Genomic DNA, 49649 nt, shown 5'->3' with positions numbered 1-49649 from the left:
GGTCATCACACTCGCCGACCATCCCGCTATCGGTGACGGAGCGTCACCGGCGCACGGGAGCACACCCCCGCTTCACGAAAATCTTGCCAGGGCCAAGTTCAGGCGTACACCGACACCAGGGACAGACAAATGTGAAGTACGGACTTCCGTAGTCAGCACGGTGCTTCCTGGCACTGTCGCCACCGCGTGGGGTCGTAGGCCCGCCCCCCTCACGGTGTTCCTCCAAGAGGAGCCGGACGAGGGGCCTTCGTCGTTCAGTGAAGCAAGACGTGTCCGCGCGCCCGTCCAGCGCACGTCGGATGCGGTCCGGTCAGACGAGGACACCACTACGCGTTGCGAGCCCGCGGAGTTCCGGTAACACCGGTCCGGAAATGAGCAGACCTGTGGCCTCGTTGATTTCAAAGAGGATCAGGCACAAATTCCATGAGGACGATCACCGGGGTTTCAGGACGTTGACGTAGCGTCTCATCTGAGACCGTGGTGCGGTGTGACGAGCTCGTCAGCGTGTTATTCCCGTACCTCGGCACCGTGCGAGCGGACGCCGTCTTCCCGGCGAACGACGCAGTTCACGTCGTGGCCAGAACCCGCAATGTCGTCGTGAGATGTCCCGACTGCGCGAAGCCGCCCGAGCGGGTACACAGCACCTACGAGCGGCATCTTGCCGATGGTCCGACGGCGCCTCTCCGCAGTCCGTCAGGAACTCTCAACTACCCCAGATGCACCGCTCGTTTGACAGTCCCCAGACCGGATCAGCTCAGAGGTGAGCGCGCTCCGGTTGGGCTCGGTGATCGCCTCCGCGGTGCCAATCAGCACGATCACAACGATGACTTCGCCAAACCCGATCGAGTCCCAGGGTTGGCGTCGACGACCAGGACCTGCGCAGCATCGACGCCGGTGAGCGCCCGGAACGAGGCGAACATGGCCAACAGGCGTCGCCCGAGGGCGCCGACGAGGACGTGCGGCACAGACTCGACGATGACTACGACGCCCATGGCCACCGCGCCTTCGCGCTGCAGTCCGTCCACATCAATGCCAACGTGAAGAAGCGGTCCCCCAAAACGGAGAGCGTCCCGGCGAGCCACAGCACAAGAATGTTCCGCTCCCGCAGCGGTCGCACCGCTGCGGGCCACCCTGGAACGCAGACCGACCGCCGGCGGCCGAAACGGGGAGGGCGGACCGGAACGAGTGAGAGGGTGTTTCATTCTGATGTTCTGCCCCGACTTGCGGGCTTTGTGGTGTTCTATGCACCTCGCCAGGTAGGGGTGGACTCCCCGGTGAGGCGGCGGGTCATCAGGTCGATCATCCGGAGTTGTATGAGGGCGGCGGAGCGGGTGGGCAGGGTTTCGTAGTCGCGGGCGAGCCGGCGGAACATCATGAGCCAGCCGAAGGTGCGCTCGATGGTCCAGCGGCGGGGCAGCGGGGTGAAGCCCAGGCTGCCCGGCACGCGTTGGACCACTTCCACGGTGATGCCGAGGCGGGCGGCATCGATCAACTCGCTCGGCGTCCTGCAGAACAGCGCCACGCAAATCGACATCCTGGCCGCACGCCGTACATGGCGGTTCCCGACGAGGCCCGCACCACGCTCTATGCCCACGGCTTCCAGTACCACCCGCACCAAGGCGCCTTCCTCCTGCCCGCCGCGTACGGCGAGGCCGGTCAGGCCCTGCGCATCCAGGCGGCGGCCCAGCAGCTCGCCGTCCACGGCATCGGCGTCAACCTCCGTCACAGCCCGCCGCCGCCCGTCACGTGCCCTGCGGTGAACGCCCACGCTGTGCTATCGGGCTCGGCACCCGCCGCCCACCACCGTTAGCCCATCGCCGGGCATCACTGCCCAGCCCCTGCTCTCAGGAGATCCCACCTGTCCGCCCCTTCCACCACGCCCACGGTTCCTGCCCCTCCGGGCGTTGTCACACCCACCGATCCGCACGGTCGCTACGTCTACGGCCGTCAGGTCCTCGCGCTCACCGACCAGCTCAACGGCACCACGTCTACGAGCAGGCCGCCACCCTCGCCGACCAGGTCCTGGAACCGACCGACGGCCTGCTGGCGCGGCTCGCCGAGTTCTTCGAAGCGGCGGCCGAGAAGGCCAAGGAGTCCGATCACGACGACGGATTCGACCTCCACTACGACCTGGAGGACGCCGCGGCCACCGTGCGCGGACTCGGTGAGGACCTGCACGTCGCCGTCGACCGCATGCGCGCGCTGGACCCCGGTCCCCCCGCGCCCCAGGCCACGAAAGCGACGGTGCCGGGCGCGAGCATCGGGCTACCGACGGCGGTACACCCCGCATCTGGTCGTACCCGGTGAACACGCCAGAGCCTCCCGGCCCGCTCGCCGGTCTGGAGCAGGCGGCGCACCTGCACTCGCTGGCCGAGCGCATCCACCATGCCGCCGACGATCTACCGGCCCCGGAGCCCACGCACTCGCTCGCCAGCATCTGTGAGGAGGTCGAGAACCAAGTCCGCGTCACAGCGGGCCTTTTCACTTCTCCCGCGAGTGAGGCCACCTTCCACAGTCGCGTGGTGAATCGGCATCCCGGTGCGACCGATCCCCTCGCCCGCCACAAGATCGCCCTGATGACGCGTGCAGCCGATCCCCACGGCTGGGCTCTGGCCAAGCTGGGCGAAGCCGTCGCCCAGATCGGCCACCTCCAGAAGGTCAGCGCCGACCCGCGAACCCCCCAGCGGGTCAAGGCCATCGCCACCGCACGCGCGACCCTCGACAGCCGGCTCACCAGCGCCCATGCGCACCTGAGCAACGCGGCCAGCAACCTGCACCGGGACGCCGACCGGGTCATCACCTCGGCGTCCAGCATCCGACGTGCGCCAGCTCCTCCGTCCGCTGAACCGAACCGGCCGCCCGCCGCGCTGCCCGTACGACCCACCGCATCTAGAACTCTCCGCTGACCTGCGCAGACGCTGCACGATGGGCCAGCGTTGGGCAGCCTCGCGCCCGGCATCTCCGGATGGGAAAGGCTGCAACATAGTGGGCAATCCCCGATTAGCGAAACCGGGGATTGCCCGGACTCTAGAGGCGGATCACACACCACCTCTTCCTTCAGGAGCACCTCATCCGCCGCCCTCTCCACCGCTTCCCCCTGGTCATCGCCACCGCCTGCGTGGCCCTGTCCGAGGTCGACCGGTACGCGAGGGTCAACAACAAGGCCAACGCCGTCCGCGACCGCACCCTGCTCGACACCATTGAGGACGGGCGCGCTCGCCGAGCATCCCCCGATCGGTGCGGCTCTTCCCTCGGCCGGCGCCTCGCTCACCCTCACCGTCCTACTCGCCGCCCACCGGCATCTCGCCGTCCCCGGCGCCACCACCCGCCGCCGTGCACCGGCTCACGCCGCTCACTGAACACCCGTCACACACAAGGAATTTCGCCCATGGCCGTTGCTGGTACAGCGGGATGTTCCAAAGTGCGGAATGCCCGCTGCCTGCGCCGCTCTCGCCCGGCTCCGTGCCGAGGGCTGCGGCATCAGGCGCGAGAACGTGGCCCGCCTCTCCCGTTTCAGGATCGGCACGTCAACTTCCTGGGCCAGTACTCCCCCCTCCACCCCCACCCGCGAATTCGCCATAGGCCCAGGCGTACGAGACGAAACTCGACATCGACATCGACTTCGTCCAGCTCCGCGACTAGGTCCTGCGCGCCGAGGGCTTCGGGACTGCGGCCTGACCGGGCGAGGCCGGGTGGCAGTGCCGGCCTGGGGGTCCGCGGCCCGGGGCTGGGGTACCGGGCCGCGGGGCGGGGTTAGCGGTAGAGGAGGTGGAGTTTGCCGGCGTGTGTGGCGAGGGCGGGTTCGTCGACGCTGCGGGCACCGGCGAACGTGGTGGAGTTGGACCAACTGTTGGTGTTGGCGTCGAAGCGGGCGTGCCAGAGCTGGCCGCTGAGGCTGGGCAGGACGCAGTGCAGCTTGTTCTCGAAGACTTCGATGGCCGGTCCGGAGCGGGTGCGCCAGGTGGCGACGGTGCCCAGGTGAGTCCGCTGGGCGCCTTGGAGGATGAACCGGTTGACGGCTCCGGGTGTGAAGGCGACGTCCCGGTAGAAGACGTTGAGGGCCCCCTTGAAAGACACGGCGGTGGGCGCGCTGTCGGTGTACGCGGGTATCTCGATGACGTCCATGTACTTGTAGGTCAGGGCGCTGGCGCTGCCCCAGGAGCCGTTCTCGTAGACGGTGTAATACAGCTGCTGGTCAAGACCCGTGACCACGAGGTGGAGTCTTCCGTTGTGGAAGGCCAGCGCGGGGGCGGCCATGGTCTTGAAGGATCCGGTGTGGATCGTGCTGGTGGCACTCCAGCCGGCGGCGGTGTACCAGTTGTAGCGCAGAGTGCCGTCGCCCGCGGTGTGCACCGCGTGGAGCTTGGTGCCGTCCGACGCCAGGGCGGAGGCGTAGATGCTGCCGGCTTGGCTCCAGGCGCGCTGCGGGGTGCTCCAGGTCGTCCCGTCCAGGATGCTGTGCATGAGGTTGGTGCTGCCGGGGGCCAGGAACAGGGCGTGCAGCTTGCCGCCGTGGCTCTCCAGCGCGGCCGGTGAGCCGCTGGCCAGTCCGGGCGGGGTGGAGAGTGCGCTCCAGGTGGTGCCGGTCAGGGTGTGCTGACGCAGGGGGAAGGCGGGCCCCTGGGGCATGACCACCTTCAAGTAGAGGTAGAACTTGCCTCCGTCACCGGCGAAGAAGAGCGAGTTGTGGTCCAGGGGCCGCTTGCTCATGACGTGCAGCGCCGCCGTGCTGAACGCCACGTCGATCTCGTCGAGGAGGTCGTCGTCGTTGCGGACCCAGCCCAGGATTGCGTTGATCAGCGCGGCGACCAGCCCGACCAGGGAGAGGAAGGCGGAGGAGCCGTTGTACTCCTCGTTCTGGTTCTCCAGTGCCTCGGACGTCTTGAACGCCCACTCCTTGATCTGACGGCATGCCTCGCGCAGGTCGTCGAAGAAGCCCGAGCCGCTGTCGTCGTGCTCCCAGCACTGGATGTTTCCGGTGAGGGCGTTCTTGATCTGTCCGTTGAAGAAGTTCGCGCCCGCTGCGAAGTGCCGTACGTGTCCGCTGTCCACGCCGCTGAACACAGGCGATCGGAAGTCAACCTTGGAGACGTCGGAGCCCGCACCGGAGCACCAGTAGATCTCGTTCTTCGGGTCGAAGACGGTGTCGTGGGCGCGCGCCTGGGCGTAGAACTTGGTGAATTCCACGCGGGCGGTCAGCGGGGTGGGATTGGAGCCGAAGCCGCTCATGTTCTCCTCGGAGAGGAACACGATCGAGCCGCCGCCGTATTCGGCCCGTGCCTGGGCCGCCTCGGCTGTGTCCAGCTGCTGGCCGGGCTGAAGGGTGTCCACCCGCACCGTGCGGAAGTTCGGCTGTGCGGTGATCTCCGGCGCCAGCGCCGGCAGCACCGCGGCCAGGTCATCGAAGGAGAACCCCTCCGACAGCGGCCGCTCGGTGACGTCGGCGGTGAACAGCGCACTCGCCCCGCGTGCCGTGGCCTGCTCCTTGAAGACCCGCCCGAACTCGGCCAGTTCCGCATCCGAGGACCCGGTCACTCGCAGCACCCCGAGCAGCTGCTCCTCCAGGTCGGTGAGCTTCTCGTTCTGCTCGCTGCGGGCCGCGGCCCGCAGCGTCATCCCGTAGAGCAGGTTCGCGGCCGGGGACAGGGCCAGCCTGCGCGCGGTACGGGCCGCACGCCGGGCCCGCGGGGTGGGTGTTGCGCCGTCGGCGGTGGCGGCGGTGTCGGGGGCTGGTTCCCCGGCGAGTTGAGCGCGCAGACGGTCCACGCGCTCGGACTGGGAGGCGAGCGGGACGGATTGGGACATGCAACAACCCCTTCACGAAGAGTGATCAATTGATCACCTTGCGCGAGTAAGCATGCTGGGCTCCCGCTCCGGGGTGGAACCGGTATTCCGGACACGTAATTGCCCCTCGCCACCCCGAAATGGCGCAAAATTCGTAGCTTGCTTCACCGTCGCACTTCGACCATCAGCCCCTCGGGTTTGCGGCACGGACGACAGAACGTTGACGCTCCCGCCTGTTTATGTCCCCGCTGACCCCGATGGGTGGTGTCTCCACGCCACACTTGTCGATTACCGGCCGTTCCACCCTGAGTGATGGTTTGGTGACGGCACGTCCTGCGACGCTCTGACCGGGTCAGTAACGCGCCGGCCCATGAGGGGGTACAGGCATGTCCCAACCGACGAGCGGCAGCAGCACGGGCGCCCAGGCGCCCGCAGGTGATGGCAACCAGCAGGAAAACACCGCCGCCCCGGCAAGCGGCGATGAGTCTCCTGTTTTCCGCAGTGCCGCCGACGTCTCGGCTGTGTCCGGCGACCAGGCCGAAACCGGGATCACCGAGTTGAGCAGCATCCCCGCGACCCTCTCCGTGACCGAGAACCCCGCCATTGCGGACGCCCGTGACGCGCTCCTGAAGGCCATCGGTCAGGAGGCCCAGCACGTTGCGGACAAGTCCGCCGGGCAGGCATCAGCGGCGCTGGTGGAGCTTGCCCGCGCCTACGTTTTGGTGACCACCGGAACCGCCAGCGGGGCAGCTACTCCGGCAAGCGCGCTGAGAACAGGCCGATCCGCGGGCCTGCTCCATCCGAACGGTGCCCCCATCGGGGACGACTACATCGTTACCGATGTTCCTAAGCCAAACGTGCGCTACTACGACTAATCAATCCCAGGGCTCCGGACACGACTCTGGGCCGGGGCCCGCACGGACAGCCGCTTGCCGACTCTCGGAACACGAACCAGCAGTCGACCCGGCCGTCAGAACCCTTTTCCCGGCCGAGGCCGACATCCAGGAGCCGGTCACGTTCGAGGAGGCGGGCGGCACCTCCAGCCGCCTCCGCCCACTGATGCACCCGAAGTTCGGCGAGCTGCTGTCGTACGCGCGGCCGGGCGACCCCGAAGGGCCGCACCTGACCGACCTCCAAAAGCCGCCAGACCACTGCTGGCGCCATCCCAACCCGTCAGGCTTCCGAATAGGCTCTCGGGAAGATTCTGGCTGCTCGGTTGAAGAGGCGTCCGGATCATGGCTCGAGCGGCGCTCGCACAGCCCGGCCGCGACGGTCTCCCGGCCGGGTGCCGAGCGTGGCGCGGACTCGGTGAGCTGCATAGGGGGCATCGTCGCCGCCACTCTCCGCCATCCAGTTCGCGGCGGTCTGCTCGCAGAAGCCGAGCAGGCGGCTGAAGACGAAGGCGGGAAGCTCGGCCGCAAGGTCCATGAGGGAGGCGTTCCTGGTGGGCCGGGGCCGGATGCCGAGCGCCTTGAGCCTGCGGGACAGACTGACCGGCTCCATCGGCCGACCAGCCCGCGAGCCGGGGAACAGCCAGCGGCTGGGGCCGGGCTCGAGGCGATGGGCCTTGCCGACCCGATGGCGCACCAGCTCGCGGAGCATCCCGTCCAGCGGTGACGGGATCTCTACCGGGTGTGCGCCCAGGCGCAGACGCAGCGTGGTGCCGTCGTCGAGGACATCGTCGCGGCTGAGTGCACAGATCCGGGACGGGGGCTGCGCGAACAGCAGCAGGAGCAGTCCGGCAGCCCTGTCACGGACCGCGATGCCGGGCTCGTGGATGAGCTGGTGCACGAGCCGCCAGCGGGTGTCGGCGGCGACGATGTCGGCGGCAAGGGAGCTGGTGTAGAAGGGGGCCGTCAGAGCGCGGGTGCGCTGGTGGCGCACGTCCGGGCCGCCCGACGGGGCCCAAAAGCGGGCCCAGCCCGTCGACCGCGCGCGGCCGGGCAACAAGCATCACCTCATCACCGACGGCCAGGGCATTCCGCTCGCAGTGTCGTTGACCGGCGGCAACCGCCACGATGTCACCCAACTCCTGCCCCTGCTCGACAAGAACCCGGTCATCGCGGGCCAGGTCGGCAGACCGCGTCGGCGCCCGGATGCCCTGCCGGCCGACCGCGGCTACGACCACGACATCTACCGGCGCCAGCTGTGGCAGCGCGGCATCCGCCCTGGGATCGCAAGGCGCGGGGAGCCGCACGGCACAGGCCTGGGCATCTTCCGCTACGTCGTCGAGCACACCATCGCCTGGCTCCACGGCTTCCGCCGCCTACGCATCCGCTGGGAAAGACGCGACGACATCCACGAAGCATTCCTCGGACTCGCCGTCTGCCTGATCACCTACCGCCACGTCCAACGCCTTTGTCAGGGGCAGTAAGTGCGCCGCCGTCGGCGATGACCGGGCCACGGCAGACCCGGTCGGCTTGAGCCTCACCCGGGGCAGGCCACGACGGTGCGCCTCGGAGACGACCTTGCCATCAGAGCCGTGCATGCTTTCCCGGGCCGACCGCGTCACCTGCGAAACGCGACCAGGTGTCCACCACAGGTCGGCCGACAGGCTTCCGCGATCACCTCTTGGTTCACATCGATGCCCCCTCGGATGCGGATGTGGCAGAGGTACTTGCACGGGCCTGGCCTGCCACAAGTGCGTCTGGTCGGCTGCCGGGGGAAGCGGAGCCCACGGTGATGGAGGCTCAGGTGTACATCCCGTTCGCGGTACGGGGCTGAGCGGCCCCGCCAGACCGGGATGACCGTGCCCCGATGCCGCTGCGGTGCCGCTCCTCGCTGCGGCCTCCCGCGCGATCGTCGTGTCGGGAGAGTGGGCGCGCTTATGTCGTTCTTCGGGCCGCCGCTCGGCATTCTTCCGGGCGGCGTAGACACGCATATCGACTCAGCGCTCCCTGTGAAAGGTTTCCCCAATACCCCTGTAGCAAATTCCTTTATTGACGCCACCCAGGCCCCTGGTAATCTTCGGAATCGTCAGACTTTGGGCGCCCAGTGACACCATCCCCTTTCCCGGAAAGAGCCTTTGCCAAGTAGGTGATGGTGTTCCTTACAACGCCGTCACGGCGGGAAGTCGCCGCGAATGCGCTGGCTTAATTCATCTTTATTAACTGCACCTGTCCTCCGGAGGCAGATCCATGAAGTTCTCGGTCATGCTCCCGTTCGTCCCTAGGCGGCCGGAGCAGGCCCTCCCCTTCGCCGGTCTGGTGAGTTGGTCGTCGGCCGTTCGCCTATGGCAGGGCCAGGGATTGCTGACGGAGGGGCATCACATCTACAGCTACCTGGCGGGTGCCGGTTTCCGGTTTCCGGTCGGTTTCGGTGTCTCGCTCATGCCGTTCCGGCACCCGTACGACGCTGCCGTCCAGGCTCGCTCTCTCGCGCTCACCACTGGTCAGCCGGTGGTCGCCGGGTACGGCCCGGGCGCGCTCCAGTTGCAAGGAGCGCTCATGGGGCGGGAGTACCGCAGCCAGGTGGGCGCCTGCCGTGAGTACCTGACCGTCCTGCGTCAACTGCTCGACGGTGAAGTCGTGGACCATTCCGGCGAGTTCTTCGAGTTCCGCGGCCAGCTCGAGCCCTATCCCGCGCCACGCGTGGAGGTCGGTCTCGGGGTGCTGCGCAAAGGGGCGGGACAGGTGGCCGGCGAGAGCGCCGATGTTGCCATCACCTGGATGACCCCGGCTGGTTACCTGGCAGAAGTGCTCGTTCCGGCCATCGACTCGGGTGCGACGCAGAAGGGGCGCAAGCGACCGCGCCTCACGGCGATCGTTCCCCTCGCCCTCGCCCGAGACGACCGTGACCCCTCGGTCCTCGCCCTGGCCGGCAACAGGGCTCATCTCTTACTGCCGCACTATCAGAGCATGCTGCGGGCCGGTGGTTTGGACATCACCGGCACCCCGGAGAAGGACGTCGAGCAGCTGATCGCCGGCGATGTCTTCCTGTTCGGCGATGAGGACGAACTGGCCCGGAAACTGGATGTCTACAGGCAGGCCGGAGTGGACGAGGTCGTGCTCAACGTGACCGGAGTCTGCGCAGTACACGGTCCGGAAGCCGCAGTACGCGAACTCGCCACCATCCTGCGGCACATGAAGCGATACCCGAGTGAGGCCCCGAACAAGTGGGCCCGTGGGGAGCGAGTGGCGTGAACACTCACAAGCGGAATCTCATGTCCTGGGTGACGGGCCGAAGCTGCGGGCTGACGCTCCCGGACTACGGCGTCGCCACCATCGTGGCTGAGCGGGCCGAGGACGTGGCCTGGCTGGCCGAGAACGGGCACGCAGGCGCGGGGACCGTAGTCTACGCGCCGGAACAGAGCGATGCGGGCTCCACCACTGAGGCTCTCCGCGGCGTGGGTGCAACGCGAATCCCCTACCGCGGCTCCTTCGTCGAGTCAGGCTCCGAGGTCCAGCTGGGCGAGGACTTCTTCCTGCAGATCCAGGCATACAGCATCGCCGGGTTCCTCGCTCTGCTCGGTCCAACCGCGGTCCGCGTCACTGAACCGGAGGACCTGGACGCCTTCCTCGCGGACGCCGAGGCCGCCTCGAGCAAGGTCTCTGGTCGGACGTGATGACCCATCCCGCCGTGCAGCTCGCCGACGTAGCCCTGCTCGGTGGGCATGCGCCGATGGACGGACCACGCCTGCGCCTGTACGTGACGCAGGACCGCCGACTGCGGCTGAGCCCCCTGATGGGGCTGGACGACCCGCGGAGTACGCCGCCCGGTACGCAGGAGCTGGAACCGGCCTCGGAGGAGCTGGGACCTGGCTCGGACAACCTGGCACTCTCAGGGCCGGGTATCACTGCGGCGCGGGAGCTGCCGTGGCTCGGTAGATACCACGCGGCGCTCCACGCGGTGCAGGCGGCGCGGGCCCGCGGCCACGAGGACGCGCAGGTCTCGGGATTCGGCGTGCGCTTCGACACCGGCCTTCCGCTCGGGCCGGACGCGCCCGACCTTCGCGATCCGCTCGCCCCGGTGTTGCTGCGCTCAGGCGATACGTTCCTCATGCACGTCCCGGCCACGGGCACCGACTTCCGGGTCGACGCGGAAACGGTTCGCGCGCTGGAGCGCGCCATGGTCACCCCCGAGGCGGCCGCAGAGCGTGCACTGCGCCTCGTCGCACGGTTCGCCGAGCCGACCGAGCGAGCGGGGGCCGGCCTGTGAGTCCGGCCACCGTGGCCGCGTCAGTACTGCCCGACGAGTTGGCCGGGTCCGCCGCGGCAAAGGCCCTGAACGAGCTGTCGGCAGACACGGCTGTGTGCGATATGTACAGTCCTGACGGGGCGTCCGTCTACCACGACTTCACCCTGCGCGACACGTCCGAAGTGCGCGACATCCTGCGGGAGGTCCGTGCCTGCGACGGGCCCGTTCTGGAACTGGCCGCGGGCGCGGGACGGCTGACCGTGCCGCTCCTTTCGCTGCGCCGCGATGTGACGGCGGTCGATCTGTCCTCCTCCATGCTGGCGCTGCTGCGTGCCCGGCTGACCGCGCTGCCGCGCGCCCTGGTCGGGCGGTGTACAACCGTTCAGGCCGACATCGCCGACTACGCCGTTGCCGAACAGGTCGGCGTCGCGGTCCTCGGCACCAGCTCGGTCTCCCTGCTCACCGATGACCACCGGCGCGCGATGCTCCGCCGTACCCGTGACAACCTGCGGCCGGGCGGCGCGTTCATCCTGACCACGGCCCAGATCAGTGAGCGGACCGCCGATCTGACGGAGCGTGTCTTCGACGTGACAGGTGTCTCCGGCACCGTCCACCGGGTTCACGATCTGGTCGCCGCAGACCGCTGCGGCCGGTACACCGTGGTCATCACGCCCGGAGACGGGACCCCCCGTACGGTCTGCCATTCCTTCATCCGGGTGGTGCCGCCGACGGAACTGACCGCCGACCTGGCTGCGGCCGGATTCCACGTCGAATCGACCATCACCCTGCCGGGCGAGCGCTACACCAGTGTGCTCGTCCGTGCCGTCAGAGAGGGATGACCGTGGGAAGCCTCTGGCCCATGATGATGCCGCTCGCCGACGCCGACGACGACACGATCTGCGTCGTAGGGACCTCCGGTCACCGGATCTCCTTCGCCGATGGCAAGGAGGTCCTCTGCGGGACCAGCGGCCTGTGGAACGTCAACCTCGGCTACAACAACGAGACGATCACCGCCCGGATCACCGGGGCGCTGCGCACGGCGTCGTACGCGGGAGTCTTCCGGTACGAGAACGCACACGCCCGTCGGGCCGCGGAGCGGTTGCGGACGGTCGGCGCACACGCCTTCGCACGGGTGATCTTCTCCGTGTCCGGCGGTTCCGCCAACGACCTGGCGATGAAGCTGGCAAGGCAACACCACGAACTCGGCGGTGAGCCGGCCCGCAAGATCGTCGTCGGACTGAGGAACGGCTATCACGGATTGACATTCGGCGCGCACGCGCTCGCCGGTGAGGATTTCAACAAGCGCGGGTACGGCATCGACACCCGCCTGGTACGACACGTGACGGCCAACGACGAGGCCGAGCTGACGGCGCTCTTCGCGGCCGTCGGACAGCAGGTCGCCGCCGTGGTGGTGGAGCCTGTTCTCGGCAACGGCGCCGTCACGCTGACCCCCTCCTTCGTGACGCTGCTCGGCCAACTCTGCGAGCAGAGCGGCGCGTTGCTGGTAGCGGACGAGGTGGCCACCGGGTTCGGCAGGACCGGCGAAATGTTCGCCAGCGACACGTGGGATCGTGCCCCCGACATCCTCATCGTGTCCAAGGGCCTCACCAACGGCACGCTTCCCGCCTCCGCCCTGCTGGTGCGGGACACCGTAGTCGAACGCTTCCACGCAGGGGACGCGGTTCTCCTGCACGGGGAGACGCAGGCCGGCACCGCGGTGACCGCGGCCGCAGTGCTGGCCACCTTGGACGAGTTCGAACGGTTGGACGCCGTGCACCGGGGACGGGAGGTGGGCCGCGCGCTCGCCGACGCGCTGACCGCTTGGCGGAAGGCCGACCCGGCGGTGCTGGACACCCGGGGCGCGGGCTGTTTCCGGGCCCTACGGCTGCGCGACCCGCTGGACGGCCGAGTACCGCTGGCACAGCGCCATGTCCCCGGCCTGGTCCGGGAGATCCGGCGGGCCGGCGCACAGGTACACGCGGGGCCGCACGGCATTCAGCTGATCCCGGCACTCACCTACTCGGCCGCCGAGGTGACGGAGTTGGTGACGGCCACCCGGGCCGGCGTCGCCGCCCACTCCGAGCGCGTCCGACGCCGACGGCACGACGGATGCGCCCTATGACGGCGATCGAAGAGCAGTGCACGGCGATCAACCGATGCCACGTACTCGACGGCCTTGCCGCACTGCACGAGCGCGTCACAGCGAGCGGGGCCGCGACGGCAACCGTGGCATACGACACGTCCCTCGCCGAACATCCCGGACTCATATTCCTACGGGAAATGATCTCGTCCTCAACCATCGATATGACCACCCTCGGGGTCGATCGCATGGGCGGCATCGCGGATGCGCGTCTCATCGCGCGTGAACTGCCGGAAACCGAGTGGGTGATCGCGTTCGGCGGTGGCTCACTGATCGATTCCGTCAAATTGGCGACCGCGCTGAGCGACCCGGTGACCGCCCGTATCGTGTCCGCGAAACAACGCAGCGGTTGGCTGCTGGGCCCGGACCGGGCGCGGCCGACCGTGCTCGCCGCCGTGCCGACCACGATCGGTACCGCTGCCGAGGTGAGCGGGATCTCCAGCTTCACGGACGGTGCGGTCAAGCGTGCCTTCACCAGCCTCGCCCTACAGCCGGACTTCGCCGTACTGGACGCGCGGGCGACCGCCGGAATGCCGCACGAGGTCCTGGTGGAGGGATGCCTGGAGATCATCCTGCGTTACCTCGGCCCCGTCATCGGCGCCGAGGGGCCGCTCGGCACCACGGACCGCGCGGCCCTGCGCCTCGCGGCGGCGGCAGCCACCGAGCTGGCCCGGATCCATCGCGCGGGCGGGGCGGACCCGGTAGCACGCAGGCGGCTGGCCCGGCTCAGCATCACAAGCCACGACGACACGCTGGTGCGCGGCCGCGCCCCTTTCACGGCCAAGGCGTGGTTCCTCGCCAACAACCTCTCCCATCATCTCGGGGTGCGGAAGATGCGCGTACTGGCGAATCTGATCCCTGCCTACTGGGGGCATCTGCGTGCCGCTCCCGGGCTCGGATCGGCCGACCGGGCCCGTCAGGCCTGGGAGGTACTGCGCGCGGCGATTCCGGTGCCGGTCTCCGCGGAGCCGGCAACGGGGTTCGCGCAGTGGATCGACGCACTCGGAATTCCACCGCTCGCCGGGTTCGGCGACGAGGACGTGAAACGCGTGCAACGGTCGTGCGTCCGCATGTGGGGAGGCGGTCTTCCCATGCTTGCCGGAGTCGGACCGGACGACATCCGCGCGGTGCTGCGCAGGGTGCGCACGGTATCCATTCCCGCGGCACAGCGGAGTTCCCGGAATGACGCCGTCTCGGTGGATCGATAAAGCCGCCGGCCGCTCAAGGCTCCCGCACATCGTGCGGGTGAACAACAAACCCGGAAAACAAGAGAAAGGAGTCGACATGAACGTGGCACTGAATCCAGGCGCCTCCGCCCACGAGAGCGACGTCTTGGAACTCGGTCTCCAGGAGCTCGAGACCCTTGAGGCCCCCGGCTGGTGGACAGGTGCCGGCGTCTCCGTCGGCGTCGTGTCAGCCAGCGCCGCCGCCTACGGCAGCTGGGCGCTCACCGCCGCGGCCGTCGCGACCTGAGGGCGCCGCGGGCCCCCCACCACCACCCGTACGCGGAGAACCCGCGTACACAAGCGAACCCTTCACGCAAGAGAGGAGAGAGAACCATGCAGGACGACCTGATCAAGGACAGCGGTCTTGAGCTGGCGCTGCAGGAGTTGGAGACGCTAGAGGCTCCTGGCTTCTGGAGCGGCGTGTCGACCGGCTTCCAGGCGACCGCTGCCGTGGTCTCCGTCGCTGGGGCCTCCGCCGCGACCTACACGGCGATCGCCGCGGTCACGACCTGATCCGCGCCACGGACATCGGCCCGTGCCGGGGCATCGCGCGGTGCCCCGGCACGGGTCCACGGCACCCATCAGTCTCCTCCCGACAGCTTGGAGAACCATGAACAGTCCATCGACAGCCACGCCGAACCTCGCCCTGCTGGCCGGCCTGGCGCTGGTCGCCGCTGGTGCGGTGATCACTGTCCTCCTCCTCGGCTCCTCTTGGACACGCTGGCTGTACTTCGGAGCCCTGGCGGTGGCCCTGCTGGCCGCCGCGGGGTCTCTCGGAGCCCTCGTCAAGGAGCTGAACAACCGTGCCGGCTGACGTCCGAGCCCATGGCCTGCACAAGAGCTACGGGCCCCGCCAAGTGCTCAACGACGTGAGCTTCGAGGTACATCACGGCCGGGTCGTGGGCCTGCTGGGCCGCAACGGCGCGGGCAAGACCACGCTGCTGCAGTGTCTGCTCGGCGTCGTCACGCCCGAGTCCGGAACCGTCGAGGTGCTCGGCGGCCCACCCGGCCCGCACAACGCACGCCGCGTCGGCGTCGCCATGGACGCCATGGCCTTCTACCCCGGCACCACGGTCGGCCGCGAACTGGCCATCTGGGCCCGCGCCCTTGGCGTCGGCCGGTCCCGGATCGCCGATCTCATCGACCTCGTCGGCCTCACCGGGGAGAAGTCCCAGCGCTGCGCGGCCCTCTCTACGGGCCAGCGGCAGCGGCTGCGGATCGCCATCGCGCTGCTCTCCCCTGACGTCGAACTGCTCGTACTCGACGAGCCGGCCAACGGTCTAGACCCGGACGGCATCCGCTGGATTCGCCGCTTCATCCGCGATCAGGCTGCCGAAGGCAGAACCGTCCTGGTCTCCAGCCACCAGCTGGCTGAGGTACAGAACACCGTGGATGACGTCCTCCTCCTGAATGGTGGACAGATCGTCCACTCCAGCAGCCTCATCGATTTCACCGAAGGCGGCGTCAAGTCGCTGGAGGAGCGCTTCTTCGACATAGCGGGGAGCTGAACGCCCATGTCCACTGCCCTACTCGTGCGCCACACTCAGGCCGAACTGCTGAAGGCCGGCTCAGGCCGGGCGATGCTCGGGACGCTGGTCGGCGGCGTCCTGTGGTGCGCTTTGACCGGTTACGGCCAGTACACGCTGGGCCGCACCGATACGAACGCCGTGGCCTCGGGCGCAGTCACCGACGACATCGTCCGGGCATGGATGATGCTGCTGCTCTTCTCGGCCATCGCCTGCGCCCTGGTCATCACCCGTGACTTCGCGCACGGCACCGCGGCCCGCTCCGTGCTCCTCTACGGCAACCGGTCCGCGGTCTTCCGGGCCAAACTCGCCGCGGGCACGCTGATCTCCGTCGGCATCGCCCTCACGGCGATGGCTGGTGCCCTCGTCAACGTCCTGCTCGCCTCGAGCGGTTCTACGGACCTGCCCTGGACGGCCGAATCCACCAAGACGCTGCTGGGCGTCGGCGGTTGCGTGGCACTGGCAGGGCCCTGGGGACTGATGATCGCCTGGATCATTCGCAAGCAGACCCTCACCGTGCTCGCCCTCGTCGTCCTGGTGGTCGGCGTGGAGCCCGCCGCGCAGCGGCTCGTACCCGAGGCAGCCCGATTCCTCTTCACCATCGCGCTCAGCTCGGTCTACCGCGATCACAAGCCCGACCTGCTGCCTCTGAGCGCCGCGCTCGGCGTCTGTCTGCTGTGGGTCGCCCTGCTCGGCCTGGTCGCCCGAACTCGGTTCCTGCACAAGGACGTCATGTGAGCGGTCGTACCGGGCTGCTGCGTCGGCGCTCCACGGCACCGACCCCGGCGAGCGTGGCCGACGACCCGTCCCACCTGGAGCACGCCAGAATCGCCGACGGCGTACAGGTGCACCCACCGGTCGGCGAAGGCGAGCACTGGGTCCTCCAGCACGGCGAACACCAGTACTTCAGGGTCGGCGCCGACCTCGCCTCGCTCGTCGGCCGTCTCGACGGCACGCGTGACGCGGAAGCGCTGGCCGACGGCCTGGGCCGCCCGTGGACCGCACAGGCCGTCCGCCGGAGCCTGCGCGTACTGGATGAGGCCCATTTGCTCGCCTCCTCGCAGAACGGCAGTCCCCCGCGCCGGGGCACGGGCCGCTTCCGCTACGTCCCTCCCCTCACCCTCCAGTTCACGGTACTGCGGTCCGGGGCGGGCCCGGCCCGGCTGGTCAGCCCTCTGCGCCTCGCCACGCCTCGCACGCTGGGCGTGTCGATCGTGCTGCTCGCCGTCACCGGTGCTCTCGCTCTGGTGGCGCGGCGCGCCCATGTGGTCGAGGTCCTGAGCCGTCCCGTCCCGCTCTCCGTGCTCGTCGTCGTCCTCGCGGCCATCTCGCTCACCACCGTCGCGCACGAACTCGGCCACGCCTGTCTTCTGGCGTACTACGGAGGCCGGCCCGGCCGACTCGGCGTCATGCTCTTCTACTTGTCACCGGCGATGTTCTGCGACATCTCGGATGCGTGGCGGCTCAACCACCGGCGACGCGCCCATGTGGCGATGGCTGGTGTCTTCGTCCAACTCGGCGCGGGAGGCGCCGCCGCCTGCGCGAGCGCGGTGGCGGGCGACGGGGCCCCGGGCGACATGTTGCTGCTCTACTCCCTCGTGAACACGGCGGCGGCAGCCGTCAATCTGGTTCCGTTCGTGAAGCTCGACGGCTACATCGCCCTGATGAGCCAGCTGGACCGGCCCAACCTCCGCGCGGAGGCGCTGCGTTCACTGCGGAAGCGCTTCACCGCCTTCCTCACCGGGCGAGCCGGAGCTACCGAGGGCACCACCGGCAGCCGGGGCGGCGAGGCCGCCTGGCTGCCCTGGTTCGGCGCGGCCTGCCTGGTGACGCCGGTGCTTCTGGTCGTACGGGTTCTGGGGCAGTGGCTGGACGCCCTGCTGTCCCTCGGCCACTTCGGCCTCGCCCTGTCCACCTCGATCGCCGGGCTGCTGGCCGTTGTGGTGGGGAAGGCGTTCCTCGGCCTGGTGCGGTCGCTGCGCGGCTCGCGGCCCCGGCTCCTGCGGGTGCTGGTCCTGACCGCGGTGGTCACCGCCGCCGTGCTGGGCGTCAGCCGCATCCACGTAACCATCACGGAGACCGGCGCCTACCGCGTGACTGACGACGGACAGGTGGTCCTGGCCGTACCGGCCGGTCAGGGCGGCCGGTACGTCCGTGCCGGGGACCGGGTGGAGCTGGTCGAGGCAGGCCTGCTCCCGCGCCGCCCGCTCGGCAGGGCCACGGTCGTCGCCCCGCTGTCCGGTGCCTCGACGGTGCCGCTGACGGGCCTGGTTCCCGTCGACGCGGATCAGGTGAAGGTGCCCGGCCGCTGGTTCACGCTGCGGACGCAAGACATCCCCAAGGCCCGGAAGGGCAGTGCACGGCTGCACCCTCGGTCCGTTTCGCTTCCGCGCTGGGCGTACGAGCGCTTCGCTCTGCCGTTCGCGGCCCCGTTCAACTGACAGCAGAAACCGGAATGCTGGAATGTATCTGACGTACCTTCAGTTCTGCCACCCCGCCTCCGACTTCTACGAGGAGCGGAACATCGAGGACCCTGGCACCTTCTTCGGCCTGCATCAGGCCCCGGCCCCCAAAGGCTGGACGCGCGAGGTGCGCACCGAGTGGGTGATGTACTTCCCCTCGGCCCCTCCTCTCCCCGCCGTCGCCCCCAAGACGGCGCCGATGCGCTTGCAGGGCTGGAAGATCCACGTCAGCGCCACCCTCGACAATGCCGAGGAACTGCTCGGCGACGTGTCCGCGTACTGCCTCGAGCGGTCCCTGCCGTTCAAGGCGCTCTCCAGTCCGCACACCCTCACCCGGCGCAACAGCAAGTACGCCGACCGCGGTGGCAGCGGCAAGTTCATCACCGTCTACCCCCCGTCCGACGAGGTGCTCACCACGGCCCTGCGGGAATTGGACGAGCGCGTCGGCGGTCGCGAGGGCCCGGCCATCCTCTCCGACCTCCGCTTCCGCGAGGGCCCGCTGTACACCCGCTACGGCGCGTTCGTGTCGCGACGTGTCACCGATGCGAGCGGACGGCGGATCGAGTGCATCGAGGACCCTCACGGCAACCTGGTGCCGGACGAGCGTCGCCCCGGCTTCCATCCGCCGACGTGGGCACCGGTCCCAGCCGTGCTGGAGGAGTCGCTGGCGCTGCGGGCCGGACGCCGACTGTCGGGCTTTCCCTACCAGGTGCGCCGGGCCATCCACTTCTCCAACGGCGGTGGCGTCTACCTCGCGGAACGCACCGATACCCCGGGGCGCACCATCCTCCTCAAGGAGGCCCGCCCGTACTGCGGCCTGGACGAGAGTGGCAGGGACGCGGTGGCCCGCCTGGAACGCGAGCACGAGGCCCTGCTCGGCCTGGCGGGCCTGCCCGGCGTGCCGAGTGTGGACGCGTACGTCGACGGTGTCGAGCACAAGTTCCTCGGCCGCGCGTATGTCGAAGGCAGGTCCCTCATGGACCTGGCCTACGCCCGCAACCCTCTGACCAACCCTGACAGTGTCCTGACTCCGCGCGAGTACGCCCTCTGGGTAGGTGACCTCCTCGATGGGGTCGCGCGTTCGGTGGCCGCCATGCACGAGCGCGGCTGGGTCTTCGGAGACCTGCATCCCAACAACCTCATCGTCGACGCCGACGAACAGGTTCACTTCATCGACTTCGAGAACGCCTCGCGCGACGTCACGGGCCATACCCAGACGATGGGTGTGTTCGGGTTCCGCGCGCCGCCCGGCCACCGGGGCACGGCCGTCGACCGGTTCGCCCTGGGCGCCATGCGGCTCGCACTTCTCGTCCCGCTGGTGCGGCTGCTCTCCCTGGGGCCCGGCCGCGTGGCGGGGCTGACCGCGGCCGCCCGCGAGCGGTTCGACGTTCCTGCGCCCTACTTCGACGGGCTGGAGGAGCAGCTCGGCTGGAAGGCCGAGGCGACGCAGAGCCCTGTCACGAGCGAACGGCCGGGCGTCGCCGACCCGTTCACCGGCACCGCGCTCGCCGCCCGGATGTGTGAGTGGCGTACCCCTGAGCGCCAGGACCGGCTCTTCCCCGGCGATGTACGGCAGTTCCTCCACCCGGCCGGAGGCCTCGGCCTCGCGTACGGCGCGGCGGGCGTGCTGTGGTCGCTGCACCGCGCGGGCCGGGCGCCGGACCCCGCCGACCTGTCATGGTTGCGCGAGCGGGTACGCGCCGCCGCCGATCTGCCGCCGGGGTTCTGGAACGGCCTCGCCGGTATCGCCTTCGCCACCGAGAGCCTCGACCCGGCGTTCTCGGACGAGTGCCTGGAGCGGGCGCTCCGCGCGGCACGGACCACCGAGGACCTGTCGCTGGCCGGCGGGCTGAGCGGGCTCGGCGTGCAGTTGCTGCGCGCACCGGGGCACCGTGACGAGGTCGCAGCCCTGATCGACCGCGTGGTCAAGGCCGTCGACTCCCAGGGAGATCCCCCGGGGGCGGGGCTGGTCGACGGAGCCGCCGGACTCTCGGTCTTCCTGCTCCGTGCCGCGGCGGCCCTGGACGACGGCGCCGCGGCGGACATGGCCGGTGACCTGCTCGACCTGGAGACCCGCCGCTTCGGTCTGACGCCGGACACGCCGGTGGTCCAGGCCGCGCTGCCGGCCCGCGGTACCGGTCTCGCCACCGGGGTGACAGGGCTCGCCCTCGCCTACCACGACCACATCCGCCTCAGCGGTCAGGACCGCTTCTCCCCACCGCTCGAACGCGTGGTGCGGATCGCCCGGCAGACCACAGCCCTGCACAACGGTCTCCTCAACGGGCGTGCCGGGCTCGTCCAGTTCCTCACCGCCGTCGCACCGGACGACCTGGCCTCGGCGGTGGCGGTCCGCCGTGCCCTCACCGAGACGACATGGCACGTGGCCCCGGCGGGGAAAGGCCTCGTTCCACTGGGCGACGAGTCCCTGAAGCTCTCCCTCGACCTCGGCACGGGGCTCGCCGGTCTCGTCCTCACCCACCAGGCCGCCGCCCGCCGCAGCTGCACGCTGCCCTTGTGGGAGGGACCCCGGTGAAACACGCCCGCACCCCTTCGAACCGGATCGACGTCACGTTCACGGTCATCTGCCCGACTTACAACCGGTCACGGTGCCTGTTGCGCACCCTGGAGTCGGTGCGCGCGCAGACGGTCACCGACTGGGAGTTGCTGGTCCTGTCGGACGGCAGCGACGACGACACCGTCGAAGTCGCCGAGACGCTGGCGGCGGAAGACCGCCGTATCCGCGTCCTGCAGCTGAAGCGCTTCGGCCACCCCAGCGGCCCCAGGCAGGAAGGCCTCGGCCGCGCCCGCGGCCGGTACGTGGCCTACATCAACCACGACGACCTGTGGCGCCAAGATCACCTGGCCGTCGTCCTCCCGCTGCTCGACGCGGGCGCGCCCGTGGTGGCCACCGGCTATCGGGCGGTCGACGACACCGGATCGGTGATCCGGCGAAGTGCCTGGTGGGACATGTGCTGGCACCCGGAGCTCCAGGTGCTCGACCCGCTCTTCGAGCCGAGCCGACTCGCCCACCGACGCGGTGTGCCGGAGGCCGTCGGTGGCTGGCGCATCACCGAAGGGCTGGAGGACTGGGACCTTCTCCTGCGGCTCACCGACGCGGGCCACCGGATCCGGACCACCACCGCGAGGACCGTCACTCTCCATGAGGGCCACAGCACCCGCCGTCACAGCGTCACCCCTTCTCACCTGGCACCGCTCCACGTCACCCCCGACGCTCACGCGGCCCGGCGCCTGCGCGACGCGCTCCGCACACCGGCCGTCCGCGCCGAACTCCTCCGCGCGGCCCAGGAGGACAGCCGTACCCGCATCCAACGCCTGAGGCACAGCTCGGAGTTCGTCAGCCCGGCTGCTTCCGAGGACGCGCCGGGCGACCGGGGTCCGACGATGGCGGACGAGGTGCTGGCGGACCGCGGCCCCGAACCCCTCGTCATCCCGCACGGCGGCGCCTACGCGCTCGTTGTCCCCGTCTCGACCCCCGGCCACGCCGCCCGCTTCGCAGAACTGCTGCAGCTGCACGCACCCGCTCAGCTGGCCGTGGTGCGCGCGCTCGCCGAGGAGGTCAGCTTGTGAAGGCCCTGGTACTCTCCGGCGGCAGCGGCACCCGACTGCGTCCCTTCACCCACACCTCGGCCAAGCAGCTGGTCCCGGTCGCCAACAAGCCGGTGCTCTTCTACGGCCTGGAGGCTGTCGCGGAGGCCGGGATCACCGAAGTGGGCCTTGTCGTGGGCTCGACCGAGCCCGAGATCCGGGCCGCCGTGGGCGACGGTAAGCGCTTCGGCCTGCGCGTCACCTACCTGCGCCAGGCGCGGCCGCTCGGTGTCGCCCACGCACTGCTCATCGCCCGCGACTTCCTCCAGGACGACGACTTCGTGCTGTACCTGGGCGACACCTTCCTCCGCGGCGGCATCACGGAGCAGGTGGAGGCGTTCCGTGCCGAACGCCCCGACGCCCGTGTCCTGCTCGCCAAGGTCGCCGATCCCACCGCCTTCGGTGTGGCCGAACTCGACGCGGACGGGCGCGTCGTCTCCCTGGAGGAGAAGCCGTCCCGCCCGCGCAGCGACCTCGCGCTCGTCGGCGTCTACCTCTTCACTCCAGCCGTCCACGCAGCGGTACGCGCCCTCACTCCGTCAGCCCGTGGCGAGCTGGAGATCACCGATGCCCTGCGTCGACTGATCGACCACGGCGCGACGGTCTCGTCCGCCCGCATCACCGACTACTGGAAGGACACCGGCTCCGTCGGCGACCTGCTGGAGGCCAACAGCTCGGCCCTGGGCACCCTGGCACCGCGCGTCGGCGGCGAGGTCGACGAGCTGACCCGGTTGTCCGGCCAAGTCACGGTCGAGCCGGGCGCCCGGCTGACCCGCTCCACGGTCCTGGGCCCCGCGATCATCGGAGCCGGCAGCCAAGTGACCGGCTCGTACCTGGGTCCCTACGTCTCGGTGGCGGAACGCTGCCTCATCAGGGACAGCGTGATCGAGAACTCGATCGTCCTCGGTGAGGCCCGAATCGAGGGTGCGGGCCCGCTCGTCCACTCACTCATAGGCCGTCACGCCAGAATCACGCGGACGGCAGCGGACCGATCCGTCCAGCGGCTGGTGCTGGGCGACCACAGCGAGGTGTCCCTGCAGCCATGAGAATTCTGGTCACCGGCGGCGCCGGATTCATCGGCTCGGTCTACACCCGGATGCTTCTCGCCGGTACGGCGGACGGGGCCTCGGCCGGACGCGACACTCCACGCGCTGTCACCGTCCTGGACGCCCTCACTTATGCAGGCTCGCTCATCAACCTCGCGCCGATCATCGACCACCCGCACCTTGCCTTCGTCCACGGCGACATCCGGGACGCGGCACTCGTCAGGCGGCTCGCCGCGGAGCACGACCAGATCGTGCACTTCGCAGCCGAGACCCACGTCGACCGGTCGATCGATGACGGCACCGACTTCGTCAGCACCAATGTGGCCGGCACTCACACCCTGCTGGATGCGGCGGTCCGCGCGGGCATCGCCACCTTCGTGCAGGTCTCGACCGACGAGGTCTACGGCTCCATCGACCACGGCGCATGGAAGGAGAGTCAACCGCTGGCCCCCAACTCGCCGTACGCCGCGTCCAAGGCCGCGGCCGACCTGCTCTGCCGCTCGTACCAGCGCACCTACGGACTCGACGTCCGCATCACCCGCTGCACCAACAACTACGGCCCAGGCCAGTATCCGGAAAAGATCATCCCGCTCTTCACCACCCGCCTCCTGCGCGGACTGAGCGTTCCGTTGTACGGCGACGGTACCCAGCGCAGGGAATGGCTGCACGTGGAGGATCACTGCCGCGGTGTGGAACTCGTGCGGAGCCGAGGCCGGTCGGGCCGGGTCTACCACCTCGGCGGTGGCACCGAACTGAGCAACCGCGAGTTGACCGAACGGCTTGTGGACGCCTGTGACGCCGCTCCTGAGCAGGTACGGAACGTCCCTGACCGCAAGGGACACGACGCGCGCTACGCCCTCGACTGGACCCGCGCACGCACCGAACTCGGCTACCGCCCGCGCCACGACCTGAGCACGAGGCTGGCCGACACCGTCACCTGGTACCTCGACCACCTCGACCGGTATCCCCCGTCACAACACGCACCGGCCCAGACATGACCGTCCTGATCACCGGCGCGCGCGGCATGCTCGGGCGGGACCTGACCGCTGTGCTGCGTGCCACCGGCTAGGGCTGGAGTGTCCCCTCACAGCGCCTGATGCCGAGGCACGACGCTCCACGGCACCAGCGTGCGACCACAACCGCACAGTTCCTCTCGGACCAGGGGGCGCCCATGCCGTTCTCGCGCGTGACCTTCGCTGCAGCAAGGCCGATACTGCCGACAGCAGGGGTCTTGACCAAGCCGGACCCGACCGCCCGACCAACCTGACGAGGTGTCACCAAAGTCAGCATTGAGTCAGCCTCAGTACCGCCAAAACCCGCTCCAAGCCGTCACCGACCGCCAAAATCGAAAACGACTCCCACCCACCCTGACCAGCAAAAACGCAGGTCAGCTACTAGCCTGCTCAGCTTTCAGGAGGCACCCATGAGGATGCTCATCAACGTCGCCGAGACCGTCGTCGCCGACGCGCTGCGCGGGATGGCCGCCGCGCACCCCGAGCTGACGGTCGACGTCGAGAACCGCGTGATCGTGCGCAGGGACGCCCCGGTCGAGGGCAAGGTCGCGCTCGTCTCGGGCGGTGGATCCGGGCACGAGCCGCTGCACGGCGGGTTCGTGGGGCCGGGGATGCTGTCGGCCGCGTGTCCGGGCGAGGTGTTCACCTCACCCGTGCCCGATCAGATGGTGCGGGCCGCGGCCGCCGTCGACAGCGGGGCGGGCGTCCTCTTCATCGTGAAGAACTACACGGGTGACGTGCTCAACTTCGACATGGCCGCGGAGCTCGCCGAGGACGAGGGCATCCAGGTGGCCAAGGTGCTCGTCGACGACGACGTGGCGGTCACCGACAGTCTCTACACCGCGGGGCGGCGCGGTACCGGCGCCACCCTCTTCGTGGAGAAGCTGGCGGGCGCTGCCGCCGACGCGGGCATGCCGCTCGAGCGGGTCGAGGCCATCGCCCGGCAGGTCAACGAGAACGCGCGCAGCTTCGGCGTCGCACTCGGCGCGTGCAGTACACCGGCCAAGGGCAGCCCCACCTTCGAACTTCCGCCGGGCAGGTTGGAGTTGGGAGTGGGTATCCACGGCGAGCCGGGGCGCGAGCGGCGGCCCATGATGACCTCGCACGAGATCGCCGACTTCGCGGTCAACGCCGTACTGGAGGACCTCGACCCGCGCAATCCGGTCCTCGTCCTCGTCAATGGCATGGGGGCCACGCCCCTGCTCGAACTGTACGGCTTCAACGCCGAGGTCCAGCGCGTCCTCATCGAACGCGGCGTCCCCGTGGCGCGCACCCTCGTCGGCAACTACGTGACCTCGCTGGACATGGCCGGAGCCTCGGTGACGTTGTGCCAGGTCGACGAGGGGTTGCTGCGGCTGTGGGACGCGCCGGTCCGCACCCCGGGCCTGCGCTGGGGCGCCTGACGCTCCGGGACGCCTCCGCACGCACGGCAACCGGCCCGACAACGCAAGGAGACCCCGTGCTCGACGCCGACTTCTTTCGCCGCTGGCTGACGGCCACTGCCGCCGCCGTCGACCATGAGGCCGACCGGCTCACGGAGCTGGACTCGCCCATCGGCGACGCCGACCACGGCAGCAATCTGCGGCGCGGGTTCACCGCCGTCGCGGACGTCCTGGAGAAGGAGGCCCCGGACACGCCCGGCGCCGTCCTCGTGCTGGCGGGGCGCCGGTTGATCTCGACCGTCGGTGGTGCTGCGGGGCCGCTCTACGGCACGTTGCTGCGCCGCACCGGAAAGGCGCTCGGCGACGCCGCGGAGGTCGACAGGGCGGGGTTCGCCGAGGCGCTGCGGACCGGCGTCGACGCGGTGGCCGCGCTCGGCGGCGCCGCGCCCGGCGACAAGACGATGCTGGACGCGCTCTTCCCCGCGCTCGACGCGCTGGAGGAATCCTTCGGCGCGGCGCGGGAGGCCGCACTCCACGGCGCCCTGGCCACGACTGCGCTGCAGGCGCGCAAGGGGCGCGCGAGCTATCTGGGCGAGCGCAGCATCGGCCACCAGGACCCGGGCGCGACGTCGGCGGCGCTGCTGTTCGAGGCGCTGGCCGAGACCGCGGAGGGCGACGATGTCCGGGAGGCCGGCCGTGGCTGACGGCCCGCTGGTCGGCATCGTCCTCGTCTCCCACAGCGGTCCCCTCGCCGAGGCGGTCGCCGCGCTCGCCACGGGCCTGGCGGGCGGCGGGGCCACCGCACCGGTGGCCGCCGCCGGTGGAACGCCGGACGGCGGCCTCGGCACCAGCGCCGAGCTGATCTCGGCGGCGGCGGCGCGGGTCGACCGCGGCGCGGGCGTCGCGATCCTCACCGACCTCGGCAGCGCGGTCCTCACCGTGAAGGCCCTTATCGCCGAGGGTGACGAACTCCCGGAGGGCGCCCGCCTGGTGGACGCCCCCTTCGTGGAGGGCGCGGTGGCGGCTGTGGTGACCGCGTCGGCGGGCGCGGGGCTCGCCGCGGTCGAGGCCGCGGCGACCGAGGCGTACACCTACCGGAAGGTCTGACTTGTCTTTGAACCCCCGCCTGCGCCCCGACGCCCGGCACGCGCCCTCGGCGCAAGCAGTTCCTCCGCGTGGCTAGTCGCCCCGCACGAACTGCCGGGCCAGCGCATCGCCCCGGTCGACCGCGTCCTGGTGGCTCTCGATCGGGACGGCCTTGGAACCCTTGAAGAAGATGTACGTGACGTCAAAGGCCGCGCCGCCCGTCCGGGGGTCGGGCGGGATGCCGAGCGCCGCGGCCGCCGCGTACGACGCCTCGCCGATGAGCTCGGTGGGGCCGGTGTCGCCGACGACGGCGTACAGCACGCTGTCGCGGTGGACGACGGCGGCGACGGTGCCGCCGGTGATGCCGTGCGCGAGGTGGTTCCAGCGTTGGCTGGGCCCGGGCACGACGACGTAGGGCAGTTGCTGGGCGTTCAGTTGGCGGCCGTCGGACTGTTGGTAGGTCGTGGTGTCGAGGAACAGTGGGTCGGTGCGGCGGTTGCAGGCCTGGGTCGGCTGCCCGTCGCAGTCGATGTCCATGTCGGCCTTCCAGAAGACCGCGTTTGGCGTACCGCAGACCGGGACGTCGGCGGGGGCGCCGTCGTCGGTGCGGTACTCGCCCTGCGAGATCTTCGTGCAATCGCGCGTGCGGGCCAGCAGGTCGGCGGCGCGCACCGTCCCCTCGCTTGCGGGTGACCGCTGGGCTGCGGAGTACGGGGCGGGGGGCGGCAGGGCCGCGCCGACCACACCGGCCGCGGCGACCAGGAGCACCGCTCCACGACACCTGAATCTGTTACGCACGAGAGGGATATCCCAGTTTGCGCCCCGGCCCATGCCCTTGTCCGCCGATCAGGGTCCGGACGGCCCACGCCCCACCTCTTGATGTGCCCTCGTCACCTGTGTCAAATAGGTCCGGACCAATGCCGTCGAGTGGAAGGCAGCACCGTGCGACGGACGCCCCACCTGTCCACCCCTCCCGCCCTGCTGACCGCCATGGCCGTGACCGCGGTCGCGCTGGGCGGCTGTGCGTGGAGCGGCAGCGACACCAAGGACACCAACCCGCCGGCGGCACCCCGCGGCGTCACCGTGCAGGCGGGCAGTTCGACGACCGCCCACGTCATGTGGAACCAGGCCGTCGACGACACGGACGTCACCGGGTACGAGGTGTACCGCGACGCCAGGAAGGTGAAGACGGTGCCGGGCAGGGAGCTCATGGTGGACGTCGTCGGCCTCAAGCCGTCCGCCACGTACACCTTCACCGTGCGCGCCCGCGACGCCGAGGGGAACGTCAGCGAGGACAGCAAGCGGCTCTCGGTCACGATGCCGGCCGCGACCGCGGCGGACCACGAGCCCCCGTCCCGCCCCGCGCGCCTGACGGGCAGGGCCGAGGGAAGCAGCGCGGCGATGCTGACCTGGGGGACGTCGTCGGACGACGAGCGCGTGGCCTCGTACGAGATCTACCAGGCCGGTTCGAAGATCCACAGCGTCGGTGGGAACCAGACCGCGACGCTGGTCACCGGGCTGCGGCCGGGCACCACCTACACCTTCACGGTCAAGGCCCGCGACGCCGCCGACAACTTCTCCCCCGCGAGCCCCGAGGTCCGCCTCACCACCACGGGCAAGGGCTCGGGCCGCGGCACCGCGCCCACCGGCTTCCGGGCCCGCACGCACCGCGCGGACGGCGCGTACTACATCGACCTGTCCTGGACGCCACCGCGCACCGGCGGCGCCGTGGCGGAGTACCAGATCCAGCTGGACGGCCGCACCGTCACCTCACTCGTCTTCGGCGGCACGGCACCGCGCGACAAGGCCGAGCACAGCTTCTACATCGGCAGGAAGACCGGGGAGCGGCACCGGGTGAGGATCCGCCCGAAGCTGCCCGACGGCACGTGGGGCGGTTACTCGCCCGAGCGGACGGTCACGACGGGGTGAGCGCCGGGCGGGCCCGGTACAGGAGTCGACTTCTGTGATTTCCGCGGCCGATCCCGTCGAGGTCGGACACAATCGGAAGCGCTCTCGACCAACTTGCTTGCATCCAGGCGTAGTTGGCGCCGACCCGGAGGCCTGGGCGGCAGGAGCGGGACGGTCATGAGGGAGGCGCGGACGTTGTGCGGTGAGTGGGACTACATCGTGGTGGGGGCGGGGTCGGCCGGCTGTGTGCTGGCGGCCAGGCTGTCCGAGGACGGGCGGGCCCGGGTGCTTCTTCTCGAGGCGGGAGGGGAGGACAGCAAGGCGGAGCTTGCGGTGCCCTCCGCCTGGCCCGCGCTCCAGGGCTCCGAGGTCGACTACGGCTACAGCACGGTCCGGCAGGGCGGCGCCGACGGGACCGCGCGGGCCTTTCCGCGGGGGCGCACGCTGGGCGGCTCGGGCGCCATCAACGGCCTCATCCACCTGCGCGGACACCGCGCCGACTACGACCGCTGGGCGGCCCTGGGGTGCACGGGCTGGGGCTTCGACGAGACGTTGCCGTACTTCCGGCGCATGGAGACCGTCCACGGCAAGGACCCGAAGTTCCGCGGCACCGAGGGGCCCTTGTCGCCGGAGACCGCGCGGGAGGGCGGCCACCCCCTCTCCCAGGACTTCGTCGACGCCGCCGCCTCGGTCGGCCACCCGAGGACCGACGACTTCAACGGCGTCGATCAGGAAGGCGTCGGATGGCACGACATGAACATCGCGGGAGGCCGCCGCCAGAGCGCCGCGCACGCCTACCTCCACCCGGCCAGGGACGACCGGCTCAACCTCACCGTCTCGACCGGATCCCGCGCGCTGCGCCTGCTCTTCGACGACGAGCGCGGCGGCGACCGCTGCACCGGCGTGGAGATCGAGCGCCACGGCATGCGGCACACCGTGCGCGCGAGGGCCGAGACGATCGTCAGCTGCGGGGCCGTCGACTCACCCCGCCTCCTGCTGCTCTCCGGCATCGGCCCCGCCGACGAACTGCGGCAGGCGGGCATCACGGTCCGCCACGACCTGCCCGGCGTCGGCCGCAACCTGCACGACCATCCGCTGTGCCCCGTCGTCCACGAAGCCGGCCGCCCCCTGCCCCCGGCGCAGACCAGCCTCGCCGAGACATCCCTGTCATGGCGCAGTGACGCCCGCGCGCAGGGCCCGGACATGCAACTGCTCTGCGTCCACGTGCCGTACCACCCACCGACGATGCCGGTCCCGGCCAACGGATTCACCCTGGCCGTGGCCACCGTGCCCGACAGCCGCGGATCGGTACGGCTGGCCGGTCCCGACCCGCAGGCCCCGCCCCTGATCGACCCGGACTATCTGGGCCGCGAGACGGATGTGCGGCGCATGCTGAAGGGCATCGGGACGGCACGGGAGATCGCGGCGGCGCCGCCCTTCGCCCGGTGGCGCCCGCGCGAGGTGCTTCCCGGGGCCGACGTCACCGACGAGGCCGGGCTGCGGGGCTACCTCGCCGCGGCCGTCGGTCCGTACTTCCACCCCGTGGGCACCTGCGCGATGGGCACGGGACCCGACGCGGTCGTGGCACCGGACCTGACCGTGCGCGGCCTGCGGGGTCTTCGAGTGGTGGACGCCTCGGTGATGCCCACGATCGTGTCGGTCAACACGAACACGGCCACGATGATGATCGCGGAGAAGGCCGCGGACCTGATCCGCGGGAGCGGCGCGCGGCGTCCGCCGGGGTCGGAACCGGGGCCCGTCGTCTGACATGCTGGCGCCGTGCGCGTACTGATCGTGACAGCGGGGAGTTGGGGCGACGTCGCCCCGTACACCGGACTGGGCGTGCGGCTGCGCGCGGCGGGCCACGAAGTGTCGCTGGCCACTCATGAACGTTTCGAGCAGGCGGTGACCGCCCACGGACTCGGCTTCCGGCCGCTGCCCGTCGACCCGCTGAAGGAGCTGGCCTCGCAGGACGGTCAGGGTCTCGCCCGGGCCGTCAGCCCGCCGGTGGCCCTCGCGCGGCTGATGCGGATGACACGGGCGTTCATGCCCCGGCTGACCGACGGGGTCGTGGCCGCCGTGCGCCAAGGCGCCGATGTGGTGCTGAGTTCGACGGTCACCGACCCGGCGTGCGCGGCGCTCGGTGAGGCGCTGGGGCTGCCGAGCCTCGGTGTCTACCTCCAGCCGGTCCCCCCCACCGGCGCCTATCCCCCGATGATCACGAGCGCCCGCACCTTCGGCCCGTACGGCAACCGGCTGGCCGGGCACGCCCTGTGGCTCGGCAGTGAGCAGATCTTCGCCCCCGCCGTCACCGCCCTGCGCCGCGAACTCGGGCTGTCGCGCCGCCGGTTCGGCGGCCCGCTGGGTCTGCCGCGCGGGCGTGGTGTCCTGCACGGCTTCAGTCCCCGGATCGTCCCCCGCCCCGCGGACTGGCCCGCCGGGCACGAGGTGTGCGGCTACTGGTGGCCCGAGGCCCCGCCCGGCTGGCAGCCCGAACCGCGGCTCCTCGACTTCCTCGCCGCCGGACCGCCGCCGGTCTTCGCCGGTTTCGGCAGCTTCGTCACCGCCGAGGCCGAGCGGCTGAGCTCGCTGCTCGCCGAGGCCATGCGCCGCGCGAAGGTGCGCGGCATCGTGCAGGCGGGCTGGAGCGGGCTGCGCGTCGAGAACGACGACGTGATCACGGTGGGCGAGGTCCCGCACGACTGGCTGTTCCCGCGGACGGCCGCCGTGATCCACCACGCGGGCGCCGGCACCACCGCGGCCGCCCTGCGCGCGGGTACCCCCGCCGTTCCCGTACCGGTCCAGCTGGACCAGCACTTCTGGGCCAACCGCGTCCACACGCTGGGCCTTTCGCCGCGTCCGCTGCGCTTCCAGCGCCTGACCGCGTCCTGCCTCGCGCAGGCGATCACCACCGCCGTGCACAGCCCGGTCCTGCGCTCCCGCGCCGAGGGGACGGCGCTCGCACTCGGCCGCGAGGACGGCGCCCGCCGGGTCGTCGAGACCCTCGAAAGGCTGGGGTAGTGGCGGCCGGAGGCAGCGGTCAGGAAACGGCGGCGGCCCGCTCGGTCAGCAGCACCGCCGCGCGTCGGCACCAGTCGCGGGTCTCCCGCTCGAAGGCGAGTCCGCGCAGGCACGTCAGGTAGGGGCCGATCCGCTCGCCGGTGCGCAGGAAGTCGTCCTCCTTTGCGTCACCCCGCAGCCGTACGAGGAACTTCTCCAGGACCTCGATCTTCGCGTCGGCCACCGCGGCGCGCTCCGTGAGCTGCTCGATCACCGGTGCGGCGGCGACGCCGTCGACGGCCTGCACCTTGACCAGCAGATCGTCGCGGATGAAGGACGGCTTCGCGGCGCGGGCGGCGAACCGCTCCATCTCGGCGAGGCCGTCGTCGGTGACCTTGAAAAGCCGCTTGTTGGGGCGGCCCTCCTGGACCACCTCCCGCCCGGTGACCAGGCCTTCGCTCTCCAGCCTCGTCAGTTCGGCGTAGAGCTGTTGGGGCAGCGCGTGCCAGAAGTTGGCCACGCCGATGTCGAAACCCTTGGCCAGCTGATAGCCGCTGTACTCGCCGTCAAGGAGCGCCGCGAGCACCGCGTGCCGAAGAGCCATCGTCCGTTTCCCCTTCCCTTCCGTCACCTCGCCCCCTCATCATAGTCATGCATGTGAGTACTCAGATTCATGACTATGGCGGCGCGGTGCGCCGCCGCAGGATTTCGGGAGGAACCATGACGGGAACCACGACGCACCCGACGGCCGCGCGCTTCCGCGCCGTCGTCGAGCGGCGCGACCTCGGCGCGCTGGAAGAACTGTTCACGCCGGACGTCCGCCTCTACAGCCCGGTGAAGTTCACGCCCTTCGAAGGCCGCCCCATGGTTCTCGGCCTCTTCGGTGTCCTGCTGCGGACGTTCGAGGACTTCCGGTACGTCGGCGGGTACGCGGGCGAGGCGCAGACCAGCGCCGACGGCACCGTGGCGGAGTCGGACGTCCTGCTGTTCCGCACCACCGTGAACGGGAAAGAGGTCCATGGCATCGATCTGCTGCACTTCGACGAGGAGGGCCGGATCAAGGAGTTCACCGTGATGGTCCGCCCGCAATCCGCGGTGCACGCCCTCGGGCAGGCGGTGCACGCGGGCCTCGTCGAAGCAGGCCTGGTCCCGGCCCCGCAGTGACCTGACCCGGTGGCGCCGCTCTGCGCCGGACGAAGGATTCCGTCACCTGCCCGGCCGCAGCCCGCATGCGGTCGCCGCTCCCGGCACGTTGGCTCTTCGTCAGGTAGCACGGGCGATCCCCCGACTCTCGGCGGCGCATGGGTTGTACCGCCTCCCGTGTCACCGGAGGGCAGACTCATGCGTACTACTCGGATATGCGTCCGTGCCGGCCTGACCGTCGCCGCCGCCTCGCTGCCGCTGGCCCTGGGTGCTCCGTCGGCGTTCGCGGGCGACGACCTCACCGTCACCGCCGCCGGATCCACCGTGCGGGCCACCACCACCGCGTGCGGCACCGGAGGCGGCACCGCCTCCCTGATGGGCGCCGCCAACGCCAGCTTCGCCGGAGGGCGGCAGGTGGCGCTGACCAACGGCAGCGCCTCGTGGCAGAACGTCGGCGCCGGTTCCTACACCGTGCTCGTCACCTGCAAGGACGGCACATCCGCCGGGCCCCGTACCGTCACCGTCGGGTCCGCGCCCACGTCCTCGTCGACGACCGCGCCCGCACGCGGCGTCCGCGGTGGGATCGGCGGCGGCAGCGAGGACCGGGGCACGCTCACGCTCGTCGTCGGCGGGACGCTGGTGGCCGCGGCCGCGACCGGTGGCGTCTGGTACCTGCGCCGGCGAGGAACCGCCGGCCGCCCCTGACCCGGGTCCGGTGCCGCCCACCTTTCGCGGGGAAGGGTGGGCGGCAGCCGCACCCCACGCGCCCTTGCCCGCCCCACTGAACCGCCTTACCGTCCTCCCAGCCGACAGGGGAGGGCGCGTTCATGCCACGACCGCTCAGCGTTCAGCTCTACACCGTGCGCGATCAGCTCGTCGCCGACCGGGAGGGGACGCTGCGCCGCCTCGCCGGTGTGGGGTACGGCGCCGTGGAGGCGTACGACGTGCTCGGCGACCCGAAGGGCTTGCGGCGGATCGTCGATGACATCGGGCTCACCGTGTGCGCCGCGCACGCCGTCCGGCCCGAGGAGTGGGACCCGCGGGAGCCGACGCTCGGCCGGTGACCGGCGCGCAGGCCCCGTTCCCGCTACGGCTCCTGAAGTTCCTCGATCGCCCGCGTGAGCCACTGGGTCCAGAACGTCTCCAGGTCGATGCCTGCGCGCAGCACGAGGTGGCGCAGCCGGTCCTCGACGGCGTCCTTCCCCGGCGGGAAGTCGCGCCGTTCGATCTCCTCGTACTCGGCCAACTGGCGCCTGTGCAGGTCGAGATGGCGGCGCAGGTCCTCCTGGACGCCCGCCGTCCCGACGACCGCTGCGGCGCGCAGCCGCAGCAGGAGGGTGTCGCGCATGGGCTTCGGGTCCTGGCTCGCGGCCGTCCAGCGGGCCAGTTCGGCGCGGCCGGCGGGCAGCACCTCGTACTCCTTCTTCTGGCCGCGCGCGGCCCCCTGCCGCGGCAGCGCGCGGATGGCCCCGTCGCGCTCCAGCCTGCCGAGCTCCCGGTAGATCTGCTGGTGCGTGGCCGACCAGAAGTAGCCGATCGACTTGTCGAACCTGCGGGTCAGTTCGAGGCCCGACGACGGCTTCTCCAGGAGGGCGGTGAGGATCGCGTGCGGGAGTGACATGGGGCAATCCTAGGGACGGGGGCGGCGCGCGGACGTGGCCGCGCGGCCCGGAGGGGACCACGCGGCCACGTTCTCACAGCGCCGCGGCCAGCTCCGTGCCCTGCTTGATGGCGCGCTTGGCGTCCAGCTCGGCGGCAACGTCGGCGCCCCCGATGAGATGTGCGGCGACACCGGCCGCGACGAGCTCCTCGTGCAGGTCGCGGCGCGGTTCCTGCCCGGAGCAGAGCACCACCGTGTCGACGGGGATCACGGACGACTGGCCGTCCACGGTGATGTGCAGGCCCGCGTCGTCGATCAGGTCGTAGCTGGCGCCCGCGACCATCGCGACGCCGCGGTGGCGCAGCTCGGTGCGGTGGATCCAGCCGGTCGTCTTGCCGAGGTCCTTGCCGACCTTGGACGTCTTGCGCTGGAGCAGGTGGACGGTGCGCGGCGGCGTCGGCCGCTCGGGCTTGGTCAGACCGCCGCGCTCGCGGTAGTCCATGTCGACGCCCCACTGCCGGAAGTACGTCGCCGGGTCCAGGCTCGCCTTCTCGCCGCCGTCGGTGAGGAACTCGGCGACGTCGAAGCCGATGCCGCCCGCGCCGATGATCGCGACCCGCTCCCCCACCGGCGCTCCGTCGCGCAGCACGTCGAGGTAGCCGACGACGCTCGGGTGGTCGATGCCGGGGATCTCGGGGATGCGAGGCGTGACGCCGGCGGCGACGACCACCTCGTCGTACGCGGCCCGGACGAGGTCGTCGGCGGTGACGACGGTGTTCAGGCGGACGTCGACGCCGCGCAGCGCGAGCTGAGTGCGGAAGTAGCGCAGGGTCTCGTCGAACTCCTCCTTGCCCGGCACCTTGCGGGCGACGTTCAGCTGGCCGCCGATCTCGGGGGCCGCGTCGAAGAGGGTGACGTCATGGCCGCGCTCGGCCGCCGAGACGGCGAAGGCGAGCCCGGCGGGCCCGGCGCCGACGACGGCGAGGCGCTTCTTGGTGCGGGTGGGCGAGAGCACGAGTTCGGTCTCGTGGCAGGCGCGCGGGTTGACCAGGCAGGAGGTGATCTGCAGGTTGAAGGTGTGGTCCAGGCATGCCTGGTTGCAGCCGATGCACGTGTTGATGGCCTCGGACTGCTCGGCCTCGGCCTTGGCGACGAAGTCGGGGTCGGCGAGGAGCGGCCGGGCCAGGGAGACCATGTCGGCGGCGCCGTCGGCGAGCAACTGCTCGGCGATCTCGGGGGTGTTGATGCGGTTGGTGGTGACGAGCGGGACGGAGACCTCGCCCATGACCTTCTTCGTGACGAAGGTGTACGCGCCGCGCGGCACGGAGGTCGCGATGGTGGGGATGCGTGCCTCGTGCCAGCCGATTCCGGTGTTGATGATCGTGGCGCCCGCGGCCTCGATCTCCTTGGCCAGGTGGACGACCTCTTCGAGGGTCGAGCCGCCGGGGACGAGGTCCAGCATGGAGAGGCGGTAGATGATGATGAAGTCCGCGCCGACGCGCTCGCGTATGCGCCGGACGATCTCGACGGGGAAGCGGATGCGGTTCTCGTAGGCGCCACCCCAGCGGTCGGTGCGCTGATTGGTGGGGGCCGCGATGAACTCGTTGATCAAGTAGCCCTCGGAGCCCATGACTTCGACGCCGTCGTAGCCCGCGAGCCTGGCGAGCTCGGCGGCGCGCACGAAGTCCTCGACGGTCTGCTCGACCTCGTCGTCGGTGAGGGCGCGGGGCACGAAGGGGCTGATCGGCGCCTGGATCGCACTCGGCGCGACCAGCTTGTCGTGGTAGGCGTACCGGCCGAAGTGCAGGATCTGCATCGCGATCCTGCCGCCCTCGGCGTGCACCGCCGCCGTGACGGTCGCGTGTTCCGCCGCCTCCGCCTCGGTGGTCAGCTTGGCGCCGCCGTCCCAGGGGCGGCCCAGCTCGTTCGGGGCGATGCCGCCGGTGACGATGAGGCCGACGCCGCCGCGCGCACGGGTCGCGTAGAACTCCGCCATCCGCTCGAAGCCGTTGGGGGCCTCTTCGAGGCCGACGTGCATCGAGCCCATCAGGACCCGGTTGGGCAGGGTCGTGAAGCCCAGGTCGAGCGGGTTCAGCAGGTTCGGGTAACGGCTCATGCGGCCCCTCCGTACGCGGTGTCTACAGGACAGTTGTAGACCAGAGGCAAGCGCTTATGCAACTAGTTGCATAAAGGTGGTCGCGTGGACCTTCGCACACAGCGCGATGTCCGAATCCCGCCAGCCGCGCTCGCGCGCGCGACGCAGACTGGTCCCTGTCAGCACAGAGAACCGCAGGGAACGCGGCACGACCGAGGAGAAGTCCGATGACCGTCTACACGACGACCGACAGCCCGCTGGGCGAGCTGCTCCTGGTGGGCGAGGAGTCGGCCACCGCCAAGGGCGGCACCGCGCTGGCCTCCCTGTCGATGCCGGGCCAGAAGGGCGGCGCCGTCGTCCTGGACGGCTGGGTGCGCGACGACGAGGCGTTCGACGTGATCAGCACGCAGCTGCGCGCGTACTTCGCCGGGAACCTGACCCACTTCGACATCGAGTACGCCACCGGGGCGGGCACGGAATTCCAGCGCAGGGTCTGGGACGCCCTGGACACCGTCCCCTACGGGACCACGACCACGTACGGGCGGCTCGCCGAGCAGCTCGGCCTCTCCCGCGTGGCGGTCCGCGCCCTGGGCAGCGCCATCGGCCGCAATCCGCTGCTCGTCGTGCGCCCCTGCCACCGGGTGATCGGCGCCGACGGCTCCCTGACCGGGTACGCGGGCGGCCTGGAGAGCAAGCGGCGACTCCTCGACCTGGAGGCGGCATGACCACGGCCGCACGGACGCCCGGCGCGGCGGCCGACCCGGCGATCGCCGCCGCGGTCGACTCGGCGGACTGGCCGGCGCTCGCCGCCGAGCTCGACATGCACGGCTGCGCTCTCACACCGAGGCTGCTCGACCCGGCCGGGTGCCGCGACGTCGCCGCGCTCTACGACGACCCCACGCTGTTCCGCTCCACGGTCGACATGGCCAGGCACCGCTTCGGCTCCGGGCAGTACCGCTACTTCACCCACGACCTCCCCTCCCCCGTCGCCGCACTGCGCGCCGCGCTCTACCCGCACCTGCTCACCGTCGCCCGCGACTGGGCGGAGCGCCTTGGCCGCCCGGCGCCCTGGCCCGACTCCCTTAAGGAGTGGCTCGACCGGTGCCACGCGGCGGGCCAGACCAGGTCCGCCCAGATCCTCCTCCGCTACGAGGAGGGCGACTGGAACGCCCTGCACCGCGACCTGTTCGGCGACATGGTCTTCCCGCTTCAGGTCGTCATCGGCCTGGACGAACAGGGCACCGACTACACGGGCGGCGAGTTCCTCCTCGTCGAACAGCGGCCGCGGGCGCAGTCACGGGGCACCTCGACCGTCCTCCGACAGGGCCACGGCCTGATCTTCACCACCCGCGACCGCCCGGTCCGCTCCGCACGCGGCTGGTCGGCGGGACCGGTGCGGCACGGGGTGAGCACGGTGCGGTCGGGGCTGCGTAGGTCCCTGGGACTGGTCTTCCACGACGCGGCGTAGGCGCTGCTCCCCCTTCAGAAGGGACGGGTCCAGCTTCAGAAGGGCCGGGTCCAGCTTCAGAAGGGCCAGGTCCAGTCGGCGACCTCGGGGAGGTCGATGCCGTGTTCGCGGATCCAGGAGTGGTGGCGGGTGCGGGCGTCGGCCATGGCCTGGCGCACCGCTGTCGCGCGTACGGCGAGACCCGGGACGCGGTCGATGACATCCATGACGAGGCGGTAGCGGTCGAGGTCGTTGCGCACGACCATGTCGAACGGCGTGGTCGTGGTGCCCGCCTCCTTGTAGCCGCGCACGTGCAGGTGGGCGTGGCCGGTGCGGCGGTAGGCCAGGCGGTGGATGAGCCAGGGGTAGCCGTGGTAGGCGAAGATCACTGGTTTGTCGGGGGTGAAGAGGGCGTCGTATTCGGCGTCGGCCATGCCGTGCGGGTGTTCCTCGCGGGGCATCATGCGGGCGATGTCGACGACGTTGACGACGCGCACGGCGAGGTCGGGCAGGTGCTCGCGCAGCAGCGCCGCCGCGGCCAGGACCTCTTGGGTGGGCACGTCGCCCGCGCAGGCCAGGACCACGTCGGGTTCCCGCGCGCCGTGGTCGGTGCCGGCCCATTCCCAGACGCCTGCGCCGCGTGCGCAGTGGGCGCGGGCCTCATCGAGGGTGAGCCAGTCGAAGCAGGGCTGTTTGCCGGCGACGACGACGTTGACGTAGTCGCGGCTGTCCAGCACGTGTTCGGTCACCGACAGCAGGGTGTTGGCGTCCGGGGGGAGGTAGACGCGCACGACGTGCGGGCTCTTGTTGAGGACATGGTCGACGAAGCCGGGGTCCTGGTGGGAGAAGCCGTTGTGGTCCTGGCGCCACACGTGCGAGGTCAGGAGGTAGTTCAGGGAGGGCACGGGGGCTCGCCAGGGCAGTTCGCGGGAGGTCTTCAGCCATTTGATGTGCTGGTTGACCATGGAATCAATGATGTGAACGAACGCTTCGTAGCAGGAGAAGAGGCCGTGGCGGCCGGTGAGGGTGTAGCCCTCCAGCCAGCCCTGGCAGAGGTGTTCGGAGAGGATCTCCATGACCCGGCCGTCGCGGGCGAGGTGTTCGTCGGTGTCCAGGGTGCGGGCCTGCCAGGCCTTGCCGGTGGCTTCGTAGAGCGCGTCGAGCCGGTTGGAGGCGGTCTCGTCGGGGCCCACCACACGGAAGTCGCGGCGCTCCGCGGTGTCGGCCATGACCTGTTCGAGCAGAGCGGCGGCGATCCGGGTCGGCTCGTGCAGGGTCGTGCCCGGCTTGTCGACGGGCACGGCGAACCTCTCCAGCGGTGGCAGGGGCAGCGGCCGGGTGAGGCGCCCGCCGTTGGCGTGCGGGGTGGCACCGAGCCGACGGTCACCCTCCGGAAGGCAGGAGCGGACCTGTTGGGTGGGGCGGCCGTCCTCGTCGAAGAGTTCGCGCGGGCGGTAGGAGAGCAGCCACTCCTCCAGCTGCCGCAGGTGGTCGGGGTTGTCGCGGACTCCGGAGAGCGGGACCTGGTGGGCGCGCCAGGTGCCCTCGACGGGCTCGCCGTCCACGGTCTTCGGCCCGGTCCAGCCCTTGGGTGTGCGCAGCACGATCACCGGCCAGCGCGGGCGTTCCGGCACGCCGTCGCTGCGGGCGGCCCGCTGGATGGCGGCGATGCTGTCGAGTGCCTGGTCCATGGCCGTGGCCATCGCCTGGTGGACGGTGAGGGGGGCGTCGCCGCTCACGTGGACGGGCTCGTGGCCGTAGCCGCGCAGCAGCGCGTCGAGTTCGTCCTCGGGCAGCCGGGCGAGGACGGTGGGGTTGGCGATCTTGTAGCCGTTGAGGTGGAGGATCGGCAGGACGGCGCCGTCGTGGACGGGGTCGAGGAACTTGTTGGCGTGCCAGGAGCCGGCCAGCGGTCCGGTCTCCGCCTCCCCGTCCCCGATCACACAGGCGACCAGCAGGTCCGGGTTGTCGAGCGCGGCACCATAGGCGTGGGCCAGGGAGTAGCCCAGCTCGCCGCCCTCATGGATCGAGCCGGGCGTCTCGGGCGCCACGTGGCTCGGCACGCCACCGGGGAAGGAGAACTGGCGGAACAGTTTCGCCATGCCCGCCCCGTCCCGCGTGATGTCGGGGTAGACCTCGCTGTAGGAGCCCTCCAGCCAGGAATTGGCCAGCACGGCCGGGCCCCCGTGCCCGGGACCCCAGATGCACAGCGTGTCCAGGTCGCGTTCCTTGATGACACGGTTGAGGTGGGTGTGGACGAGGTTGAGGCCGGGAGAGGTGCCCCAGTGCCCGAGCAGGCGCGGCTTGATGTGCTCGGGCCGCAACGGCTCCCTCAGCAGCGGGTTGCTCATCAGGTAGATCTGACCGGCGGCCAGATAGTTCGCCGCCCGCCAATGGGCGTCGAGTGCCGCCAGGTGGTCCTTTGCCAGGGGTGCCACGGAGTTCTCTCCTCGCAGTGTCGGGGCGTACGACCGTTTCGGGTACGGCGCGCTGCTGCTCGGGTTCCACGCGAGCGGCGGGTCAGTCGTACGGGACGCGGCCTGCGCTTCGTCACACGTCAGCGTCGGCGTCGGCCGTGCGGAACGGCTGATGCCGCATCCAGCACATCAGCCGTGCGGGAGGCCCGCCACCGGGCACGCCGGAGCGGGGCGGTACGGCGGGACGGCGCCGGGCGGCACAGCGGACCGGCGCCGGGCGGCGTCAGTGGCCGCTCTTGACCGCCCGCAACAGGACGAACTTGGGGTCGCTCGCCACGACCTCGGCGTTGCCGAAGAGCTTGCGGAGCTTCACGTGGTAGCCGAGGTGGCGGTTGCCGATGACCCACAGCTCGCCGCCGGGGCGCAGCGCGGCGCGGGCTCCGGTGAACATGCGGCGGGCGGTCGCGCCGGTCGTGGCCTGGTGGCTGTGGAAGGGCGGGTTGTTCAGGACGAGGTCCACCGTCCCCGGCGCCACGGCCGCGAGGGCGTCGCCCGCCACGAAGTGCGCCTTGGCACCGTCGGCGGCGTTGGCCCGGAAGGTGGCCTCGGCGGAGGCGACGGCCTGGAACGACTCGTCGATGAAGGTGACCGTGGCGTCGGGGTCCGCGACGGATGCGGCGGTGCCGAGCACGCCGTTGCCGCAGCCGAGGTCGACGACGTGGGCGCCGCCGCGGGCGCGGGGCAGGTGCTTGAGGAAGAAGCGGGTGCCGATGTCGAGCCGGTCGGCGCAGAAGATGCCCGCGTGGTTGACGGCGGTGAGGCCGGCGCCGGCGCCGGAGTCGGCGGGCAGCACGTAGCGGCCGGGCCAGGGGTTGGCTTCCGGCGTGCGCTCCGGGTCCGGGGTGCTGAAGATCAGCCGCGCCTTCTGCCGGGCCAGTGAGGTTCTGGTCGGCCCGATGATCCGCTCGAAGAGCTCAAGGGTCGACGTATGGATCTCGGTCACCATGCCCGTACCGACGACGACGGTGCCCTCGTGCACGACGGGCGCGAGCCGGTGCAGCTGGTCCTCCAGGAGCGCGAGGCTCTTCGGTACGCGGACCAGGAGTACGTCGACGCGTGCGGGCGGTGCGTCCCTGGTCGTCAGGAGCCGCGCCGAGTCCGGCGCGTGGCCGGCCCGCGCGAGGTTGGCCCGGGTGGCCTGCTGGGCGAGGAAGGAGTCGGTGATCTGCACGGGCACGCGCGCGTGCCCGGCGAGTGCGGTGGTCAGGGCGCCCCATCGGTCCCCGACGACGACCACGGTTTCGGGCTCCGGTCCGCAGAGGTCGACGGTCGCGGCGCCCTCCTCCCCCGCCAGGTGCCGCAGCAGGTAGGCGTCCGCCGCCGACCAGGCGCGCAGCTGCTCGCGGGGGTCCTCCGGGTAGCGGGTGAGGTCGTACGCGCCCCATGACGTGCTCAAACGGTTCATCGTGCTCTCAGGCTAACGGAGAGTCCTTTGTGTCACGATCGGCACAGACCCGCGGCCGGGGCGCCACTACGGTCGACGTCATGATCGTATGGCTCAACGGAACCCATGGCGCGGGCAAGACGACGACCGCCGCACTGGTGCAGCAACTCCTGCCGGACTCACGGGTGTTCGATGCCGAGAAGGTCGGCGAGACGCTGATGGACATCAGACCGGGGCTGCCCTGGACGGGCAACTTCCAGCACTGGCCGCCGTGGCGGCCGCTCGTCGTCGAGACCGCCCGCCAGGTGCTCGACTACACCGGCGGCACCCTGGTGATGCCGATGACCGTCCTGGTCGAGCAGTACTGGCGCGAGATCAGCTCGGGTCTCGCCCAACACGGGATCCCCGTACTCCACTTCGTCCTCCACGCCGACCAGGACGCCCTCCGCGCGCGCATCGACGGCGACACCGCGCTCGGCCCTTCGTCGTTCCGCCACGCCCACGTCGAGCCCTACGCCGAGGCGGCCCGCACCTGGCTGCACGCCGAGGCCGAAGTCGTCGACACGACGCACCTCACCCCCGCCGAGGCCGCCCTGCGCATCGCGGAAACCGTCAAGAGCCAAGAGCTGAATCCGGCGGTTCGAGGACCGGGGTGACGTCCGCGTCGTAGGGCGACGGGGGGAATTCCCGGACCGGCGGGTCGGCGTCCTCGCTCACCGCTGCGGAGCCGGCTCGAACCAGGTGGCGCCGTCCGCCATCGCCTGCTTGATCCGGAACAGCGAGAACTCGTGCAGCCGGGGCAGCGCGTCCACGTCGAACCACGCCACTTCCAGCGACTCGTCGTCGTTCACCCGGGCCTCGCCGCCGACGGCACGGCAGCGCAGGGTGATGTCCATGTACTGGCAGATGTCGCCGTTGTCGTAGGTGACCGGCTCCAGCGCCTGCACCAGGACCACCCGCTCGGGCACGCAGTGCACGGCCGTCTCCTCGTACACCTCGCGCACCGCGCACTCCGCGGGCTGCTCACCCGGCTCCGGGATGCCGCCGATCACGGACCACCTGCCGTTGTCGGAGCGCCGCCCGAGCAGCACTCTTCCCTCGTCGTCGAAGACGATGGCGGTGACTCCGGGGAGCCAGAGCAGTTGCTGGCCCGCGGCGGCCCGGATCGTATGGATGAAGTCGGGAGTAGCCATGCTCCGACCCTAACGGCGCCGCGTCATTGCCCCTGCCCGGACCAAGGATTACGGCTGCGCGGTGCGCCGGATCCGCACCGCCGACGTCACGGCCCAGCCGAGTCCGCCCGCGGCGATCAGCACCAGAACGCCCTCGGGCAGGACGCCCAGCCGGGTGGCCGGGGTCCGTGACGAGCGCAGCGGCACCTCCTCGACGAGCGAGTCGGCGGTGTACCACGTCGTCTTCGCCCTGACCTTGCCGTCCGGCATGATCACGGCGCTGACTCCGCTGGTCACCGGCACCGCGACGGCGCGGCTGTGCTCGACCGCGCGGATCCGGGACATCGCGAGCTGCTGGTAGGTCATCTCGCTGCGGTCGAAGGTGGCGTTGTTGCTGGGCACCGAGATGATCTGCGCGCCGTGGGTGACGGTGTCGCGCACGGCCCAGTCGAAGGCGGCCTCGTAACACGTCGCGATGCCCACCCGGGTTCCCGCCATGGTGAAGACGCCGGGCTCGGCGCCGCGGCTGAAGTCCTGGCGCACCTTGTCGACGTCGCTGCTGAACGAGCTGATGAGGGAGCGCAGCGGGATGTACTCGCCGAAGGGCTGGATCTGCCGCTTGTCGTACGTGTCCGTGGGGCCCTTCCTCGGGTCCCAGAGGATCTGCTCGTTGTAGAGCTTGCCGTCCTCCTTCTCGACGACGCCGCCGATGGAGACCGGCACTCCGATCGCCGCCACCGCGCGCTCGATCGCGCGGCGCGCCTCGGGGTCGGTGAACGGGTCGACGTCGGAGGAGTTCTCCGGCCACAGGACCAGGTCCGGGTGCTTGGCCTTGCCCGCCTTCACTTCGGCGGCAAGGCGTTCGGTCTCGCGTACGTGGTGGTCGAGTACGGCGCGGCGCTGCGCGTTGAAGTCGAGTCCCGCGCGCGGGACGTTGCCCTGGATCGCTGCGATGGTCGCGGTGCCGTCCTCGGCCTTGTCGCTGACGCACGCGAGCGCGGCGAACGCGCCGCCCACCGGGACGAGCACGCTGAGCGCCGCCGCGGCGGCCGCCCCGCGGCGCACGGTGCGGGCGCCGCGCGCGTCGCGGATGCGGCGGACCTGGCGGAAGGTCTCGTAGAGGCCGAAGCCGCAGAGGACGACGGCGAAACCGAGCACGGGAGTGCCGCCGAGCGCGGCGAGCGGCAGGAAGACGCCGTCCGCCTGACCGAAGGCGACCTTGCCCCAGGGGAAGCCGTTGAACGGCACGCGCGCGCGTGCCGCCTCGCCCGCGACCCACAGGGCCGCCGCCCAGAGCGGATACCCGGGCAGCCGTGAGACGGCCGCGATGCCCGCGCCGACCAGGGCGACGAAGACCGCCTCCACGGCGGCGAGCGCGAGCCACGGGCCGGGGCCGACCTCGACGCCGGTCCATACGAGGAGCGGGAGCAGGAAGCCGAGGCCGAAGAGGTAGCCGAGGCCGAGGCCCGCCTTCCAGGTACGGCCGTGCAGACACCAGGCGAGGAGCCCGAAGGCGGGGAGCGCCAGCCACCACAGGGTGCGGGGCGGGAAGCTGACGTAGAGCAGCACTCCGGAGAGGGCCGCCACGGCGGCGGGCACGAGCCGTCGCAGGGCGCGTGCGGCGCGGGCGGCCTGCGGGGGCTGGGGATCGAGCTGATCCGGCTCTACGGGGGCGGTGGTGGCGGTCACCCGGGGAGTGTACGGCGCCTCAGCCGGGCGCCGACAGGTCGGTCGGCCCAGGCGGCGAGGGGTGCTCGCGACCGCGTTCGCGGAATCGTTTCCGCACGACTGGCCCCACAGCGGGGCGCCAGCCGTTAGCGTGTGGCCGGGCCCCCGTGGCCCGGCCGGTCCACGCCATCGTGGGGCGGTCCGTGCCGGTGGGGTCCGGCATACACCGGGGGGCGACGGGGTGGGGTCGACGGGGACGGCTGTGCCGGCGGGTCCGGCAGCGGCGCGGGAACGGCGGAGCGCGTCCGACGCGACGGGTGGCGCGCTGCTCGGCGCGTGCGCCGCCTGGGCGCTGATCACCGCGGGTGTGCACGGCGGCAGCCCCGAGGGTCTGCTCCTCGCGGTCCTCGCCGTGGCGGCGGGCTACTCCGGCGGACGGATCTGCGGGGCGCTGCTTCCCGTCGCCGCGCCATGTGCGGGGGCGCTCGCGGGGCTCGGGCTCGCGGTGGCCGCGCCGCACTCCGCGGCGGACCCCTCTTCTTCGGGCCACGCCGGTGCCACGGCCGCCCTGCTGATCCTTGCGGCGGGTGCGGCCTGCTGCGCGGCGTGGGCGGCCCGGACTCCCGCGGCCCGCCGCGCGCTACGGCTGCTCGCCGCCGGGGTCGCGGTCGCCGCGGCGGTGCTCGGCTCACCGGTCGGGTGCGCGGGCGCCGCCCTGGTGCTGCTCTGCTCGCTCGCGGCGGCCCGGATGCGCGGCAGGACGCTGGGCCTCGCCGGGCTCGCGGTCGTGGCGGTGCTGGTCACCGGTGTCTGCGTCGCGGTGGCCGACGACGCGCTGCCGGGCGGGCTCGCGGTTCCCGTGGAGGGCGGGCTCGGCCGCCACCGTGTGCTGCTGTGGCAGGACGCGCTGGGTCTCGCGGAGCGGGACCCCGCCATGGGCGTGGGTCCTGGGCGGTTCGGCGAGGTGAGGCCGGTGGTCGCCGAGGACCTGCCGACGGACGGGAAGCCGCATTCGGCGCCGTTGCAGCAGGCGTCGGAGCAGGGTCTTGTCGGGGCGGCGCTGCTGGCCGCGGTGTTCTGCTGGCTGCTGTTCGCCCTGTGGCGTTCGCCCGGCACCACCCAGGTCGTGCTGTCGGCGGGCACGGCCCTGACGGCGCTGACCGCCGTGGCGGCGGCGGGCAACGCCCTGAGCGTGACGACGGTGACGACGGGTGCGGGGCTCCTCGCCGGGATCGCCACGGCGCGGCCGCTGGGCGACGGCGTACGGGACGGCCCGGACCGTCCGGTCAGGGCCCGCTGTCCTTGAGGCCGAGGCGGGCCCGGATGACGCGCACCGCCGCCTCGGCGTTGTCCACCGTCACCGTGAACTTGTGGCCGTCGCCCAGGCTGAGCACCATCCCCTCGCCGCGCCGGACCACGACGGCGGTGCCCTTCTCGGGCCGCCAGCGGTAGCCCCAGCCGCCCCACTGCCGGGGCGTGACGGCGGGCGCGAAGTCGGCGCCGACGACGTGGGAGAGCGGGATGAGGCGGCGCGGCAGTCCCAGATGGCCGCAGCGCACCTCGAGGTAGTCCTCGTCGACCTTCACCGCCACGTGCACGAAGGCGAGCGTCCCGAAGAGCATCAGGAGCCCGACGGTGATACAGCCCACCACGGACATGACCAGCGGGGCGATGCCGGAGGTCCACATGGAGTCCACGGCGAGCTCGACGCCGAGCGCCACACAGGCGGCGCCGGCGCAGGCCAGGAGCCACTGGGCGCGGTTGGTCGCGCGTCCGGTCCAGACTTCGAGCGGGCTGTCGGAAGCGGCCCGCTCGCCCGGGGCTTGGTCCCTCATGCTTCGAGACTACTCAGAATCCCCCACGAAGCCACCCGATCACTCACGGTCATCACTGGCGCGGAGCAGAGCCCGGCAGAGGACGGGCCGGACGCCGAAGCCGGGTCTCAGAGCGCCGGGCTGACCGCCGCGAGCATGCGCCCCTCCGCGTACGCGAGCGCCGACGGCGGCAACTGCCCCTCGCGGCCACTGAGCAGAACGGTGAGACCGGGCGGCGCGGCCGTGGCGTTCGTGCCGGCGAGCGCTCCGGTCCTGCGCAGCGCCTGGGCGGCCACCGCGCCGGCCGAGCCGTGCAGGACCAGGGGCGGCAGACCGGGCTGCTGGACGGCGGCGCGGATGCGCTCGGCGACCAGCTCGTAATGGGTGCAGCCCAGGACGACGGCCCTTACATCGGGCGGTGTGAGGGCCGCGGCGGCGGCGATCGTCTCGTCGATGGCCTTCTCGTCCGCGTACTCCACGGCGTCGGCGAGGCCGGGGCAGGGCACCTCGGTGACATCGACGCCACCGGCGAAGTCGTCGATGAGCCCTCGCTGGTACGGGCTGCCGGTGGTGGCGGGGGTGGCCCAGATGGCCACGGGGCCGCCGCCCGCGGCCGCGGGCTTGATCGCCGGTACGGTCCCGATGACCGGGATCCCGGGCTCCAGGTGGGCCCGCAGCGTGGGCAGCGCGTGCACGGAAGCGGTGTTGCAGGCGACGATCAGCGCGTCGGGGCGGTGCGCGGCGGCGGCCTCGGCCACGGCGAGGGCGCGCCCCGTGAGGTCCTTCGGAGTACGCGGTCCCCAGGGCATCCCGTCCGGGTCCGAGGAGAGTACGAGATCGACGTCGGGCCGCAGGCGACGTACCGCGGCCGCCGCGGCGATCAGTCCGATACCGGAGTCCATGAGCGCGATCTTCACCCGGTCACCATAGTCGATGGGCCCCACAGGCACCGTCCCGTGGGGCAGACTTCGGGGGATGAGCGCCGTTGCGTGGACCGCCACCGGATCACTTGCCGCGTGGCTGTGGCTGTTGTTGGGGCAGGGCTTCTTCTGGCGTACGGATGTCCGTCTGCCACCGCGCAGGGACCCGGCCCCCTGGCCGTCGGTCTGTGTCGTCGTCCCCGCCCGCGACGAGGCGGCCGTACTCCCCCGGAGTCTGCCCTCGCTGCTCGCGCAGGACTATCCGGGGCGGGCCGAGGTCTTCCTCGTCGACGACGGCAGTTCGGACGGTACGGGCGAGCTGGCCCGCGCGCTGGCCGAGCGCCACGGCGGCCTGCCCCTGACCGTCGGCTCCCCCGGCGAGCCGCCCACGGGGTGGACGGGCAAGCTCTGGGCAATGCGCCACGGAATCGGCCTCGCCCGCGCACGGAAGCCCGAATACCTGCTGCTCACCGACGCGGACATCGCCCACGAGCCGGACAGCCTGCGCCAGTTGGTGGCGGCGGCGCACGGCGGCGGCTTCGACCTCGTCTCCCTCATGGCCCGGCTGCGGGTGGCGAGCGTGTGGGAGCGCCTGGTGGTCCCGGCGTTCGTCTACTTCTTCGCGCAGCTCTACCCCTTCCGCCGCATCGGCAGGAGGGGTTCGCGGACGGCCGCGGCGGCCGGCGGCTGCGTCCTGCTGCGTACGGATGCGGCCGAGCGCGCCCGGATCCCAGACGCCATCCGGCAGGCCGTGATCGACGACGTGGCGCTGGCGCGGGCGGTGAAGCGCTCCGGCGGCCACATCTGGCTCGGGCTCGCCGAACGTGTCGACAGCGTGCGCCCGTATCCGCGCCTGGGTGACCTGTGGCGGATGGTGTCGCGCAGCGCGTACGCGCAACTGCGGCACCATCCGCTGCTGCTGACCGGCACGGTCGGCGGCCTGGCTCTGGTGTATCTCGCCCCGCCCGTGACGCTGTTCGCCGGTCTCGCGACGGGGAGCCGCGCGGCGGCGGTGGCCGGCGGCCTCGCCTGGCTGGTGATGACCGCGACGTACCTGCCGATGCTGCGCTACTACCGTCAGCCGCTCTGGCTCGCGCCCCTGCTGCCCGGCACCGCGTTCCTGTACCTCCTGATGACCGTGGACTCGGCGGTGCAGCACTACAGGGGGCGCGGTGCGGCGTGGAAGGGGCGTACGTACGCCCGTCCCGACGCCGCCGCCCCCGAACCCCCGTCCTCGCCCTCGCCCTCGCCCTCGCCCGAGCAGCCCTGACGGGTCACTTCCTGCCGGGCGTCCAGTTCATGCCCCATCCGTAGACGTGGTCGATGGTGCGCTGCGGGCTCACTCCGCGGTCCGGTACCAGGTAGCGGGCCTCGCGCTGGACGACGAGGTCGCCGCCGTTGTTGGTGAGCAGAGCCAGCGCGCACACGGTCGAGGGGACCGTGCACTCGTCGAGGGAGAAGTCGACCGGGGCGCCGTGCTGGGGCTGGAGGGTGACCGTGGCGTTGAGGTCGGCGAAGCTGCGCGCGCCTTCGTAGATGGTCACGAAGATGACGATGCGCCGGAAGTCCTTGATGTGGTCGAGGTTGATGGTGAGGTTCTCGCCGGTGGCGACGGCGCCGGTGCGGTCGTCGCCGTCGAGCAGGATGTACGGCGGCTGGTGCAGCGCTCCGAAGGCGTTGCCGAGCGCCTGGACTACTCCCTTGCGGCCGTCGGCGAGTTCGTAGAGGGCGCAGAGGTCGAGGTCGAGGTCGGCGTGCATGGCGACGGCTCTGCCGAGTTTGGCGCCCCACCCCTTGAACTGCTTGCGCACCTCCCAGTTGAGATTGACGCGCATGCCACCCGAGGTGCCGCCCTGCTTGGTCAGGGAGACGGAAGGGGCGTCCTTCGTCAGCGTGACTTTGGTCAGGCGCACGGGGGCGGGGGCGGGTGGCGCTGCGGCGGGCGGGGGCGGGGCCTGGACTGCCGGGGGCACGGGGGGTGCCGGGGGCGCTGGGGCCGGAGGGGCCACTGGGGCCGGAGGGGAGACCGGAGCCGGAGCGACCGGGGTGCCCTGGGCGGGCGTCGGCTGCTGCGGCTCGTCCACCGAGATGCCGTAGTCCGTCGCGAGGCCTTCGAGGCCGCTGCCGTACCCCTGTCCGACGGCGCGGAACTTCCACGCGCCCTGGCGCCGGTAGAGCTCGCCGAGGACGAAGGCGGTCTCCACGGTGGCATCCGAGCTGTCGTAGCGGGCGAGTTCGGCGCCGCTGGACACGTCGAGGACGCGAATGTACAGACTGGGCACCTGCCCGAAGGTGCCGCCGTCGGCCGACGCCGCGAGCACCACGGTCTCGATCTCCGGTTCCACACGCGCGAGGTCGACCGCAAGGACATCGCTCACACCGGTGCCGGAGCGCTGCTTGCCCTCGTGCCGCACCGCTCCCGAGGAATGAGCCGGCTGGTTGTAGAAGACGAAGTCCGCGTCCGAGCGCACCTTCCCCGACGAGGAGAGAAGCAGCGCGGACGCGTCGGCGTCCGGTACGCCGACTCCGGCGCCCCACCCCAGTTCGATCCGTACCGCGGGTGCCGGTACGGGAACATTCGATCCTTTAGACATTGACATGTCCGCCCCCATCA

General features: G+C 71.1%; 47 protein-coding genes and 2 pseudogenes. 33 read left to right on the top strand and 16 right to left on the bottom strand.

Annotation, left to right across the window (positions count from 1 at the left end; translation table 11 throughout):
* Positions 1-815: 815 nt before the first annotated feature.
* The 3 genes and pseudogenes from ACFVYR_RS31250 to ACFVYR_RS31240 all read right to left on the bottom strand — a co-directional run bounded on the left by ACFVYR_RS31250 (position 816) and on the right by ACFVYR_RS31240 (position 2178).
* On the bottom strand, positions 816-1025 hold the full coding sequence (locus ACFVYR_RS31250; RefSeq protein WP_384258907.1) for a hypothetical protein: 210 nt from the start codon (positions 1023-1025) through the stop codon (positions 816-818).
* Between the two features lie 215 nt (positions 1026-1240).
* Positions 1241-1483: pseudogene (locus ACFVYR_RS31245) on the bottom strand (transposase); the annotation flags it as partial.
* A 464-nt stretch (positions 1484-1947) separates the two neighbouring features.
* Positions 1948-2178 carry a hypothetical protein gene (locus ACFVYR_RS31240; RefSeq protein WP_384258909.1) on the bottom strand — a complete coding sequence of 77 codons (231 nt, stop codon included), beginning with the start codon at positions 2176-2178 and terminating at the stop codon, positions 1948-1950.
* 125 nt (positions 2179-2303) lie between these two features.
* Here ACFVYR_RS31240 and ACFVYR_RS31235 point away from each other — a divergent pair, with 125 nt between their 5' ends.
* A complete protein-coding gene (locus ACFVYR_RS31235; RefSeq protein WP_384258911.1) occupies positions 2304-2906 on the top strand; it encodes a hypothetical protein in 603 nt (200 codons plus the stop codon).
* An 847-nt stretch (positions 2907-3753) separates the two neighbouring features.
* Here the strand turns inward: ACFVYR_RS31235 and ACFVYR_RS31230 are convergent.
* Positions 3754-5805 (bottom strand): hypothetical protein, encoded by a 2052-nt coding sequence (locus ACFVYR_RS31230; protein ID WP_384258912.1) that lies wholly within the window; start codon positions 5803-5805, stop codon positions 3754-3756.
* A 365-nt stretch (positions 5806-6170) separates the two neighbouring features.
* On the opposite strand from ACFVYR_RS31230, the gene ACFVYR_RS31225 reads away from it, so the two are divergent.
* Positions 6171-6659: a hypothetical protein gene (locus tag ACFVYR_RS31225; RefSeq protein WP_384258913.1), complete on the top strand. Its 489-nt coding sequence runs from the start codon at positions 6171-6173 to the stop codon at positions 6657-6659.
* 358 nt (positions 6660-7017) lie between these two features.
* Here ACFVYR_RS31225 and ACFVYR_RS31220 read toward each other — a convergent pair whose 3' ends face one another.
* Positions 7018-7668 carry a hypothetical protein gene (locus ACFVYR_RS31220; RefSeq protein ID WP_384258915.1) on the bottom strand — a complete coding sequence of 217 codons (651 nt, stop codon included), beginning with the start codon at positions 7666-7668 and terminating at the stop codon, positions 7018-7020.
* Here ACFVYR_RS31220 and ACFVYR_RS31215 point away from each other — a divergent pair.
* The 20 genes and pseudogenes from ACFVYR_RS31215 to ACFVYR_RS31120 all read left to right on the top strand — a co-directional run.
* Positions 7663-8158 (top strand): annotated as a pseudogene (locus ACFVYR_RS31215) (IS5 family transposase); the annotation flags it as partial. The gene ACFVYR_RS31220 and the pseudogene ACFVYR_RS31215 overlap by 6 nt on opposite strands.
* Positions 8159-8921: 763 nt before the next feature.
* Complete coding sequence (locus tag ACFVYR_RS31210) at positions 8922-9926, top strand: LLM class flavin-dependent oxidoreductase (protein WP_384258918.1); 1005 nt, start codon at positions 8922-8924, stop codon at positions 9924-9926.
* A complete protein-coding gene (locus tag ACFVYR_RS31205; RefSeq protein WP_384258920.1) occupies positions 9923-10348 on the top strand; it encodes a hypothetical protein in 426 nt (141 codons plus the stop codon). Before ACFVYR_RS31210 ends, ACFVYR_RS31205 begins: the two co-directional genes overlap by 4 nt.
* Positions 10345-10941, top strand: a complete 597-nt coding sequence (locus tag ACFVYR_RS31200; protein ID WP_389613276.1) for a hypothetical protein — start codon at positions 10345-10347, stop codon at positions 10939-10941. The genes ACFVYR_RS31205 and ACFVYR_RS31200 overlap by 4 nt, the downstream gene beginning before the upstream one ends.
* Before the next feature lie 101 nt (positions 10942-11042).
* A complete protein-coding gene (mpaM, locus tag ACFVYR_RS31195; protein WP_384258925.1) occupies positions 11043-11759 on the top strand; it encodes a daptide-type RiPP biosynthesis methyltransferase in 717 nt (238 codons plus the stop codon).
* Positions 11756-13042: a daptide-type RiPP biosynthesis aminotransferase gene (gene mpaD, locus ACFVYR_RS31190; protein ID WP_384258927.1), complete on the top strand. Its 1287-nt coding sequence runs from the start codon at positions 11756-11758 to the stop codon at positions 13040-13042. Before mpaM ends, mpaD begins: the two co-directional genes overlap by 4 nt.
* Positions 13039-14268, top strand: coding sequence for a daptide-type RiPP biosynthesis dehydogenase (mpaC, locus tag ACFVYR_RS31185; protein ID WP_384258929.1), 1230 nt, complete (start codon positions 13039-13041; stop codon positions 14266-14268). The genes mpaD and mpaC overlap by 4 nt, the downstream gene beginning before the upstream one ends.
* Before the next feature lie 76 nt (positions 14269-14344).
* Complete coding sequence (locus tag ACFVYR_RS31180) at positions 14345-14533, top strand: daptide-type RiPP (protein ID WP_384258932.1); 189 nt, start codon at positions 14345-14347, stop codon at positions 14531-14533.
* An 86-nt stretch (positions 14534-14619) separates the two neighbouring features.
* A complete protein-coding gene (locus ACFVYR_RS31175) occupies positions 14620-14799 on the top strand; it encodes a hypothetical protein (protein WP_384258934.1) in 180 nt (59 codons plus the stop codon).
* 97 nt (positions 14800-14896) lie between these two features.
* Entirely contained in the window at positions 14897-15100 is a 204-nt protein-coding gene (locus ACFVYR_RS31170) for a hypothetical protein (RefSeq protein ID WP_384258937.1), read from the top strand.
* Entirely contained in the window at positions 15090-15794 is a 705-nt protein-coding gene (locus ACFVYR_RS31165; protein ID WP_384258939.1) for an ABC transporter ATP-binding protein, read from the top strand. Before ACFVYR_RS31170 ends, ACFVYR_RS31165 begins: the two co-directional genes overlap by 11 nt.
* Before the next feature lie 6 nt (positions 15795-15800).
* Positions 15801-16550 (top strand): ABC transporter permease, encoded by a 750-nt coding sequence (locus tag ACFVYR_RS31160; RefSeq protein WP_384258941.1) that lies wholly within the window; start codon positions 15801-15803, stop codon positions 16548-16550.
* Positions 16547-18253 (top strand): daptide biosynthesis intramembrane metalloprotease, encoded by a 1707-nt coding sequence (gene mpaP / locus ACFVYR_RS31155; RefSeq protein ID WP_384258943.1) that lies wholly within the window; start codon positions 16547-16549, stop codon positions 18251-18253. The genes ACFVYR_RS31160 and mpaP overlap by 4 nt, the downstream gene beginning before the upstream one ends.
* A gap of 22 nt (positions 18254-18275) precedes the next feature.
* Positions 18276-20807, top strand: a complete 2532-nt coding sequence (gene lanKC / locus ACFVYR_RS31150) for a class III lanthionine synthetase LanKC (protein ID WP_384258946.1) — start codon at positions 18276-18278, stop codon at positions 20805-20807.
* A complete protein-coding gene (locus ACFVYR_RS31145; protein WP_384258947.1) occupies positions 20804-21862 on the top strand; it encodes a glycosyltransferase family 2 protein in 1059 nt (352 codons plus the stop codon). The genes lanKC and ACFVYR_RS31145 overlap by 4 nt, the downstream gene beginning before the upstream one ends.
* Positions 21859-22926, top strand: coding sequence for a glucose-1-phosphate thymidylyltransferase (locus ACFVYR_RS31140; RefSeq protein WP_384258949.1), 1068 nt, complete (start codon positions 21859-21861; stop codon positions 22924-22926). Before ACFVYR_RS31145 ends, ACFVYR_RS31140 begins: the two co-directional genes overlap by 4 nt.
* Positions 22923-23924: a dTDP-glucose 4,6-dehydratase gene (gene rfbB, locus ACFVYR_RS31135; protein WP_384258952.1), complete on the top strand. Its 1002-nt coding sequence runs from the start codon at positions 22923-22925 to the stop codon at positions 23922-23924. The genes ACFVYR_RS31140 and rfbB overlap by 4 nt, the downstream gene beginning before the upstream one ends.
* A 425-nt stretch (positions 23925-24349) precedes the next feature.
* Positions 24350-25342 carry a dihydroxyacetone kinase subunit DhaK gene (gene dhaK / locus ACFVYR_RS31130; RefSeq protein ID WP_384258954.1) on the top strand — a complete coding sequence of 331 codons (993 nt, stop codon included), beginning with the start codon at positions 24350-24352 and terminating at the stop codon, positions 25340-25342.
* Between the two features lie 56 nt (positions 25343-25398).
* Complete coding sequence (gene dhaL, locus ACFVYR_RS31125; protein WP_384258956.1) at positions 25399-26025, top strand: dihydroxyacetone kinase subunit DhaL; 627 nt, start codon at positions 25399-25401, stop codon at positions 26023-26025.
* Positions 26018-26428, top strand: a complete 411-nt coding sequence (locus ACFVYR_RS31120; protein WP_384258958.1) for a PTS-dependent dihydroxyacetone kinase phosphotransferase subunit DhaM — start codon at positions 26018-26020, stop codon at positions 26426-26428. The genes dhaL and ACFVYR_RS31120 overlap by 8 nt, the downstream gene beginning before the upstream one ends.
* Positions 26429-26500: 72 nt before the next feature.
* On the opposite strand, the gene ACFVYR_RS31115 is transcribed toward ACFVYR_RS31120, so the two are convergent.
* Positions 26501-27175, bottom strand: a complete 675-nt coding sequence (locus ACFVYR_RS31115) for a glycoside hydrolase family 75 protein (RefSeq protein WP_384258961.1) — start codon at positions 27173-27175, stop codon at positions 26501-26503.
* Positions 27176-27349: 174 nt separating this feature from the next.
* Between ACFVYR_RS31115 and ACFVYR_RS31110 the strand changes: the two genes are divergently transcribed.
* The 3 genes from ACFVYR_RS31110 to ACFVYR_RS31100 all read left to right on the top strand — a co-directional run bounded on the left by ACFVYR_RS31110 (position 27350) and on the right by ACFVYR_RS31100 (position 31336).
* Complete coding sequence (locus tag ACFVYR_RS31110) at positions 27350-28336, top strand: fibronectin type III domain-containing protein (protein WP_384258963.1); 987 nt, start codon at positions 27350-27352, stop codon at positions 28334-28336.
* A 156-nt stretch (positions 28337-28492) separates the two neighbouring features.
* Entirely contained in the window at positions 28493-30082 is a 1590-nt protein-coding gene (locus ACFVYR_RS31105; RefSeq protein ID WP_384258966.1) for a GMC family oxidoreductase, read from the top strand.
* Between the two features lie 12 nt (positions 30083-30094).
* Entirely contained in the window at positions 30095-31336 is a 1242-nt protein-coding gene (locus ACFVYR_RS31100) for a glycosyltransferase (protein ID WP_384258968.1), read from the top strand.
* Between the two features lie 19 nt (positions 31337-31355).
* Here the strand turns inward: ACFVYR_RS31100 and ACFVYR_RS31095 are convergent, their stop codons facing one another.
* Positions 31356-31919 carry a PadR family transcriptional regulator gene (locus tag ACFVYR_RS31095; protein WP_384258970.1) on the bottom strand — a complete coding sequence of 188 codons (564 nt, stop codon included), beginning with the start codon at positions 31917-31919 and terminating at the stop codon, positions 31356-31358.
* Between the two features lie 116 nt (positions 31920-32035).
* Between ACFVYR_RS31095 and ACFVYR_RS31090 the strand changes: the two genes are divergently transcribed.
* The 3 genes from ACFVYR_RS31090 to ACFVYR_RS31080 all read left to right on the top strand — a co-directional run bounded on the left by ACFVYR_RS31090 (position 32036) and on the right by ACFVYR_RS31080 (position 33522).
* On the top strand, positions 32036-32479 hold the full coding sequence (locus ACFVYR_RS31090) for a nuclear transport factor 2 family protein (RefSeq protein ID WP_384258972.1): 444 nt from the start codon (positions 32036-32038) through the stop codon (positions 32477-32479).
* Between the two features lie 177 nt (positions 32480-32656).
* Positions 32657-33163 (top strand): hypothetical protein, encoded by a 507-nt coding sequence (locus tag ACFVYR_RS31085; protein WP_384258974.1) that lies wholly within the window; start codon positions 32657-32659, stop codon positions 33161-33163.
* Between the two features lie 122 nt (positions 33164-33285).
* Complete coding sequence (locus tag ACFVYR_RS31080; RefSeq protein ID WP_384258976.1) at positions 33286-33522, top strand: hypothetical protein; 237 nt, start codon at positions 33286-33288, stop codon at positions 33520-33522.
* A gap of 23 nt (positions 33523-33545) precedes the next feature.
* On the opposite strand, the gene ACFVYR_RS31075 is transcribed toward ACFVYR_RS31080, so the two are convergent.
* Both ACFVYR_RS31075 and ACFVYR_RS31070 read right to left on the bottom strand, forming a co-directional pair.
* Complete coding sequence (locus ACFVYR_RS31075; RefSeq protein WP_384258978.1) at positions 33546-34079, bottom strand: PadR family transcriptional regulator; 534 nt, start codon at positions 34077-34079, stop codon at positions 33546-33548.
* 73 nt (positions 34080-34152) lie between these two features.
* Positions 34153-36174, bottom strand: a complete 2022-nt coding sequence (locus ACFVYR_RS31070) for an FAD-dependent oxidoreductase (RefSeq protein WP_384258981.1) — start codon at positions 36172-36174, stop codon at positions 34153-34155.
* A 206-nt stretch (positions 36175-36380) separates the two neighbouring features.
* Here ACFVYR_RS31070 and ACFVYR_RS31065 point away from each other — a divergent pair, with 206 nt between their 5' ends.
* Positions 36381-36878: a methylated-DNA--[protein]-cysteine S-methyltransferase gene (locus tag ACFVYR_RS31065; RefSeq protein WP_384258983.1), complete on the top strand. Its 498-nt coding sequence runs from the start codon at positions 36381-36383 to the stop codon at positions 36876-36878.
* A complete protein-coding gene (locus ACFVYR_RS31060; protein ID WP_384258985.1) occupies positions 36875-37621 on the top strand; it encodes a 2OG-Fe(II) oxygenase in 747 nt (248 codons plus the stop codon). The genes ACFVYR_RS31065 and ACFVYR_RS31060 overlap by 4 nt, the downstream gene beginning before the upstream one ends.
* Positions 37622-37677: 56 nt before the next feature.
* Here the strand turns inward: ACFVYR_RS31060 and ACFVYR_RS31055 are convergent, their stop codons facing one another.
* Together ACFVYR_RS31055 and ACFVYR_RS31050 are read right to left on the bottom strand one after the other, a co-directional pair.
* Positions 37678-40056 (bottom strand): phosphoketolase, encoded by a 2379-nt coding sequence (locus ACFVYR_RS31055; RefSeq protein ID WP_384259057.1) that lies wholly within the window; start codon positions 40054-40056, stop codon positions 37678-37680.
* A 244-nt stretch (positions 40057-40300) separates the two neighbouring features.
* Positions 40301-41482: a methyltransferase gene (locus ACFVYR_RS31050; protein ID WP_384258987.1), complete on the bottom strand. Its 1182-nt coding sequence runs from the start codon at positions 41480-41482 to the stop codon at positions 40301-40303.
* Between the two features lie 80 nt (positions 41483-41562).
* Here ACFVYR_RS31050 and ACFVYR_RS31045 point away from each other — a divergent pair, with 80 nt between their 5' ends.
* Entirely contained in the window at positions 41563-42117 is a 555-nt protein-coding gene (locus tag ACFVYR_RS31045; RefSeq protein ID WP_384258989.1) for an ATP-binding protein, read from the top strand.
* A gap of 57 nt (positions 42118-42174) precedes the next feature.
* Here ACFVYR_RS31045 and ACFVYR_RS31040 read toward each other — a convergent pair whose 3' ends face one another.
* Together ACFVYR_RS31040 and lnt are read right to left on the bottom strand one after the other, a co-directional pair.
* On the bottom strand, positions 42175-42654 hold the full coding sequence (locus ACFVYR_RS31040; protein WP_384258991.1) for an NUDIX domain-containing protein: 480 nt from the start codon (positions 42652-42654) through the stop codon (positions 42175-42177).
* A 48-nt stretch (positions 42655-42702) separates the two neighbouring features.
* On the bottom strand, positions 42703-44322 hold the full coding sequence (gene lnt, locus ACFVYR_RS31035; protein WP_384258993.1) for an apolipoprotein N-acyltransferase: 1620 nt from the start codon (positions 44320-44322) through the stop codon (positions 42703-42705).
* Positions 44323-44563: 241 nt separating this feature from the next.
* On the opposite strand from lnt, the gene ACFVYR_RS31030 reads away from it, so the two are divergent.
* A complete protein-coding gene (locus ACFVYR_RS31030; protein ID WP_384258996.1) occupies positions 44564-45607 on the top strand; it encodes an O-antigen ligase family protein in 1044 nt (347 codons plus the stop codon).
* Here the strand turns inward: ACFVYR_RS31030 and ACFVYR_RS31025 are convergent.
* Entirely contained in the window at positions 45588-46136 is a 549-nt protein-coding gene (locus ACFVYR_RS31025; RefSeq protein WP_384258998.1) for a hypothetical protein, read from the bottom strand. The genes ACFVYR_RS31030 and ACFVYR_RS31025 overlap by 20 nt on opposite strands.
* Positions 46137-46243: 107 nt before the next feature.
* Positions 46244-47032: a glutamate racemase gene (locus ACFVYR_RS31020; RefSeq protein WP_384259000.1), complete on the bottom strand. Its 789-nt coding sequence runs from the start codon at positions 47030-47032 to the stop codon at positions 46244-46246.
* Between the two features lie 58 nt (positions 47033-47090).
* Here ACFVYR_RS31020 and ACFVYR_RS31015 point away from each other — a divergent pair, with 58 nt between their 5' ends.
* Positions 47091-48305, top strand: a complete 1215-nt coding sequence (locus tag ACFVYR_RS31015) for a glycosyltransferase (protein WP_384259002.1) — start codon at positions 47091-47093, stop codon at positions 48303-48305.
* 4 nt (positions 48306-48309) lie between these two features.
* Here the strand turns inward: ACFVYR_RS31015 and ACFVYR_RS31010 are convergent, their stop codons facing one another.
* On the bottom strand, positions 48310-49635 hold the full coding sequence (locus tag ACFVYR_RS31010; RefSeq protein ID WP_384259004.1) for a TerD family protein: 1326 nt from the start codon (positions 49633-49635) through the stop codon (positions 48310-48312).
* Positions 49636-49649: the final 14 nt, after the last annotated feature.

Source organism: Streptomyces sp. NPDC058284 (genome assembly GCF_042881135.1).
Taxonomy (GTDB): domain Bacteria; phylum Actinomycetota; class Actinomycetes; order Streptomycetales; family Streptomycetaceae; genus Streptomyces.
Note: the sequence above shows the minus strand (reverse complement) of the source record. Positions and strands in the feature narration are given on the sequence as shown.

Bases quoted from the DNA above. Each gene is read 5' to 3' on its own strand.
- ACFVYR_RS31230 (WP_384258912.1), bottom strand. From the start codon at position 5,805: ATGTCCCAATCCGTCCCGCTCGCCTCCCAGTCCGAGCGCGTGGACCGT.
- ACFVYR_RS31225 (WP_384258913.1), top strand. From the start codon at position 6,171: ATGTCCCAACCGACGAGCGGCAGCAGCACGGGCGCCCAGGCGCCCGCA.
- ACFVYR_RS31210 (WP_384258918.1), top strand. From the start codon at position 8,922: ATGAAGTTCTCGGTCATGCTCCCGTTCGTCCCTAGGCGGCCGGAGCAG.
- mpaM (WP_384258925.1), top strand. From the start codon at position 11,043: ATGTACAGTCCTGACGGGGCGTCCGTCTACCACGACTTCACCCTGCGC.
- mpaD (WP_384258927.1), top strand. From the start codon at position 11,756: ATGACCGTGGGAAGCCTCTGGCCCATGATGATGCCGCTCGCCGACGCC.
- mpaC (WP_384258929.1), top strand. From the start codon at position 13,039: ATGACGGCGATCGAAGAGCAGTGCACGGCGATCAACCGATGCCACGTA.
- ACFVYR_RS31180 (WP_384258932.1), top strand. From the start codon at position 14,345: ATGAACGTGGCACTGAATCCAGGCGCCTCCGCCCACGAGAGCGACGTC.
- ACFVYR_RS31175 (WP_384258934.1), top strand. From the start codon at position 14,620: ATGCAGGACGACCTGATCAAGGACAGCGGTCTTGAGCTGGCGCTGCAG.
- ACFVYR_RS31170 (WP_384258937.1), top strand. From the start codon at position 14,897: ATGAACAGTCCATCGACAGCCACGCCGAACCTCGCCCTGCTGGCCGGC.
- ACFVYR_RS31160 (WP_384258941.1), top strand. From the start codon at position 15,801: ATGTCCACTGCCCTACTCGTGCGCCACACTCAGGCCGAACTGCTGAAG.
- lanKC (WP_384258946.1), top strand. From the start codon at position 18,276: ATGTATCTGACGTACCTTCAGTTCTGCCACCCCGCCTCCGACTTCTAC.
- rfbB (WP_384258952.1), top strand. From the start codon at position 22,923: ATGAGAATTCTGGTCACCGGCGGCGCCGGATTCATCGGCTCGGTCTAC.
- dhaK (WP_384258954.1), top strand. From the start codon at position 24,350: ATGAGGATGCTCATCAACGTCGCCGAGACCGTCGTCGCCGACGCGCTG.
- ACFVYR_RS31105 (WP_384258966.1), top strand. From the start codon at position 28,493: ATGAGGGAGGCGCGGACGTTGTGCGGTGAGTGGGACTACATCGTGGTG.
- ACFVYR_RS31095 (WP_384258970.1), bottom strand. From the start codon at position 31,919: ATGGCTCTTCGGCACGCGGTGCTCGCGGCGCTCCTTGACGGCGAGTAC.
- ACFVYR_RS31090 (WP_384258972.1), top strand. From the start codon at position 32,036: ATGACGGGAACCACGACGCACCCGACGGCCGCGCGCTTCCGCGCCGTC.
- ACFVYR_RS31085 (WP_384258974.1), top strand. From the start codon at position 32,657: ATGCGTACTACTCGGATATGCGTCCGTGCCGGCCTGACCGTCGCCGCC.
- ACFVYR_RS31080 (WP_384258976.1), top strand. From the start codon at position 33,286: ATGCCACGACCGCTCAGCGTTCAGCTCTACACCGTGCGCGATCAGCTC.
- ACFVYR_RS31075 (WP_384258978.1), bottom strand. From the start codon at position 34,079: ATGTCACTCCCGCACGCGATCCTCACCGCCCTCCTGGAGAAGCCGTCG.
- ACFVYR_RS31070 (WP_384258981.1), bottom strand. From the start codon at position 36,174: ATGAGCCGTTACCCGAACCTGCTGAACCCGCTCGACCTGGGCTTCACG.
- ACFVYR_RS31065 (WP_384258983.1), top strand. From the start codon at position 36,381: ATGACCGTCTACACGACGACCGACAGCCCGCTGGGCGAGCTGCTCCTG.
- ACFVYR_RS31060 (WP_384258985.1), top strand. From the start codon at position 36,875: ATGACCACGGCCGCACGGACGCCCGGCGCGGCGGCCGACCCGGCGATC.
- ACFVYR_RS31050 (WP_384258987.1), bottom strand. From the start codon at position 41,482: ATGAACCGTTTGAGCACGTCATGGGGCGCGTACGACCTCACCCGCTAC.
- ACFVYR_RS31045 (WP_384258989.1), top strand. From the start codon at position 41,563: ATGATCGTATGGCTCAACGGAACCCATGGCGCGGGCAAGACGACGACC.
- ACFVYR_RS31040 (WP_384258991.1), bottom strand. From the start codon at position 42,654: ATGGCTACTCCCGACTTCATCCATACGATCCGGGCCGCCGCGGGCCAG.
- ACFVYR_RS31025 (WP_384258998.1), bottom strand. From the start codon at position 46,136: ATGAGGGACCAAGCCCCGGGCGAGCGGGCCGCTTCCGACAGCCCGCTC.
- ACFVYR_RS31015 (WP_384259002.1), top strand. From the start codon at position 47,091: ATGAGCGCCGTTGCGTGGACCGCCACCGGATCACTTGCCGCGTGGCTG.
- ACFVYR_RS31010 (WP_384259004.1), bottom strand. From the start codon at position 49,635: ATGTCAATGTCTAAAGGATCGAATGTTCCCGTACCGGCACCCGCGGTA.